This is a genomic window from Xanthomonas hortorum, assembly GCF_011305375.1.
GTDB lineage: Bacteria > Pseudomonadota > Gammaproteobacteria > Xanthomonadales > Xanthomonadaceae > Xanthomonas > Xanthomonas hortorum_E.
This window is the reverse complement of record NZ_VCME01000007.1, coordinates 344,052-401,722: the sequence shown is the minus strand read 5'-3', so window position 1 is coordinate 401,722 and position 57,671 is coordinate 344,052. Positions and strand designations below refer to the sequence as shown.

The following is a 57,671-nucleotide window of genomic DNA, read 5'->3' as shown; positions in this document are numbered from 1 at the left end:
AAGGCGTGCTGGCGTATTCGACCATTTCGCATCTGGGCTTGATCACGATGCTGTTCGGCCTGTCGACACCGATGGCGGTGGTGGCCGGCGTGTTCCATATCCTCAACCATGCGGTGTTCAAGGCCTCGTTGTTCATGGCAGCGGGCATCATCGACCACGAAACCGGCACGCGCGACATGCGCAAGCTGGGCAATCTGCGCCGGCTGATGCCATTCACCAGCGCGCTGGCGATCATCGCCTCGTTGGCGATGGCCGGCATTCCGCTGCTCAACGGCTTCTTGTCGAAGGAAATGTTCTTTGCCGTCGCACTGGAAACCGAAGCGCCGCAGGCGATGCGTGTGTTGGCCAGCATCGCTGCGCTGCTGGCCGGTCTGCTCGGTGTGGCCTACAGCCTGCGCTTCGTGCACGACACCTTTTTCGGCAAGGGCCCACGCGATCTGGACACCACCCCGCACGAGCCGCCGCGCTGGATGAAGATTCCGGTGGAGGTGCTGGTGCTGATCTGCGTGGCAGTGGGCATCGTGCCGGCATGGACCATCGCGCCGGTGCTGCGCGCCGGTGCAAGCGCGATCCTGGGCGACAGGTTGCCCGACTACAGCCTGGCCCTGTGGCATGGCTGGAACTGGCCATTGGCGATGAGCATCGCCGGTATGGTGGGTGGCACGCTGTTGTACATGGCGCTGCGCCGCACGCTGGACCTGTATGCGATCCAGAACCGCTCGCCGGGCAAAGCGCTGTTCAACTGGAATCTGCGCGCACTGTATGCCGCCACCGCGCGCATGACCGATGCGGTCACCAACGGCAATCTGCAACGCATGCTGATGTTGCTGGTGTTGAGTGCGGTGGTGGTGGCGCTGGTCCCGTTCCTGCAAGGCGGCACGCTGCCGGCTTGGCCTGCCCCCACGCCGATGCCGCTGCTGGGCTGGACGGTGTGGCTGCTGATGATCGCCTGCGCGCTGGGTAGCCTGTTCCTGTACAAGCAGCGCCTGCTGGCGGTGCTGGTACTCGGCGGCACCGGCCTGGCGGTCAGCCTGACCTTCGTGTTCCTGTCGGCACCGGATCTTGCGTTGACGCAGTTGCTGGTGGAGATGGTGACACTGGTGCTGATGCTGCTGGCGATGAATTACCTGCCCGAGCGCTCGCTGCCCGAGCCTGCGCGCTTGCGCAAGATCCGCGATGCCGCCATTGCCATCGTCGGTGGCGCCGGCTTGGCCGCCCTGGCCTACACCTTGATGACACAGCCCAGCCACACCGTGGCAGGGGAAATGCTGCATCGTGCGCTGCCGGAAGCGTACGGCCACAACGTGGTCAACGTGATCCTGGTGGATTTCCGCGGCTTCGATACCTTCGGCGAGATCACCGTGTTCGCCATTGCAGGGCTGGTGGTCCACGCACTGCTGCGGCGCTCGCGCATGGCGCCGGAGCGCAGCATGCCGGGGCCGCCGATCAAGTTGCCGGTGCCGGCCGATCTGGCGCAGATCATGTTCCCGCTCACGCTGACGGTGTCGTTGTTCCTGTTCCTGCGCGGCCATAACGCGCCCGGTGGCGGCTTCATCGCCGGCCTGGTGCTGGCGGTGCCGCTGCTGATGCAGTACGTGATTCAGGGCACCGCCTCGGTGGAATCGCGCTTCGGTTTCGATTACATCCGCCTGATCGGCATCGGGCTGTTGTTCGCACTGGTCAGCGGCGCGGGGTCGCTGTTGTTCGGCATGCCATTCTTGAGCAGCGGGCATGTGGAGATTCCGTTGCCGCTGCTGGGCGATCTGGAACTAGCCAGCGCGCTGGGTTTCGATATCGGCGTGTATCTGGTGGTGTTCGGCGCGGCGATGTTGATGCTGTCGATGATGGGCACGATCAAACCTTCGCGCACGCGCAGTTCGCAGCGCGGCGAGATCGACCCCACCCAACGTTCGACACGCACCGCGGAGCAGCATTGATGGAATTGGCACTGGCAAGCGCGATCGGCGTTCTCACCGCATTGGCGATCTATCTGTTGCTGCGCGCGCGCAGCTTCGATGTGATCCTGGGGATGACCTTCCTGTCGTATGCGACCAACCTGCTGATCTTCGCCGGTGGGCGCGTGCGTAGCGGTCAGGCGCCGGTGCTGCGCGACGACGTGCCCGCCGATCTGATGCACTACACCGATCCGTTGCCGCAGGCGCTGGTGTTGACTGCGATCGTGATCGCCTTTGCGATGACTGCAGTGAGCCTGGTGCTGGCGATCCGCAGCCGCAGCGACAACGGCAGCGATCATGTGGATGCGCACGAAGACGCCACCACCGGCGTGGACACGCGCGAGGCGCGGCGATGAATCACCTGCTGATCCTGCCGATCCTGATCCCGATGCTGGGTGCGTCTGCGTCGCTGTTTGTCGAGCATCGTCGCTATGGGCCACGCGTGCAGCGCACGGTGGCGTGGGTGAGCATGGCCTTGCTGGCTGCGGCAGTGATCGCGCTGTTCGCGCGCGCCGCCGAAGGCGAGGTCCTGGTGTATCTGCTGGGCGATTGGCCGGCACGCATCGGCATCGTGTTGATGGGCGACCGCCTGTCGGCGTGGATGTTGTTGACCACTTTAATGTTGGGCTCGGCCTGCCTGCTGCATGCGTGTGCCGGCTGGGACCGCCGCGCGCCGCATTTCCATGCCTTGTTCCAGTTCCAGTTGATGGGCTTGAACGGTGCGTTCCTGACCGGCGACATCTTCAACCTGTTCGTGTTCTTCGAAGTGATGCTGATCGCCTCCTACGGGTTGTTGCTCAGCGGCGGGCGCGGCTTGCAGATGCGTGTTGGCCTGCATTACGTTGTGTTCAACGTCTGCGCGTCGACCTTGTTTTTGGTCGCGCTGGGCCTGTTGTTCGGTGTGTTCGGCACGCTCAACATGGCCGAGCTGTCGCAACGCATCGCCGAGCTGCCGGCGCAGGATGTGCCGCTGGCCAAAGCTGCATTGGGATTGTTGCTGCTGGTGTTCTGCAGCAAGGCCGCCTTGCTGCCGTTGTATCTATGGTTGCCGGAAACCTACTCGCGTGCGCCGGCCGCGGTGGCCGCGTTGTTCGCGATCATGACCAAGGTCGGGCTGTACGCGACATTGCGGGTGTCGTCGCTGTGGTTTGGCGCCGGTGCCGGCGCGTTGCAGGGCTTCGGTCGCCATGCGCTGCTGTGGCTCGGCATCGCCACGCTGGTGATGGCCGCCATCGGGGTGATGGCGGCATCGCGGCTGCGGGTGATGGTGTCGTATCTGGTGGTGTTTTCGGCGGCGACCCTGTTCATCGCCTTCTCGCTGGACGATGCCGGCGCCTTGGGCGCGGGGCTGTATTACCTGCCGCATAGCAGCTTCGTGGCCGCCGCCTTGTTCATGGTGTCGGATCTGATTCGCCGACGTCGCGGCAGTGCCAGCGATCGCAAGGAAGTGGTCGCGCCACTGCCACGGCGCGGGATGCCCGGCACGATGTTCATGATCGCTGCGGTTGCGGTGGCCGGCCTGCCGCCATTGTCCGGCTTCCTGGCCAAGGCGGCGTTGCTGCAGCACGTGCCCGATGGTCTGGTCGCGCCGGTGTGGGCCGCGATCCTCGGCAGCAGCCTGTTGGTGGTGATCGGCCTGACGCGTGCCGGCGTACGCCTGTTCTGGCGCGTCCCCGAAGCCGTGGAAGATGCGCCGGAGCTGCAACCGCAACGGCGTGGCCGCATGCGCCCGGTGGAAACGGCCGCCACCGTGTTGCTGCTCAGTGGCCTGGTGGCGATGACGGTGGGCGCCGGTCCGTTGATGCGTTACACCGATGCGGCCGGCGCGCAGCTGCGCGACCCCGGTGCGTATGTGGAGCAGGTGCGTGCCACCACCCCGCAACGGAGGCAACCATGAGCACACGTGTGCCGCTGCGGCGGCGGATGTTTCCGTCAGCACCGTTGAGCGTGATGGTGTTCGTGTTCTGGTTGCTGCTCAGCGACAGCTTCGGGCCGCAGCAGTGGGTGCTCGGCTTATTGCTGGGCTGGGTGGTGCCGATCTTCGCGGCACGACTGGACCGCGAGTTTGCGCAGATCGGTTCGTTGCGTTCGGTGCCGCGCATGCTGCTGGTGGCCGCAGGCGATATCGTGCGCTCCAACATCAAGGTGGCCGGCCAGGTGCTCGGTCCGGAGTCGCGCATCCATCCCGGTTTCATCTGGGTGCCGCTGGACATCGCCAACATCCATGGCATCGCCGCGCTGACCAGCATGATCACGCTCACCCCCGGCACGGTGTCGGCGGCGCTCTCGGACGACCGCAAATATCTACTGGTGCACGTGCTGCATCTGGACGATCCGGACGCGTTGATCGCCGAGATCAAGACCCGCTACGAGAAGCCCCTGATGGAGATCTTTCCGTGACCGGCCACATGTTCATCGAATCGACCATCGTCATCTGCATGCACGCGGTGGGTCTGGCCATGCTGATGGCGCTGTGGCGATTGCTGCGCGGGCCCTCCGTGCCCGATCGCATTCTGGCGTTGGATACGCTCTCCATCACCGCCATCGCCGAGCTGATGCTGCTGGGCATGTACCTGGATTCGCCGATCTACTTCGAAGCCGCGCTGGTGATTGCAATGCTGGGCTTCGGCAGCACCGTAGTGCTCAGTAAATATGTGTTGCGCCGGGACATCGTCGAATGATCGCCTTGACCGAATACCTGCTTAGCGCGTTGTTGCTGGTCGGCACGTTCTTCATCCTGATCGGCGCGCTCGGGCTGGTGAAGCTGTCGGACTTTTTCAAGCGCCTGCATGCGCCGACCAAGGCCAGCACCCTGGGGGTGGGCTGCGTGCTGCTGGCATCGGTGGGCTATCACCTGTTTTTAGGCGTGGACCCGCAACCGCGCGAGTTGCTGATCACCGTCTTCCTGTTCATCACCGCACCGATCAGCGCGCACATGATGGCCAAGGCGGCGCTGTCGCTGATGATGGAAAACCGCCCGGAAGTGCCGAACAAGAGCGAGATGCGCGAGGAAGGATTACCGCAGGTGCAGGGCGATGTCGGCGAGAACGAAGAAACCGAGAAACAGCATCTGGGGCCAGAGTCGGAGCAGCACTAGGCGTTGAACTGAGGACGCGAAAGGCGGGTGATCGACTGAGCGGCACCAGGCGTTTGAACGCGATCCTGCAAGCGCTTCAGCCACAGCCTTCGACATAATCCACCTGCGGCAGTTGCCCTACCCGCCAGTTGGTCACCCTGCCCTGGGCATCGGTTTCGAACACCAGCGCCGACTGTGACGCCGCATCGGCAAAGCGCAAGCTGAGTGCGCCGGGGATGTATTTGTGCGGCTGCTCGGTCAGGCCATCGGGATACAGCGCGCGCAGCTGCGCCAGCGTCATGCCGACCTTGCCGCCACCGGGTGCGAGTTCCTTGGGCTCGCTGGTCTGATAGCGCACGAAGTGGTCGCCCTCGAACATCAAACCGAAACGGCGCGCATCGTCGGCCCATTGCGGCCGCAACAGATAACAGCCGCCATCGCTTGCCGCTTCGCCGCGCAAGTCGCCGCCCCAGGCAGCACGCGCCTGCGCGGCGTCCATGCCCAGGCGCAGATCGCCGTAGCCATCCAGACGCGCGAGTGCGGCCGGGTCCTGACGCAGTTGCGGCGGAAACGTGCCGGCAGGTGCGGTGGCGGGTGGCACCTCGCCAGGCGGCTGGTCGTTGAGGGCTGCGGGGACAGGCACTTGCTCCGCGTTAGCTGCCTCAACCGTGATTCTGGAGTCGTCGGCGCGGTTGCAGCCGGCCAGTAACAGCAGTGCGCCCATCAAACCAAGCAGTCTGGATGTCATGCGTGCGTTCCTTATGGCTCCGCGACAGCCTACACAGCGCGCAGCGCGGCGATGTGCAGAACGCTGTGACCATTGCCGGCGTGACCATATTGCCGGTGTGACCATTGCGTCTTGCCGATGTCATCGGCGCTTCATTCGCAGCGTTCACGCTGACGGCTTCGCAGGACTGCCGCCATGACCCCACGCAAGACCGAACTCGCTGTCACTGCGCTGCAGTCGCACCGCAGCCCCCTCACGTTGCTGCAGCGGCGCACCCTGATCCTGGCCGATGGGCAGCGCGACCTGGCGACGCTGGCGCAGTTGCTGGGCGGCGATGCCGCCACGATGGTGCAGACCTTGTGTGCGATGGGATATCTGCAGCTGGGTGAAGCGGATGCAGGTGCGGGTGGCGCGCCCGGCACGTCCGCTGCGACAGAGCCGACGTCCGCTGCGCCCGTGCAACTGCCGGATGCGCTGCAGACCGAAGAAGATTTGCAGCGTCAGCGGCGGCGCGCAGCCACCAATGCACGGCTGTATCTGCTCGACATCCTGCAACTGCAACGCAATCCCGCCGCTGCCGCGTTGCACCGTCAGCTGCAGGCCGCACGCGCGGAAGACGCCATCGGTGCTGCCATTGCCGAGGCGCTACGCGAACTGCCGCAGATCACCTCGGCAACCTATGCCGAACGCGTGCGTGCACGCATCGGCGAGTTGCTGCCGGATACGTTGCAGGCGGCGTGATCCAACAACGGTAGGTAGCGCGAGCGGTGCGCCCTGATATCACCCTGGGCTAGCTGTGGGCTTGAAGCGATCGACATCACCACTGCGGCTCACCGCCACGCGGCACGGTCATTGCTCAATGCGGCATCGTCCCTTCCTGCGCAACGTTTTGCCCAGCAAGGCGAGTGATGCCACGCCACTGGCAGTATCGAAATGCGGTCCAGCGCACGCTGCAACGGCGCGACCGGGAGGGCGAGAGTCTCGCGCGCTAACCGCACCCGCCTGCCGAGCGCCCGCGGCGTCTTATCAGCCGCTCTGAGATTGCATCATTCCGAGCTGGGCAGCTGAAATGCCGCACGCAAGCCCGACCAGCACTGCTGATAATCGCCCTGTCGATGCGCCGCCTGCAGCGCTTGCCCGGTAGGACGCAATACCGCACGCGTCTCGAACATAAAAGCCATGGTCTCGGTGATCACATCCGGGCGGGTCAGATCCGCATGCGAGGCCTTGTCGAAGGTTGCCGCGTCCGGGCCGTGCCCGCTCATGCAGTTGTGCAGCGATGCACCGCCCGGCGCGAAGCCGTCGGCCTTGGCATCGTAGACGCCGTGCACCAGGCCCATGAACTCGCTGGCCACGTTGCGATGGAACCACGGTGGGCGAAAGGTATGCTGCGCCACCAGCCAGCGCGGCGGGAAGATCGCAAAATCCATATTCGCGGTGCCATGCGTGTCGCTGGGCGAGGTCAGCACGGTGAAGATGCTGGGGTCCGGATGATCGAAGCTGATCGAGCCGATGGCGTTGAAGCGGCGCAGATCGTGGCGATACGGCGCGTAGTTGCCATGCCAGGCCACCACGTCCAGCGGCGAGTGACCGATGTCGGCACGCCATAGATGGCCTTGGAACTTTGCCACCAGTTCGAAAGCGCCCTCGCGTTGTTCGAAGACCGCATGCGGGGTTTCGAAATCGCGCGCATTGGCCAGCCCGTTCGAGCCGATCGGGCCCAGGTCGGGCAGCCGTAACAATGCGCCGAAATTTTCGCAGATATAGCCGCGTGCACTGCCATCGGGCAGCTCGACACGAAACCGCACACCGCGCGGTATCACCCCGATCTGCTGCGGCTCCAGCTCCAGCACGCCCAGCTCGGTGTGGATACGCAGGCGGCCGAGTTGCGGCACCAGCAGCAATTCGCCATCGGCATCGTAGAAAAAGCGATCGTGCATCGATGCATTGGCCGCATACAGATGCACGGCAACACCGGACATCGCCTCCGGCCCGCCGTTGCCCGCCATCGTGTACAGACCATCGATGAAATCGGTCGGCGTGGACGGCAAGGGCAATGGACTCCAACGCAGCTGGTCCGGTGGCACCGGGCCGCTGCCGAAGTCGTTGTGGAAGGCGGATTGCTCGATCAACGAGAACGCGCCATGCACCGCCGCCGGACGGATGCGATACAGCCAGCTACGCCGGTTTTCGCCACGCGGCGCAGTAAACGCCGTGCCGGACAACTGTTCGGCGTACAACCCGTGCGCCACCCGCTGCGGCGAGTTCTGACCGACCGGCAAGGTGTCGGCTACTGCCTCGCTGGCGAATTCATTGCCGAAGCCGGTCATGTAACGCTGGTCGTTGTGCATGGGTGTGTCCAGACTGGGCCCCCACAGGGGCTGGAATTAAGCCCCTCTCCCACCGGGAGAGGGGTTGGGGTGAGGGTACGGTGTAGCGGCCATCTTGCAGATCGCTTCAACCACCGCATCCAGCGAAAACAACACATCGTTGTTCCAGAAGCGCAGCACTGTCCATCCCTTCGATTGCAGCCACCGCGTCCTTGCCTGATCGCTGGATGCTTGGTGCTGAGATCCATCCAGCTCAACAACCAACGCCGCATCGATACAACAAAAATCTGCGATGTACGGCGGAATCGGATGCTGACGTCTGAACTTGAAACCTTGTAGCTGGTTATCGCGTAAGCAACGCCAGAGTGCACGTTCGGCGTCTGTCATTTCGCTGCGTAATGCACGTGCGTGGATGCGCGTAACAGTGGGTAATGGCGGTTTGATTTTCATCGTTCCACCGTACCCTCACCCCAACCCCTCTCCCGTGGGGAGAGGGGCTTGAGCAACGTGCGTTTTCATCACTCTGTGTTGTCAGACATGCGTTGCTTGGGACGCGCGATTGGCTGCTACATGCGACTTGTCTGTGTAATTCGCCTGATCCATACCAAAGCTCAGCCTGACTTAACAAGCTACGGCGTTAGGCATCACAACGAATGCCACTCCAAACCCGCACCGACGCAGTTAATGGCACCAACCACAAATCCCGAACAGCGAATCACCAATCCCAGCCCTCAAAGCACCCCACGCTTCATCTGATCGCGCTCGATACTCTCGAACAATGCCTGGAAATTACCCTCGCCAAAGCCCTCATTGCCCTTGCGCTGGATGATCTCGAAGAAGATCGGGCCGATGCAATTGGTGGTGAAGATCTGCAGCAACTTGCGCTGCTTGGTGTCCACATCGGCATCGATCAGGATCTTGTTGCGGCGCAGGCGTGCGACGTCTTCGCCGTGCTCGGGGATGCGCAGATCCACCACATCGAAATACGTGTCCGGCGTGTCGAGAAAGCTCACGCCTGCCTCGCGCATCTTTTCCACACTGGCATAGATGTCGTCGGTGAAGCAGGCAATGTGCTGGATGCCTTCGCCCTGGTAGGCGTCCAGGTACTCGTTGATCTGGCTCTTGGGGTCGGAGGACTCGTTGAGCGGGATGCGCACGATGCCGTCCGGCGCGGTCATCGCCTTGGACACCAGGCCGGTCTTGGCGCCCTTGATGTCGAAGTAGCGGATCTCGCGGAAGTTGAACAGGCGCTCGTAATAGTCCGACCAGCGCTGCATGTTGCCGAAGTACAGATTGTGGGTCAGGTGGTCGATGAAGGTCAGACCGAAACCTACCGGGTGCTGGTCGGCGCCCGGAATCGGCTCGTAGTCGGCGTCGTAGATGCTGCCCGCATCGCCATAGCGGTCCACCAGGTACAGCATGCAATCGCCGATGCCCTTGACCACCGGCGCCGGCACTGCGCGCGTGTCGGCCTTGTCCTGCACCGCTTCGCCGCCGTTGCCGAGCACGGTCTGCAGCACGGTCTGCGCCGGGGTGCGGAAGCGGATCGCAAAGCCGCAGGCGCTCGGGCCGTGCGCGGCGGCGAAATCGGCGGCAAACGAATCGGGGTCTTCGTTGAGCAGGAAGTTGACCCCGCCCTGGCGATAGACGGTAATGGCGCGGCTGCGGTGACGCAGCACCGGGCTGAAGCCCATCTTGCGAAAATAGTCGTGCAGCTGCGCCACCTGGCCGGCGGGTGCGGCGAATTCGACGAATTCGAACCCGTCGATCCCCATCGGATTGTCGAAGGTGGTGACCTGCATTCCGGGATCGGGGCGGCTGATGGGGGTGTTGGGTTGTGCATTCATCGTCGTTTCTCCACGCTGGGCCGTCCGCAGGGCTATGCGGGGTGGCAGAAGACCCGCGAGAATGTGCAGGCCACCCACGGTTTGTAGTTGCAAATGAAACCAAAATCAAGACACAGTGCAACATGAGCGATCTCGACGCCCCCATTCCGCCGCACCATCCTGTGCTGCTCAACCTTGAGCAGTTCCTGCCGTATCGCCTCAGCGTGCTGTCCAACCGCATCAGCAGCAACATCGCCAAGGTCTACGGTGATCGTTACGGGATGGCCATTCCCGAGTGGCGGGTGATCACCATCCTGGCGCTGTACCCGGGTTCCTCGGCCAGTGAAGTCTCCGACCGCACGGCGATGGACAAAGTTGCAGTGAGCCGCGCCGTGGCGCGCCTGCTGGAGCGCGGCTTCATCCGCCGCGAAACCCATGGCGACGACCGCCGCCGCTCGATGCTGGCGCTGTCGCCGGCCGGGCGCCAGGTGTACGAGACCGTCGCCCCGCTGGTCAACGAGATGGAGCAGCGGCTGATGTCGGTGTTCAGCGCCGAGGAGCAGCAGATCCTGGAAAAGCTGATCGACCGCCTGGCCAAGGACGGGCTGCCGAAGATGGCCGGTAAGGAGTGAGGCTCTCGCACCGTTGAGAGGCGCTGTGGGTGATCGGCGTTTCGGCGCAGACCACTCACAATCCATGCAGCGCGGTCGTGCGGTTCGGTCAACAAAACGGCGCTTCCCTTCGCGGGGAAGCGCCGTTTTTTATTGCGCTTGCACACTGCGCGGAGTCGCCAAGACTCGATCAGAGGCCTGAGTGAACAGCGCTACCCGCAGCGCGGGGGTTTGCATCACGCTGCAGCGAGCGTCACGCCTGCGGCGGCGCCCACTGCTTGAGGAAGTCGAACAGCTTCTTGCGATCGTAGCCCTCGCCCTTGCGCAGCTCCGGGCCGGACTGCAGGGTCAGCGGCTTGCCGTCGTTATCCAGCACCAGCAGCGACGGGTCGTCGTTGAGTTGAGCGAACTGCGACAGGAACGCGGCGTTCTGGTTGGCCGCATCGCGGTTGACCTTGACCACCACAAAGTGCGCATCGCGGAAGCTGCGCAGCTCGGCATCGCCGCCCATCAGCTCGTCCAGCGCCTTGCACGGCTCGCAGGCCGCATTGCCGACGTTGAGCACGATGCGCTTGCCACCGCGCTTGGCCTCGACCTTGGCGGTCTCCAGATCTGCGGCCGGATCGCGTGAGGGGTCGTATTGCGCGTTGAGCGCGGCGGCAGCGGCGATATCCGCAGCGGTCGGCGTATTGCCCGACGACACCGGCTGGCTGGGATCGGCGCTGGGCGGCTTCTGCATCGAGGTGTCCAGCGGCCGTGGCGCCTCCTGCTGCTCGCTGGGCTGCCCGCAGGCACTCAACAAGCTCGTGAACAGCACGCCCGCCAGCAGCGGGCCACAGACAGTGGATTTCATCGGCATTGCAGTTCTCCTCACTTCACACCATGCATCAGTTTGTTGATCAACGGCGCGATCAGGAACAACACCGCGCCGGCGCCCAGCAGCGCCCAAAACCCGAAGGTATACCCGCTGAGGGCCGAGGACACGCTCATCCCTTCGCTTCCGCTGACATGCCCGGCAAAAATGCCCGACAGGTTGTTGCCGATGCCGGTAGACAAAAACCAGCCACCCATGCCGAAACCGACCAGGCGCACCGGCGCCAGCTTGGTCACCATCGACAGGCCGATCGGCGACAGGCACAACTCGCCCACCGACTGGATCACATACACCATGAACAAGGTCCAGAACGGCACCTTGCCAGCATCGTTGACCAGGCTCGACAGCGCAAACATCAGCAGCAAGAACGCCAGGCCGTTGAACAACAGGCCCAGGCCGAACTTACGCGGAATTGACGGGTTGAAGCGACCGGACTTGACCCAGATCCAGGCAATGATCGGCGCCAGCGTGATGATGGCAATCGAGTTCACCGACTGGAACCAGGCGGTCGGGAAGGTCCAGTCACCAAAGCCGCGGTCGACGATGTTGTCGGCCAGGAAGGTGAACGAGCTACCGGCCTGTTCGAAGAACATCCAGAACAGCACGTTGAAAGCGAAGATGATCAGCATCGCGATCACCTTGTCGCGCTGAACCTTGCCCTCGCGAATGCCTTCCACCAACAGCATCACCGACAGGCCGACGAACAACACGGTCAGCACGATCTGCAACACGTCCGCGCCGACCGCGAGCAGGAAGTACACGACCGGGACTGCTAGCACGCAGCCGACCAACACCATCAACACGCGGCCGATGCCCTGCGCGTTCGGCGCCGGTGCGCCGATGCCCTTGAGCTGTGCGCGGCCGATCCAGAACCACACCAGGCTGATCAGCATGCCCACACCGGAGGCCATGAACACCATCTTGTAGGACGGCATGGCCTGGGTGCCGAACACCTTTTCGGCCAGCAACTGGGTGAGTACCGGCGAGATCATCGCGCCGAGGTTGATGCCCATGTAGAAGATGGTGAAACCGCTGTCGCGGCGCGGGTCGGCCACCGAATACAGCTTGCCGACCATGGTGGAGATGTTCGGTTTGAACAGCCCGTTGCCGACCACCACGGTGGCCAGGCCGATCTCGAACATGGTGTGGTCGGGAATGGCGATCAGGAACAGACCGGTGGCCATCACCGCCGCACCGACCAGGATCGAGCGTTGGTAGCCGAGCACGCGGTCGGCCACGTAGCCACCGAAGATCGCCGCCGCGTACACCAGCGCGAGATAGGCCCCGTAGGTGCGTCCTGCTGGCGCTTGACCGGTGGCATCGCCACCGAAGAACTGCGCCACGATGTACAGCACCAGCGCCCAACGAATCCCGTAGAACGCAAAGCGTTCCCAGAATTCGGTCATGAACAGCATCCACAGCGGCCGGGGGTGGCCGAGCAGTGTCGGGAACTCGGGAGGCGCAGGCGGCTGCGGCGGAGTGGTAGCGGAAGTCGGCGCAGTAGCGTCAACGCTCATGAGGTGTCCCTTGCGTATTCAGTGATGGCTGGGTGCACCAGGGCGAGCCCTGGGCGACGCGCGAGGATCACTTAGACGTCATGTTCACGTCAAATTCGCCGGACTCGGGAGCGCGATGCCAGCGGGTTGGATTGGGGGCTTGGTGGTGGAGATGGCACAGGATGACCCTCGTACGCTCACCCCACCCCTCGCCTTGCGTGAGACCGGACTCTGCTCCAGCGGACCAACGTCCGCTCTGCCAGCTTCCGCTTGTTCTCCTCAACCCTTCGCAGCCTCACCACCACTCGGCGCGCGGTTTTCCACGCCCACCGACGTACGCACGTCGAACAGCTCGGGGAAAAACGTCAGCGCCAGCGCCTGCTGCAGAAACCCCACACCGCTCGACCCACCGGTGCCGCGCTTGAAGCCGATCACCCGCATCACCGTGCGCATATGGCGGAAGCGCCAGAGCTGGAACTGGGTTTCCACATCCACCAGGTCCTCGCACAGGGAATACTCGCGCCAGTAGCGGTCGGTGTTTTCGTAGATGCGCTCAAATACTGGACGCAATGCATCGTCGGCCACATGCGCAGCGGTCCAGTCGCGCGCCTGGTACTGCTGCGGAATCGCATGCCCGAAACGCGCCAGGTAGCGCAGGAATTCCTCATAGAGGCTGGGCGCTTCCAGCACCTCGCGCAGCCGCGCCTGGCCCTGCGGGTCGTACGCGAACACCTGCAGCATCTGCGGGTTCTTGTTGCCGAGCAGGAACTCGATGTAGCGGTACTGCAGCGACTGGAAGCCCGACGAGGGCCCCAGCACATCGCGAAACCCCATGTACTCGCTCGGGGTGAGCGTTTCCAGCACCGACCATTGCTCGGTGAGCTGGCGTAGCACCTGTTTGCTGCGCGCCAGCACCTTGCGGCACTGCCAGACCTGATCGTTTTGCAGATGCACCATCGCCGCGCGCAGTTCATGCGCGAGCAGCTTCAACCACAGCTCGGAGGTCTGGTGCTGAATGATGAAGAGCATCTCGTCGTGGTGCGCCGGCTCGGACAAGGGCTGCTGCGCAGAGAGCAACTGGTCCAGCCGCAGATAACCGCCGTAGGTCAGCCGCCCCTCCAGATCGGTATGGATGCCGGGTTCCAGGTCACGCAGGTTCTTGTCGACGGGCATGGCGTAGCGCTGACGATGGGGTCGGCCAGGGTAGCGCGCTGGCGACGGGTTGGCAGCCGGATCGGGAATCGGGATTGGGGAATCGAGAGTCGGGATTGGATGGGGCCGCCGGCCGCGCAGTCGCAGCCACTGCGCCGGTGTAACCATATGGTCAACCTAAGCCTGCAAATTCATGCAGAATCAAACGGCGCTGCCGGCCAGGGACGTGGCCGGACCAGGGGAGCGTTTCACGTCTCAAGGACCAGGGGACTCTCATCTCATGCATGTGTTGCAGCGTCGTGCAGCCTTACTTTTCTGTGCGCTGGCGGTTGCCGGCCACGCCAATGCCCAGGTTGTCATCAGCCAGGTCTACGGCGGTGGCGGCAACAGCGGTGCCACCTTCCGCAGCGATTTCATCGAGCTGCACAACACCGGCAGCAGCACGGTCAGCCTGGACGGCTGGTCGGTGCAATACGCCTCGGCCGCCGGCAGCAGCTGGCAGGTCACGCCATTGGCGGGCAACGTGCCGGCCGGCGGCTATTACCTGGTCAAGCAGGCCGATGGCAGCGGCGGCAGCGTTGCGCTGCCCACGCCCGATGCCACCGGCACCACCGCCATGAGCGGAACCGCCGGCAAGGTGGCACTGAGCAGCACGGCTGCCGCGTTGAGCGGCGCCTGCCCCACCGGCAATGCCGACCTGGTCGGCTACGGCAGCAATGCCAGCTGCGCCGAAGGCAATGCACCCACGCCGGCCCCCAGCAATACGCTGGCGGTGCTGCGCGCAGGCGAAGGCTGCACCGATACCGACAACAACGCGGCCGATTTCGCCACCGGCGCGCCGGCCCCGCGCAATAGCGCCAGCGGCGCACGCCTGTGCAGCGGCGGCGGCCAGCCGATCGCCACGCTGGCCGATGTCAGCCAGGCCGAGGGCAATAGCGGCAGCCGCAGCGTCGTGTTCACACTGAGCTTGAGCCAGCCAGCCGGTGCGGGCGGTGTGCGCTTCACCGCCGCCACCGCCAATGGCACCGCTGTGGCTGGTAGCGACTACGTAGCCTTGCCTGCAACCAGCGTGCAGATTGCCGCCGGCGACCGCAGCGCCACCATCGCGGTGGACGTGCTGGGCGACACCACGCCCGAGCCCGATGAGACCTTTGCGCTGCAGATCAGCGGCCTCACCGGCGCGCTGCCGGCCACGCTGAGCGCCACCGGCACCATCCTCAACGACGACTTCAGCCTGCTGCCGATCCACGCCATCCAGGGCAAGGGCGCACGCTCGCCGCTTGAAGGCCAGGTGGTCGCCACCTCGGGCATCGTGACTGCTCGCCGCAGCGCCGGCTTCTTCCTGCAGGCAGCGGATGCCGAAACCGATGGCGACCCGACCACGTCCGAAGGCGTCTACGTCTACACCGGCAGCGCCCCGCCGGACACCGCTGCCATCGGCAACCGCGTGCGCGTGCAAGGCACGGTGATTGAATACGTACCCACTGCCGACCCGACCCAGCCGCCGCTGACCGAGATCGGCGGCAGCTTGACCGTGTTGCTGGATTCCATCGGCAACCCATTGCCGATGCCGGTGGCGTTGAGCGCGAACTTCCCCAACCCGAACGGCGCCTACGACCAGCTCGAAGCGCTCGAGGGCATGCGCGTCACCGCCGCCAGCCTCACCGTCAATGCGCCCACCGGCGGCAGCGTCAACGAGACCAACGCCACTGCCACCAGCAACGGCGTGTTCCATGCCGTGGTCACCGGATTGCCGCGCGCCTTCCGCGAGCCGGGCGTGCAGTTGCCCGACCCGCTGCCGGCCGGCTCGCCCGCTGGGGTGCCGCGCTGGAACACCAACCCGGAAGTGATCGCGGTCGGCAGTGCCGGCGTGGGCGCCGAGCGGCTGGATCTGGCGTCCGGTTGCGTCGTGCTGGATGTCACCGGCCCGCTGGATTACAGCTTCCGCCGCTACACGCTGTACCCGGAACGCACCCCGCAAGTGAACTGCAACGGTGCCGACCAACCGCGCCCGGCACCGCTGCCGCAGGCCGACGACGTGGCCGTGGCCACCTACAACATGGAGCGCTTCTTCGACGACCAGAACGACCCGGCGATCGGCGAACCGGTGCTCACCCCGGCCGCGTTCCAGGCCCGCCTCAACAAGGCCTCGCTGGCGATCCGCAACTACCTGCACACGCCCGACATCCTGGGCACGGTGGAAGTGGAAAACATCAGCGTGCTGCAGACGCTGGCTGCACGCATCAACACCGATGCGGTGGCAGCCGGCCAGCCGGATCCGCAATACGTGGCCTATCTGCAGGAAGGCAATGACGTCGGCGGTATCGATGTCGGCTTCCTGGTCAAGACCGGCGCGGTGTCGGCCGGCGTGCCGCGCGTTGAAGTGGTGTCCATCGCCCAGGAAGGCAAGACCACCACCTGGACCGAACCGGCAGGCGGCGTGAGCCTGCTCAACGATCGCCCGCCGCTGGTGCTCACCGCCAAGGTGCATCAGGCCGATGGCCGCGTGCTGCCGCTGACCGCCATTGTGGTACATCAACGCTCGCTCAACGGCGCCGAGACCGACGATGCGGCCGGCACCCGCATCCGCGCCAAGCGCCAGGCCCAGGCCGAGTATCTGGCGCGTCTGCTGCAGACGCGTCAGCAGCTGGACCCGGCCGAACAGGTGCTGGTGATGGGTGACTTCAACGCCTTCGAGTTCAACGACGGCTATGTGGATGCGATGGGCACCGTCACCGGCAGGCCGGCGCCGGATGCGCAGACCGTGGTGAACGGCGATGGCGTGGATCTGGTCAACCCGGACTACACCGACCTGACCTGGTTCAACACGCCCGATCAGAGTTACTCGTACGCCTTCGACGGCAACGTGCAATCGCTGGATCACATCATCGCCAACGAGGCGCTGATGCGTGCACCGAACATCGCCGCGTTGTCGGTGGGCCACGCGCGCATCAATGCCGATTTCCCCGGCACCGCGCGCAACGATGCCAACACGCCTACGCGTCTTTCAGATCACGATCCCACCATCGTGCTGTTGCGCATGACGCCAGCGTTGCGCGCCGACCTGGGCGTGGTGGTGAACGCCGCACGCGCGCAAGTCACCGAAGGCGAGCGTATCGACTTCAGTGTGGATGTGGAGAACCGTGGACCCGACAACGCAGCGTTTGCAGCGGTGGCACTGGCCTTCGATGCCGCGGTGAGCCCACGCGTCACCGCCGCACCGGGCTGGAGCTGCCAACCGCCGGAAACCGGCACCCAGACGGTGGTCACCTGCACCATCGCCTCGCTGGCATCCGGCAATGCACAGCGCTTCGCAGTGGAGGTTGAAGCTGGCGCGGAACTGGCGGGACGCACCCTCACCCTGGCCGCTTCGGTCGCCTCTCAGACGCCCGACCCGCAGCCGGACAACAACACCGACACCGCCGCAGTGGCAGTGCAGCCACGCCTGCGCAGCGATCTGGCAGTCCGTCTGGAAGGCCCCGCCACGCTGCCGACCACCGCCTTCAACGCCACTTACCGGGTGTTGCTGGACAACCGCGGCAACGCGCCGGCCACCGGCGTCAATGTGCGCATCGAGGGCAATACGGTGTCGGCGTTGTCGCTGCTGGTGCCGCCCAGCGGCTGGCGTTGCACCAAGCAACTGCAGTCGTTGCGCAGCGCGATCTTCATGTGCAGCACCGCCGCGGCACTGCAGCCGGGCGCGCAGGCCGCGTTCCAGCTGACCGTGGCGGCCAAGCCGATCCCGGTTGAAGGCGCGGTACGGGTGCAGGCAAGTGCCAGTTCGATCTCGCCCGATGCCAACCCGGCCGACAATGCTGCGCTGATCGTCACTCCGATCGGTGGAGGCGCCGGGCGCCGCTGATCGCAGTGCAACACGTCGCAGTTTGAACTGCGACAAAGGGCGCGGCCTGGTCCGCGCCCTTTTTTTTGTGCAACCCAGCATCATTGTGTGCTGCGGTGCAGGACAGCCTTTTGCTGCGTGGTCCTTAACATCGCAACTCATATCATTTGAAACTTCTTGGTGAAGGTGTCGCCGCAATGAGCGTAGCCGCGCAGTTCGAGATCGAATATCTGCAATACATGGACGCGGACGGCCAATGGGTCCGCGACGACCTGCCGGCCGATGCCGCCAACCCGCAACAGTTGCTCGCCCTGTTCAAGCGCATGCTGTTCGTGCGCACCTTCGACAGCAAATCGGTCGCCTTGCAGCGCACCGGCAAGCTGGGCACCTACGCCGCCTCGCTGGGGCACGAAGCCACGCATGTGGGCATTGGTGCGTCGATGCGCCGCGGCGATGTGTTCGCGCCCAGCTATCGTGAGTACGGCACCATGTTCGAACGCGGCGTACGCCCGCGCGATGTGCTGCTTTACTGGGGCGGCGACGAGCGTGGTAGCGACTATCCGCGCGATGCCGATGCGGCGATCGACTTCCCGATCTGCGTGCCGATTTCCACCCAGTGCCTGCATGCGGCCGGCTCCGCACTGTCGTTCAAGCTGCAGGGCAAGCAACAGGTCGCCGTGGCCTGCTGCGGCGATGGCGGCAGTTCCAAAACCGACTTCTACGCAGCGCTCAATTCGGCCGGCGCTTACAAGCTGCCGCTGATCCTGTGCGTGATCAACAACGGCTGGGCGATCTCGGTACCGCGCTCGGCGCAGACCGGCGCACAGACGCTGGCGCAGAAAGGCCTGGCCGGCGGCCTGTATTGCCTGCAGGTGGATGGCAACGATCTGGTTGCCGTGCTCGAAGCGATGCGCCAGGCACGCGTGCGTGCACTGGCCGGCGACGGCGGCACGGTGATCGAATTCCTGACCTATCGCCTGTCCGACCACACCACCGCCGACGATGCGCGGCGCTACCGCGGCGAAGAAGAGGTCAAGCAGGGCTGGGCGCGCGAACCGCTGCTGCGCCTGCGCCGCTATCTCACCGCGCAAGGCCTGTGGGACGACGCACAGGAAACCGCCTGGAAAACCGAGTGCGGCGCGCGCGTGGACGAAGAGGTCAACGCCTATCTCAACACCCCGGTGCAGCCGGTCGAAGCAATGTTCGATTATCTCTACGGCGACCCGCCGGCCGAGTTGCTCGCCCAGCGCGCCGAAGTGATGGCGCTGGAGGCCCGTCATGGATGAGCACACCCACTCGCACATCGCCGCCACCCAGCAGGCCAGTGCGCCTTACAACGCCGCAGCCACGCGCGGAGAGACTGCCATGAGTTCGCCCATCACCCTGATCGAAGCCATCACCCAGGCGCTGGCCTGGGAGCTGGAACACGACCCTGCGGTGCTGGTACTGGGCGAGGATGTGGGCGTCAACGGCGGCGTATTCCGCGCCACCGCCGGCCTGCAGCAACGCTTCGGCAGTGCGCGCGTGCTGGACACGCCATTGGACGAAACCACCATCGCCGGGCTGAGCGTTGGCCTGGCCGCGCAAGGCATGAAGCCGGTGGCCGAAGCGCAGTTCGATGGCTTCGTGTATCCCATGGTCGATCACCTGATCTGCCACGCCGCACGCCTGCGCAACCGCACCCGTGGCCGCCTGCATTGCCCGATGGTGTTGCGCGTGCCATGGGGCGGCGGCATCCGCGCGCCGGAACACCACAGCGAAGCCAACGAAGCCATCTTTACCAACGTGCCCGGTTTGCGCGTGGTGTTGCCGTCTTCGCCGCAGCGCGCCTACGGCCTGTTGCTGGCTGCGATCCGCGACCCGGATCCGGTGATCTACATGGAGCCCAAGCGCATCTATCGCCAGTACAAGGAAGTGGTTGCCAACGATGGCGAAGCGCTGCCGCTGGATGTGTGCTTCGTGCTGCGCGACGGTACCGACGTCACCCTGGTCACTTGGGGGGCGCAGGTGAAAGAAGCCCTGGAAGCGGCCGACAAACTCGCCGGCGAAGGCATCAGTGCCGAAGTGATCGACGTGGCCACGTTGCGCCCGCTGGACTTCGACACCATTGCCGAATCGGTCGCAAAAACCGGCCGCTGCGTGATCGTGCAGGAAGCCCCGCGCACTGCCGGCTTCGGTGCGGAGATCGCTGCGCAGCTGGCCGAAAAATCGATGTACGACCTGCTCGCGCCAGTCGAACGCGTTACCGGTTACGACACGCATATCCCGCTGTTCCGGCTGGAGATGAAGTACCTGCCGAGCGTGGAGCGCATCGTCACCGCCGCCCGCCGCGCGGTGGCCGCCGGCTGACATGCGCGCCCGCCTGCTCTGCGACCACCACGCCAGAGTCGCCAACCCGATTCGCTTCCACGCCGGCCAGCAAGTGGCGATCGGCGTACGCGATGAAGAATGGCCGGCCTTTGCCTGGGTCAACACCGGGCAAGGTCATGCCGGCTGGGCGCCGGTGGCGTGGCTGCGCCCCTTGGGCGACGGCCTGGCCGAAGCCCTGCGCGATTACGACGCACGCGAACTCGTTGCCATGCAGGGCGAGGACGTGTTGCTGCATCACGAACATGGCGGTTGGTGGTGGTCCGAGCGTGCCGATGGCACGCAGGGCTGGCTGCCGGCCGCCGACCTCGAACTCCTCGACGACACCACGCCGCCGCTGCCTGCGGCGCAAGAGAATCTGCCATGAGCCAAGCCAAGAATTTCCACCTGCCCGATCTGGGCGAAGGCCTGCCCGACGCCACCATCGTGGAATGGTTCGTCAAGGAAGGCGACAGCATGCGCCTGGACGACCCGCTGGTCTCGATGGAAACTGCCAAGGCGGTGGTCGAAGTGCCCTCGCCGTTCTCCGGCACCGTGACCAAGCTCGCCGGTGCCGCCGGCGATATCATCGTCACCGGCGCGGTGCTGGCGCAGTTTGCGCTGGACGCTTCGCAGCCGCAGCGCGCCGATGGTCAGGACACCGGTCACTCACACGGCCCTGCGCCAACGCACACGCCCAGCACCGGCGACAGCGCCGCCGGGAACACGGCGCGCATGGTCGCTTCCGATAACGGCGGCGAGATCGCCGATGCCGACTCCACCAGCAACGGCGAGAGCGACCGCGATGACGCCGGCACCGTGGTCGGCGCGATGCAGAGCTCCAATGCCGTGCAGAGCGAGCAGGCCATTGCAGTCGGCGGCGTGCGTGCCATGCCGGCCGTGCGTGCACTCGCCCGCAAGCTGCGCGTGGATCTGGCGCAGGTACGCACCACCGGCCCGGATGGCACCGTGACCATGGCCGATGTGAAGCAGGCCGCCGCTGCCGGCAGTGCGCCGGTGTCTACGACGCGTGCGAGTGCGTCGGTGACATCGATCAACAGCAACACCGCGAATGCAGCCTCGCACCATGCCGCCGCAAACACGCAGACCGCAAACACTGCAGCAAGCGATACGCAACAACGTTCAGCGCTGTCTGCCAGCGGCAAACCCATGCGCACGCAATCACCCAGCGTGGTCGCCAAAGGCCAGCCGGAGCAGCTCAAGGGCGTGCGCCGCAACATGGCGCGCGTGATGGCCGATGCGCACAGCAAGGTGGTGCCGACCACGCTCAACGACGATGCCGACATCCACGCCTGGCACCCGGGTAACGACGTCACCGTGCGGCTGGTGCGCGGCATCGTGCGCGCCTGCCAGGCGGTACCCGCGCTCAACGCCTGGTTCGACGGCGAGGCGCTCAGCCGCACCCTGCACACGCAGGTGGATATCGGCATTGCTGTGGATACCGAAGAAGGCCTGTTCGTGCCGGCGCTGCGCAATGCCGACATGCTGGACGCGCACGGCATCCGCGAGAGCGTCAACCGGCTGCGCCAGCAGGTGGAAAATCGCAGCATCGCTGCCTCCGAGCTCAGTGGCTACACCATCTCGCTATCCAACTTCGGCATGTTCGCCGGCCGCTACGCCACCCCGGTGGTGGTGCCGCCGTGTGTGGCCATCGTCGCCGCCGGCCGCGCGCGCTACCAGCTCACGCCGGTGATGGGCGGTGTGGAAACCCACAAGGTGATGCCGCTGTCGCTGACCTTCGACCACCGCGCCGCCACTGGCGGCGAAGCCGCACGTTTCCTGCGTGCACTGCTGGACGATCTGGCGTTGGCCAACTGAGCACTGCGCGGCGGGCTTGCCAGCTCGCCGCGCAGGCTGGAAGACGCTCCGTCAGCAACCAAGCCTTCCTTTGCGCTTTCCATCAGGGTCGCCGTATCGCATGCCGAAAAAAGCCCGCTGGAAGGCAGGCCTCCAAAGGTCAAGGAAAATAAATAATATTTAGTAATTGTCTCAGGATTCTAAGGCGTGGCGGATCTTCCGGGCTCTGGATGCTTCGATTGACATGCTGTAGGTTCTATCGCGCTGGACCTGGAACTCCTCCAGTCTACGACTCAGCGACTCCTTGTAGACAGCGGCTCTGCCGGACCTCACATCAGTGCCTGATGCGCCAGGCTGATCCGCCTCGAGCTCGTCGATGGTGCGCCTTGAATGCGCATGCTTGTAGAAATTTGCCGGCAGCAAATTGGTTCCTTCAAGTAAATAGACGCCAAGCTCGTTAAGGTCCTGACTTTTGGGAGTCATCCCCTTGATATTTCCTTTCTTTCGAAGATCTTTATGCCATTGGTCAAAAGTGCTTCTTTCTTGGTATGCCGCCAGGGCATAATCAAGAGAAAATATGACGCATCCACCTAGTGACTTAAGTGCTTCCGCTTCAATCACCGCAAACGAAATTTTCCTGCCGAACTGAGACGTGAGATTTTCTCTCATTTTCACGAAACCAGGCATATGGGTCGGGTTGTGAGCAGACGCAGGTTCCAGCGCGATAATCGTCGTGTGACCACTCTCGTGATTGCGCACGTCGAACGCGACGCGATGCCATCTCCTCGGGTCTTCATCCAGTCGCACTACCGCTCTTAATGGCAATCCTGTTTTATGCCAGCGACTCAGGTCATATAAGAACTGCCCCGGTGTGTCGAAGCTGCGCAGGTTTAGATTATTCAATCTATTTTCGTATGAGCGGACTAGATGGGGGAGATTCTCAATGTCCATCAGCCGAAGCGACTCGCTGATGGGTTCATTTCGCTTCAGCTGATCGAGGGTTGCGTTGGCATAGGAGACCAGGCTTGGCGGCGCTAAATGTCCGCGCGACTCCACCGCGTCCGAAAGGGCCTCAGCCTTTTTGCGAGGCCTGGTCGGGAGAGCGGAAAAAGCAGAGTTACTGGGCGGGGAATCCGGGGGCGGAGAGGCCGGTGGCGTAGACGCCTTACGACTTGTAGCTGAGTCAGCCTCCGGAATATGATGTTGAAAACGACTGCTGCTTGAGCCGCCCACTCCGAATGATCTGAGAAATTTTTTCATTTTCTACCACCATCGTTTGTATGGATCTGAATTGCACTCTTATGGATGCGCACGCATATTAGATCGCGTTAATCATAAAAATCGATTTCGTTGCGCGAAGATCTAGGCAATAATGCGAACACCTGAAAAAACCTGAACCAAGCACTGCAGATAAGCGACACTATTCCACTCTGATGAGTGATCTGCGCAACCGATGTTCGGTGACTAACCAACCCAAAAAAACCGGGCCACGGCCGTGGGTTAGTCGCATTGGACGCAGCAGACCTCGGGTCGACACACCGGTTGTTGCCACTGCCGCTTGGCGGCGCCATGGAGCGCTATGCGCTGCAAGCGCACCTGCATTTCGTTTCGGCATGCACGCCGTCGACAATGCGCGGATAATCGCGCGATGTCACTAAAAGCAGATTTGCTGTCGCTACAGCTACAGCCCTTGTTCGAGTCCGCGCTCGCCAGGGCCGGTGTGCGTACGCTCACGCCGATCCAGGTCGCGATGATTCCGCCGATGCTGGCCGGACGCGACCTGATCGCCACCGCGCAGACCGGCTCGGGCAAGACCCTGGCGTATGCCTTGCCGCTGCTGCAGCAGCGCCTGCAGGCGCCGGAACAGGCGCCGCGCGTGCTGGGCGGGCTGATCCTGGTACCGACACGTGAGCTGGTCGCGCAAGTCGCGCAGACCCTGCTGTCGCTGGCCGCCGCCTTGCCGCGACGACTGAAGATCGTCGCCGCCACCGGCGGTGAGGCCATCAACCCGCAACTGATGGCGCTGCGCGGTGGCGCGGACATCGTCATCGCCCCCCCGGGGCGGCTGCTGGACCTGGTGGCGCACAATGCACTGCGCTTGTCGCAGGTAAGGACGCTGGTGCTGGACGAGGCCGATCGCCTGCTGGACCTGGGCTTTGGCGCCGAGCTCGATCGCATCCTGGCCTTGCTGCCGGCGCAGCGGCAAAGCGTGCTGGTCTCGGCCACGTTTCCTCCAGCCATCGCATCACTGGCCAAGCGGCGTCTGCGCGACCCGCTGCGCATCACTATCGAAGCCACGCCCGAACAGGCGCCAGCCATTACGCAACGCGCCATCGCGGTAGATGCCGGCCAGCGCACACAGCTGCTGCGTCAGCTGCTGCAGGAACACGCGTGGCCGCAGCTACTGGTGTTCGTCGCCAGCCGCCACACTGCAGACAAGGTCGCCGAAAAATTGAGCAAGACCGGTATCGCCGCATTGCCGCTGCACGGCGAATTGAGTCAGGGCCGCCGCGAACGCGCGCTGCGCGCCTTCAAACAGGCGGACGTGCAGGTGCTGGTGGCCACCGATCTGGCTGGGCGCGGCATCGACATCGAGGCACTGCCGGCGGTGCTCAATTACGACCTGCCCCGCTCCACCGTCGACTACACCCACCGCATCGGCCGCACCGCACGGGCCGGCGCCAGCGGCGTGGCGATCAGCTTCGTCACTGCCGACAGTGCGCAGCAGTGGCGGCTGATCGAAAAACGCCAGGGCCTGCGCGTGCCGACCAGCGTGATCGAAGGCTTCGCGCCAACCCCGGCCGAGGCGCCCACCGGCGATGCACCCGACGCAGCGGTGCGGGCAGCGGATGACAACGGCGGCATCAAGGGCAAGCGGCCAAGCAAGAAGGACAAATTGCGTGCGGCGGCGCAGGCGCAGACCGGCAAGCCGGACCAAGCGCGGCCAACGCACCGTAGGGAGTAGTCGTCAGGCAGATGCCTAGCCCGCTCGTACCGCAGCGTTCGAGCGGCAGATGCCGCCATCCAGCCCAGCGGGCTGGCGGGTGGCTGCGCAACGTCCGTTCGTGGCCTGCAAGCACCTGCGCACGATGGGGCACTGCAAACTTCATGCGGTCCGTGCACGTTGGCAACCGGAAGCCAATGTGCGCGATTCTTCCGCAGCGACGCAGGTAATAGCGCCCTGAAGGTCTGCCACCTCGCAGCGGTCCGCCGCAGGCAGGGAGCAGCGAACTCAGTCCTGCTCGAAATCCAGCTCGCCGCCCATGCCGCTATCGCCATCCACGCGCGGGATGCGCTTGCCGGGCTTGCGCAGGATTTCCACGAAGAACTGCTCGCCACCTTCGCTGGTGAGCGCATTGATCGAGCGGATCAACTCGGCCGGCGGCAGTGGCGCGGCGCTGGCCTCGTCCACCCCGAAGCGCATGTCGAAGTCCCAATAATCCGCACCTTCCGGCAAGTCCTTGCGGCGCTCGCGGCGGATGTACTTGCGGATATCGTTCTTGCTGGACTCCAGCAGACGATCGCGGTTCTTGCCTTCGAGGTTGAGCTGGTAGGTCTTGCGCATGGCGACATCGGTTGGGAACTGGCCGCCTATTGTGAGGCCACACGGCCGTTCTGGGTGAATCGGCGGCTGTCCGGGCGGGATTCGGGCCTGCACTGCGACCGAAGCCGGGAGCCTCCCGCGACGCGTGCCGGTCCTGGCCTTCGGGCGGAAGCTCGGTCCATCCGCTGAGACACCGCGCCGCTGCAACGCTGCAATGGCAGTGGAGTGGGAATCGCGCGAGCGACACTGCCACGCGATCTCTGCGACGGGGCTCTCGCCACCGTCGCAGACCCAACTCATGCGTGCTTGGCAGGCGTCGGTGCGCCGCTGTTCTCCGGCCGGATCTTGAACCAGATCGAATACATCGCCGGCAGAAACACCAGGGTCAAAATCGTGCCGGCCAGCGTGCCGCCGATCAGCGTGTAGGCCAGCGTGCCCCAGAACACCGAGTGCGTGAGCGGGATGAACGCCAGGATCGCGGCCAGCGCGGTCAGGATCACCGGCCTGGCACGCTGCACGGTGGCTTCCACCAAGGCGTGGAACGGGTCCAGTCCTTCGGCCTCGTTGTGATGGATCTGCCCGATCAGGATCAGCGTGTTGCGCATCAAGATGCCCGAGAGCGCAATCAAGCCCACCAGCGCATTGATGCCGAACGGCTGCTGGAATAGGATCAAGGTCGGCACCACGCCGATCAGGCCCAGCGGGCTGGTCAGGAACACCATCACCATCGCCGACATCGAGCGCACCTGCAGGATGATGATGATCAAGGTGACCGCCAGCATGATAGGGAACAACGGCAGCATCGCGGCAGTCGCCTTGCCGGATTCCTCGATGGAACCGGCCTCCTTGATCTGATATCCGCTGGGCAGTTTGTCGATGATCGGCTGCAACTGCTTGGTGATCGCGGCCGAGACATCCGGCGGCTGCAGTTGGTCGTCGACATCGCCGCCCACCGTGATCGTCGGCACACGATCGCGGCGCCGCAGGATCGGCTCTTCCATCCGCACATCCACGCTGCCCACCTGCGACAGCGGCACGCGTTGGCCATTGGCACCGGCCAGGGTGAAATCGGCGATGCGTGCCGGATCAAAACGCGTCTCGCCGGCCGAACGCGCCACCACTTGCACGCTGCGAATATCTTCGCGCACCAGCGTGATCGGCACACCACTGAGCAGGAACTGCAACTGCTGAGCGACTGCGGTCGAGGTCAGCCCCACTGCCTGCAGACGATCCTGCTCCAGGGTGAAATGCAGCGTTGGTGTGCGGGTGCCCCAGTCGGTGTTGACGGTGCGCAGCATCGGGCTGTCCTGCAGGACCTGCTTGACCTGCGCGGCGATACCGCGCAACACCTGCGGGTCGGCACCACTGACACGGTACGCCACCGGAAATTGCGAGTACGGGCCGAAGGTCAGTTGCGTCACACGCACGCGCGCCTCCGGTGCCAGGCCTTCGGAGACGGCCTTGCGCATGCGCAGCTTCAATGCATCGCGTTCGTGCGGGTTGTCGGTGCGCACCACGATTTTGGCAAATGACGGATCCGGCAACTCCGGGCCCATTGCCAGGAAGAAGCGCGGCGCGCCCTGCCCGATATACGCGGTGACAATCTTCGCTTCGTCCTGCTTGGCAAGCCAGGCTTCCAGCTTGGCGGTGGCGGCACTGGTCTGTGTGATCGAGGTGCCGTACGGCAGTTGCACTTCGACCAGCACTTCGGGGCGATCGGAGATCGGGAAGAACTGCTTCTTGACGATGCCCATGCCAAGAATCGCAAGCACGAACAACCCGATCACCGAACCGGCCACCAGCCATTTGCGTGCGATGACACGCTCCAGCGCAGTGCGGAAGCGGTTGTAGCGCGGCGTGTCGTACATCGCGGCGTGGCCGCCTTCGATCTTCTTCAGGTCGGGCAGCAGTTTGACGCCCAGATAGGGAGTGAACACCACGGCCACCACCCACGAGACGATCAACGCGATCCCCACGATCCAGAACATGTTGCTGGTGTATTCGCCAGCGGTGGAAGCGGCAAACCCGTTCGGCATGAAGCCGACCGCCGTCACCAACGTACCGGACAACATCGGCGCGGCGGTGTGGCTCCACGCATACGCCGATGCGGCGACGCGGCTGTAGCCTTCCTCCATTTTCACCACCATCATCTCGATGGCGATGATGGCGTCGTCCACCAACAGCCCCAGCGCCAGGATCAACGAGCCCAGCGTGATGCGGTCAAAATTCTTGCCGGTGGCCAGCATCACCACGAACACAGCCGCCAGCGTCAGCGGCACCGCGGCCGCCACCACGATACCCACGCGCCAGCCCATGCTGACGAAGCACACCAGCATCACCACCAGCAGCGCGACGAAGAACTTGGTCATGAACTCGCCCACCGACGCGTCGATGTTGACCGCCTGGTCGGTGACCTTGCTCAGGCGCATGCCCAGCGGCAGCTCGGTATTGATCGCGCCCACTTCGCTATCCAGCGATTTGCCCAACTCCAGGCCGTTCCAGCCGTCGCGCATGATGATGCCCAGCAGCAATGCCGGCTCGCCGCCACTGCGGATCATGAAGGTGGAGGGATCCTCATAACCGCGTTTGACGCTGGCGATATCCGACAGCTTCAAGGTGCGGCCCTGCACCACCAGCGGGGTATCGCGAATCTTCTGCAAACTGTCTAGCGCACCGTCCAGGCGAATGAACACCTGCGGTCCACGCGTTTCCACCGACCCTGCCGCATTCAAGGCGTTTTGCGCATTGAGCGCGGCAAACACCTCCTGCGGACTGACCCCCAGCGTGGCCAGACGTTCGTGCGAGAACTCGACAAAGATGCGCTCTGGCTGCTCGCCGATGATGTTGACCTTCTTGACGCCCGGCACGTGCAACATGTGCTGGCGCAGGCTTTCCGCATCGCGCGCGAGCAAGCGTTGCGGCTCGCCCTTGGCCTTCAGCGCGAACAACGCAAAGGTGACGTCGGCATATTCGTCATTGACCATCGGCCCGATCACGCCGGCCGGCAGGTTGCCGACTTCATCGCCCACCTTCTTGCGCGCCTGATAGAACTGCTCCTGCACCTGGCTAGGCGGTGTGCTGTCCAGCAACGTCAACGTCGTAAACGCAAGGCCGGGGCGCGTATAGGTTTCGCTGCGGTCGTACCAGCGCAGTTCCTGCAGACGCTTTTCGAGTTTTTCGGCGACCTGGTCCTGCATTTCCTGCGGCGTTGCGCCCGGCCAGGCAGTGATGATGGTCATCACCTTGACAGTGAATGCCGGATCCTCCGCGCGGCCAAGCTTGAGGAACGCGACCAGGCCGGCCAACGAAATCAGGAAGATCAGAAACAGCGTGATGGAGCGCTCGCGCACCGCGAGCGCGGAGAGATTGAAGCGGCCCTCGCTCACGGCTGCGCTCCTGCTGCGCTCGCGGTCTTGGTAGCACTGGTCGCGCCACTGGCAGGCGCAATCGTGTTGGCGATCCGCACCTGCTCACCTTCGCGCAACAGGTGCGCACCCAGCGCCACGATGCGCTCGCCACGCGCCAGTTTGCCGGCAACGTTGGCATGGTCGTCGTCCAGGCCCAGCACCGTCACCGGCCGCCAGCTCACCTTGGCCGGATTGCCGGCAATCACCCACACACCCGTCCCCTTGCCCGCATCGAACAGCGCGGCCAGCGGCACCTGCAGGCCGGTCTGCGTGCTGGCGGCCGTGCCGTCGGCAATGCGGATGCTGACGGTAGTGCCCAGCGGCGCATCAGCCAATGCGCCGTCGAGCACGTAACGTGCCTCGAAGGTGCGGGTCAGCCGGTCTGCGCTGTCGGACAGCTGACGCAGCGTGGCCGGCACCGTGACGCCTGCATTGCCGAACAGCGTGGCCTGCGCGACCGAGCCAACCGGCGGGCGCAATGTTTCCGGCAGCTGCACGATCGCCTCACGGCGCCCGGCATGCGCCAGCCGCACCACCGGCTGGCCGGCTGCCACGACCTGCCCTGGTTCGACCAGTGTTTCCATCACCACGCCATCGGCGTCGGCCAACAGATCGCTGTAGCGGTTGGAATTGCGGGCCACCTCGGCCTGCGCCTGAGCCGCACTCAACTGCGCCTTGGCGGCATCGGCGGCGGCCTTGATCTGGTCGTAGGCGGAGGCGGAGATGGCGCCGGTGCCACGCAGATCGCGGTAGCGCGCCTCATCGTCGGCAGTCTGCTGCGCGCGTGCCTGCGCGGCTGCCACCGCGTCCTGCTGCGCGCGTGCGGCGAGCTGGAGATCGACCGGGTCGATCCGCAGCAACGGCTGCCCGCGCGTGACCCGCTGGCCGGTATCGACCAGCCGCTCCAGCACCTTGCCGGAGACCCGAAAGCCCAGATCGCTCTGCACCCGCGCGGCGACCGTGCCGGAGAAGCTGCGCGCTGCCGTACCGGCCTCTTCGACGGTGACCACGCGCACCAGCGGTGTCGCAGTGCGGGGGTCGGGCGGCGGCGCCTCGCCGCAGGCGATCAATGCCAACGGCAGCGCACACAGGAAAGTGGAGGTAACGAGGCGGCGGCGAAGCATGGAAATCCCAGTGCGTGCTGTTGAAGGCTCGCATCTTGAGACTTGTGACCATATCAGTCAATAGTCACTATCAGCTTTCAGGGCGAAAGGCTCCGCAACACCAGACCCGACAGCAGCAATGGCACCTCGTCAGCATGCTCCAGACTGTGCTGCAGCAACAGCGGATTCATGTACGGGCGCATCACCACATAGATCGCCTGGGTGGCCTCGTCCAGTGGCGTCTTGCGCTCGAAATCGCCACTTTGCCGGCCTTGCTGCAGCACGTCCTGCAGCACTTTCTGGATGCGCACCTCGTAAGCGATCACCGACTGCCAGCGCTCGGTCGCCGCCGAGGTCGCAATCTCATACAGCTTGCGATCCTGGAAAAACAAGCGAAGGCTGGCCTCGATAATCACCTTGAACAGCCGCCGCAGCTTCTCGGGCGGCTGCTCGGCCTCGTCCACCGCCGCGCGCACCTCTGTCTCGATCTCGCGCAGACAGTTGGTGCAGATCATCTCGCCGATGGCCTGCTTGGATTCAAAGAACTTGTAGATGTAGGCCTTGGAGAACCCGATCGCCTTGGCCAGATCGGACACGGCCGTCTTTTCGTAGCCGTAGCGGCTGAAGTGCTCGGTTGCCGCTGCCACGATCTGGTCGCGCACATCGTGATCGGCCGGACCACGGCCTGAAACGGGATAGCTGGATGCTTTGCTCATGCGAACAGCTTAGCGCTCAAACACAATCCGCACAAAAGTGACCATTTCGTATTATAGTCACAGCCCACCATTGCCTTCGCCGGTACCGTCATGTCGTCACTTCGTCCCCTTGCCGCGCTCATCGCCGCCAGCCTTGCCGCAGGCTGCGCCGTTGGCCCCGAGTACACCCGCCCCTCGGCGCCCCTGCCGGATCGCTATCTCGGCCAGGCAGCGGCCGAGCAGCGCCAGACCGCCACACAGGCCGATCTATCGACCTGGTGGACCGATTTCGACGACCCGGACCTGAGCCGCTACGTCACCCAGGCGCTGGCGCAGAACCTGGACCTGGCCCAGGCCAGCGCACGTGTCACCCAGGCCCGCGCCGGGCTGACCGCCGCCACGGCCGCACTGCTGCCTTCGGGCAACATCAGCGGCAACGCGACCCGCGCCTATCAGTCGCTGGAGACTCCGCTCGGCCAGGTGCTCAACAGCACGCCCAACTTCGACCGCTATGCCAGCACCTACGAAGCCAACCTGGGCGCGAGCTGGGAGCTGGATCTGTTCGGCGGCCTGCGTCGCGGGCGCCAGGCCGCACTCGCCGACTACCAGGCCAGCGAAGCCGGTGCAGCCGCTACCCGTCTGGCAGTGGCCGCGCAGACCGCCGACATCTACATCAGCATCCGCGGCCTGCAGGCACGGCTGGAGGTGGTGCAGCGCCAGGTCGCCACCCAGCAAGGCCTGCTGTCCATGGTGACGCTGCTGCATGGCAAAGGACTCGCACCCGAGCTGCAGCTGCACCAGGCACAAGGCGCGCTTGCACAGGCGCAGGCATCGGTGCCCGGTATCGAAAGCGGCCTGGTCGCGGCGATGAATGCACTGGACGTGATGTTGGGTGTTGCGCCAGGGACGCATCGCGCAGAGCTGGCCACCAGCAAACCCATTCCGCTTGCGCCGCGTATTGCCGACACGGGCACGCCCGGCGACCTGCTGCGGCGCCGCCCGGACCTGATCGTTGCCGAGCGCCGGCTGGCAGCCTCGAACGCGCGCATCGGCGTGGCGATGGCCGAGTACTACCCGAAATTTTCGCTCAGCGGATTACTCGGCAGCGCCACCGCCATCTCCGGCGCCAACCTGTTCACCAGCGATGCCAGCCAATCTGCCGGCGTGCTAGGTTTGCGCTGGCGGCTGTTCGATTTCGGCCGCATCAACGCGCAGATCGCACAGGCCAAGGGACAGGAAGCCGAGCAGCTGGCCGCGTATCGCCTGGCCGTGTTGCGCGCCACGGAAGACGTGGAGAATGCGTTGACCGCACTGGTCAAACGCGAGCAGCAGGCAGCGGTGCTATCGCAAGGTGTGGATGCACTGGGCAAAGCGCGTGGCGCATCGGCGCTGGCCTATGAGAAAGGCGTGGTCAGCCTGATCGAAGTCTTGAATGCCGACGACAGCTTGCTGCGTGCCTCCGATGCCCAGGTGCAGGCACGCACCGATGCGGCACGCAGTGCAGTGGCCACCTTCAAGGCGTTGGGCGGCGGTTGGCAATCCGGCGCCAACGATGCGGTTGCGGTGCAGTAGTCGTCACCAGGTTGTATGTTGATGCTGTAGCGTCATCGACGCGATGCCACTCGCTCAAGTGGCATCGCGCAACGCATCGGCGCGTTCAGTGCGCGTGGAAGCGAATGCCCTGATTGATCGTGCATTGATACGCCAGCAGTGCCCCGCGTTGCTGCAGACTCGGCAGGTCGTACATGTAGGTGGTCAGCCGCACACTGTTGTCGGCAAGTACCTGGTAGCGCTGGAACTGCTGGAACGGCCTGCCATCGCTGCTGGCAGCGATGAACTGGGTGTCGGAAAACGCCAAGGTGCCGTCGGCGGTAAGACGGTAGGCGCCGATGCGCACACCACCGCGGTTCTGGCTGGACGCGGTGCCCGCTTCGGCCGTGCAGCGCGACAGATCGACCGACACCGCCACATTGCGGCCGGCCTCCAACGCATCGATCAGGCTCGCTTGCGTGTTCAAGGATTGCGTGGCGAATGCGGGAACCGCACTGGCTGACAGCACTGCGATAGCAAGTGAAAAGTACAGACGTGAGGACATGTGCTTTCTCGGTAATGAGGGGGCAAACGCACTCAATCGGCGTGGAAGCGGATGCCCTGGTTGATCGTGCATTGATAGGCCAGCACCGGGCCACGTTGTTGCAGACCCGGCAGGTCGTACATGTAAGTGGTGAAACGCACGCTGCCATCCGGACGCAGCTGATAACGCATGAACTGCTGGATCGGCTTGCCGTCGTTGGCCACGGTGAAATGCGAGCCGGAGAATGCGGCGGTGCCGTCCTCGGTGATGCGATAGGCATCGATATGGCGGCCGCCACGGGTCTGAGTCACCGGGGTGCCTTCTTCGGGTGTGCAGCGAGCGAGGTCGGTGGTCAGGCTGACGTCATAGCCGGCCTCCAGGGCCGCGAGCACTTCAGCGCGGGTGTTGAGCGATTCGCTGGCCCAGGCGGGTAGCGCGCAAGCGCACAGCGTGGCGAGCAAGGCAGTGGCAGCAAGACGGGGCATGGCGGACTCCAGGCGGACGAGGGGATGAAGCGACCTGGACTGTAATCAGCCCAGGCCGATCAACATGACCTAATCCTGTACGCACCGGTGCAGTGCGCTACGCATCACGCTGCATGATTGCGCTGTTTGGCGAAGTCCGCGCGATATTGCGAGATGAGGGCTATACCTGCGCGCGCAGATCAAGATCCCGTTGGAAGGAGCGATAAGCCCCTCTCCCATCGGGAGAGGGGTTGGGGTGAGGGTACGGAGCGAAGCTACTCGCATAGTCCAACCGCACGAGGCTGCGCTCGTACCCTCATCCGCCCCTGCGGGGCACCTTCTCCCGAGGGGAGAAAGGTTAAAGCCCCTCTCCTGCGGGAGAGGGGTTGGGGTGAGGGTACGGAGCGAAGCTGCTCGCATCGTCCAACTACACGAGATTGCGCTCGTACCCTCATCCGCCCCTGCGGGGCACCTTCTCCCGACGGGAGAAGGATTAAAGCCCCTCTCCCGTCGGGAGAGGGGTTGGGGTGAGGGTACGGCCACCTACAACCGCGCATTGACCTCGCGCGGCATATGTTCCGGCTCCGGCTGTAACGCCGGCATCGCGCCCAACAACAGACGCTCGGCCAATGCGCGTGTAGCAACGCGCAACTCCGGCACGGCGGTGATTTCCCAATAGCGCCCACGCAACAGCGGACCAACGCAATACAGCCCCGGCACGATTTGCCCGGCGCCATCGCGCACCCGCAATTGCGCGTCGGTGTCCACACCCAACCCAAGCGGATCGGCACGTAACAGGCCGGCTTCGCGCATGCCGGCGATCAGCGGATCGCTGGTGCGGTCGATGTCGGTATCCAAGCCGGTGGCGCGGATCACCGCGTCGTAGTGACCGGTCTGCGCGTCGGCAGCACCACGCGGGCGGATCACCGCCTCCACGCCATCGGGCACCCAACGCGCACGCAGCAGGCGTGCTGCGGTCACCTGCAATTGGCCCGAGGCCTGCAGCTGCGCCAATTGCTCCGCCGCGCCCGGCGCAACCCGATGCCGCGCCACTTCCCAATACGGCCGCAAGTGGCGCAGAAAGCGCGCACGCTCAGGTAACTCAAGACGCTGCCACAACGGCTGCAGATGCGGGCGCAGAGCATCCACCACGCGCCGCCAATCGTCGACCACTGCGCTCAGCTGACGCACGCCGCGTAGCAGGCCACGCAGGTCGGCGTCCTTGAGCGCGCGCTGCAGATGCGGCGGCAATTCCAGCACCGCGCCTGGCTGACGCAGATGCGCCTGTGGTGCCAGCCCCCGCCGCGAGATCGCCACCAGCCGTCCACGATGCCCGCGCGCATGCAGGGTCAAGGCCACATCCACCATGGTCAGCCCGGTGCCGACGATCAGCACGTCATCGTCGGGCGACAACTGCGCCAAGGCATCGCCTTGCCACGGCCAACCGATGTAGCGCGGATGCACGCTCAAGCGCGGGCCGATGCCGGCAAGCGCCTGCGGTTGCAGTGCACCGACCGCCAACACCACCCGGTCGCTATGGAAGGCATCGCCATTGGCCAGAAACACGCGAAACCCCTTGCGCACGCGCTCCACTGCCACGGCTTCCTGCGATAGCCGCATGATCGAGGCCTGCGCGCCGCTGACCGCGGTATCCAGCTCGCTGCGCAGATAATCGCCATAGGCCAGGCGCGGCAGGAATTCCAATCGCCCGCTATCGCCAAGATGCAGGGTATCTGCGAATGCACCGGGCGCTTGTGCATCGATCCCCAGGTCTTTGGCACGCACGTTGAGCAAATGTTCCGGCCGTGCCGCACCATAGGCAATGCCGCTGCCGAAGGTCTCGGCCACGCCGACCAAAGTGATGCGGACCTGCGCGTCGGCCGTCTGCGCCAGCGCACGAACCAGCGCGGTACCGCAAAAGCCGGCACCGATGACGGTGATATGGGTTTCCATGTGCAACTCCCACTGAATGACCCGCACGTTGTGCCCGCAGCGCGGCGCGAACGTGTAAACAAATGGTTAGCGGCGAGCAAGCGAAAACGCATGAGCTGATCATGGTTGGTGATGAGGCTTGTGTCGCAGGCCGCGCGCGCGCCGCATTGCATCTAGATGACAGCGCACGCGACCGCAGACAGGTGCCGGCGCATGGCTCCCCACGTGTCTCGCAGCGCTGCGCTGCGCACCGCAATTGAGAGTGGCTAGCAAAATGTAGCGAGCAGTTGCCGGGGGCATGCGGACAGCGCGCTCAGAACCGGAGTGTACGAGTGGCACATGCCGATTCCGAGCACCGGCCGCGCGCGTCTGGCGGTGAACGCAGTAATTTTGTTAGCCGCTTTTGGACTTTGGGTGCAGCTGCGATGGTACGTCCAACACCGCAATGGCGCCGAACACTGCGTCATGACCAAGCTGCTCGATAATGCCGGTTTCCGATCGAGTGCCCGCAATGCCCATTCCTGAAGCACGCCAGCAACTCGCGCCGCGCGACCAACGTGTCCTGATCACCGGCGGTAGCCGTGGCATCGGCCTGGCCATTGCCGACGCGTTCGTGCTCAACGGCGCGCACGTCTCGCTGTGCGCACGCAATGCCGACGGCCTCGCACACGCCGCATACGTGTTGGCGCCACATGGCGCGCCGGTGCATACCTTCGCCTGCAACCTGTCGGATGCTGCGCAAATCGAGGCCTATGTGGACGCTGCAGCGCAGGCATTGAATGGCCTGGACGTGGTGATCAACAACGCCTCCGGCTATGGACACGGCAATGACGATGCAAGCTGGCAGGCCGGTCTGGACGTGGATCTGATGGCCGCGGTGCGTTGCAATCGCGCCGCGCTGCCACACTTACGCAACAGCGCTGCGGCGGTGATCCTCAACATCAGCTCGATCAACGCGCAGCGCCCCACGCCGCGTGCGATCGCCTACTCCACCGCCAAGGCTGCGCTCAATTACTACACCACCACGCTGGCCGCCGAACTGGCGCGCGAGCGCATCCGCGTCAACGCGATTGCGCCAGGCTCGATCGAATTTCCGGACGGACTATGGGCGCGGCGTCGCGATGAAGAACCGGAACTGTATGCACGCATCCGCGACAGCATTCCATTCGGCGGGTTCGGGCAGGTGCAACACATTGCCGATGCGGCGTTGTTTCTCGCCTCTCCGCAAGCACGCTGGATCACCGGGCAAGTGCTTGCGGTGGATGGTGGGCAGTCGTTGGGGGTTTGAGCGCATTGCATGCGCTGGCGGAGCATGTCTCTCAGCCGCACGTACATCCGTAGGAGCGCGCTTGCGCGCGATGAGGCGTTATCGATAACGCTTCATCGCGCGCAAGCGCGCTCCTACGAGGAAACGGACAACCATCGGCTATCGCGTGACGAGGCGGCGACACCTCGTCAGCCCACCAACTCCGCAGCCTCGACGCTGTGCTCCCCACGCGCAGGCGCCAGCGCTGCACACACCATTGCCGCAGCGATCCGTTCGGCCGGGTTAATGCGATAGCGGCGTGGCAGCAGCGGGCCGAGCGCGCCCAGCACGAGACTGCCGATATGTTCGCCGGTACGCCGCTCTTCGCGCTCGCCGCCGATCAGCCCCGGGCGTACGAAGGTCAGCGAGGGGAAGCCGACTGCGCGCAGATCGCGTTCCAGTTCGCCCTTGACGCGGTTGTAGAAAATCCGCGAGTGCGCATTGGCACCGGCGGCCGAATTCAGTACGAACACCGAGGTGCCCTGCGCGCAAGCCGCGCGTGCCAGTGCCATCGGGTAGCCATGATCGATGCGATAGAACGCTTCGCGCGAGCCGGCCTGTTTCATGGTGCTGCCCAAGGCGCAGATGGCCGCTTCCATGCGCGGGGCGGTCCAGCTGTCCAGGCGATCGAAGTCGATCACCTGGTTGCGCAGTTTGGGATGGATCTGCGTCAACGGCCGGCGCGTGATCGCAACCACGCCCGTGCAGCGCGTGTCAGTGAGTAACTGCTGCAAGACGTGTTTGCCGACCAGACCGGTCGCCCCTGCCAACAACACGTCCATCAGTGCGCTCCTGCCATCAGCGTGCGCCCTCGGAGACGATGCGCGCACTGCTGGCGATGCGATCGCGCTCCACCGCCAGCAAGGTCAACGAGTGCGCTGGCGCCTTCCATTCGCTGCCACCGGCCACCACGCGGCCGCCGTGGCGTGCGGTGTCGACCAGCACGCGCCAATGTTCGTCGTGCATCGCAGGCAGCGTGAACGTCACGCTGGTGGAAGCGGCATTGATCAACATCAGCAAGCTCACGTTGGCGGCGATCTCGCGCAGCCCGGTGGTCGGCGAGCGGCCATCCAGGCGCAGCATCAGCGCGCGGGCTTCCGGGTCGTGCCAACCGGCTTCGTCCATCTCGTTGCCGTTGGGCGCCAGCCAGGTGAGATCGCGCAGGCCCAGCGCTTCATCGAACTTGCCATCGAAGAAACGTGCGCGATGCAGCAGCGGATAACGCTGGCGGATGCGGATCAGCCTGCGCACGAACGCGGCCTGATCGGCGGCGGCGGCCTTGCTGGCGGCAGTCCAGTCGATCCAGGTCAGTTCGTTGTCCTGGCAATACGCGTTGTTGTTGCCGTTCTGGCTGTGGCCGAATTCATCGCCGGCCAGCAGCATGGGCGTGCCTTGCGAGAGCAACAAGGTGGCGAGCAGATTGCGCATCTGCTGCCGGCGCAGCTGCTTGATCGCCGGGTCGTTGGTGTCGCCTTCGACGCCGTAATTGGCCGAGATATTGTGGTCGCTCCCGTCCCTGCCCTCTTCGCCGTTGGCAAAGTTGTGCTTGCCCTCGTAGCTGACCAGATCGCGCAGGGTAAAGCCGTCGTGCGCGGTGACGAAATTGACCGATGCGGTGGGGCGGCGACCGCTGTGGTTGAACAGATCGGCAGAGCCGGTGAGGCGTGTAGCCAACTCGGCCAGTTGCCCACCGTCGCCGCGCCAGAACGCGCGCACGTTGTCGCGGAACTTGTCGTTCCATTCCACCCAGCCCGGCGGGAAATTGCCGACCTGATAACCACCCGGGCCGATATCCCACGGCTCGGCGATCAACTTGGTCTGGCTGAGCACCGGATCCTGGCGTACCGCATCGAGAAAGCTGCCCGAGGGGTCGAAGCCATAACGCTCACGGCCGAGGATGCTGGCCAGATCGAAACGGAATCCATCGACATGCATTTCCTGCACCCAGTACCGCAGCGAATCCATCACCATGCGCAATGCGCCGACGTTGGTCAGATCGAAGGTGTTGCCGGTACCGGTGTCGTTGATGTAGAAGCGGCGATCGTCGGCCAGGCGGTAGTAGCTGGCGTTGTCGATGCCTTTGAACGAGAGCGTTGGCCCAAGTTCGTTGCCTTCGGCGGTGTGGTTGTAGACCACGTCCAGCAGCACTTCCAGCCCGGCGTGATGCAGGCGCGCCACCATCTGCTTGAACTCGGCCACGGTCCGCGTGGACATGTAACGCGCCTGCGGTGCAAAGAAGCCCAGCGTGTTGTAGCCCCAGTAATTGCGCAGGCCTTTTTCCAGCAGGTACTGATCGTCGACGAAGGCGTGCACGGGGAGCAGTTCCACCGCGGTGACGCCGAGCGAGCTGATATGGTCGATCAACTCGTCGGTCTTCAGGGCCGAGAACGTGCCGCGATCTTCCGGCGGCACTGCCGGGTGCAGCATGCTCAGCCCGCGCACATGCGCTTCGTAGATCACCGTGCGATTCCACGGCGTCTGCGGCGGGCGATCCTGGCCCCAGGTGAACGCCGGGTCGATCACGGCGGATTTGGGCATGAACGCGGCGCTGTCGCGACGATCGAAACTCAAATCCTTGTCGCGATGGCCGATGGTGTAGCCGAACAGATGCGGCGCCCATTTGAGCTCGCCGACGATCTGCTTGGCATACGGGTCCAGCAGCAATTTGTTGTGGTTGAAGCGGTGACCGGCATCGGGCGCGTAAGGCCCGTGCACACGGTAGCCGTACAACTGGCCGGGGCGTGCGTCGGGCAGATAGCCGTGCCAGACCTCATCGGTGTATTCGGGCAGCGCCAGGCGCTCCTGCTCGCGGCCACGCTCGTCGAACAGACACAGTTCCACGCGGGTGGCGTTGCGCGAGTACAACGCGAAGTTGACGCCCAACCCGTCCCAGGTGGCGCCGAGCGGATTGGGACGGCCTTCGCGGATGCGCGAGCGTTGCGTGAACTTGCGAGTGGCCATCGGTAACTCCTGAAAACGGTGAACTCAAAACCAGTGAGCGAATACGAATGCGTGCGGGTGCACGTTCAACCCTGCATGGCGCGGCCAGCAGGGTGCACCATGCAAGATGACAGAGGCACCGTTACTGACGTGCAGTGACGTGCGGGTTGGCCTGTTCGGCGGCGCGTTCTTCGGCGTCCACCAGGCGCTCGGCCATGGCCCAATGACGGGCCGCATGCCCGTCCGGGCGGCCTTCGGCCTCCCAGATCTCCTGTGCCAACTGGCGAAGTCGTGCCTGCCGTTCCGTGTCGTTCATTGCGTACGTTCTCTTAGGGGGTCGTTAACACTGCCACCGGCGCGCGTGCAAACAGCGTGGATAGCGCCAGGCGTCCTTGCTGCGGCTGCAACGTGCTGCCATCGAGCACATTACGGTATGTGCCTTGCGGCAATGCCAACGCCGCCTGACCCCAACGTGCCGGCGGCACCAGCAACGGCAGATCGCCCTCGGCCTGGTCACCGGCACCCAGTCGCGTGACCGCCACCACCAGCGACTGGCCACGGTACTGACGACGGAACGCCAGCACCTGCGCATCGCCACTGACCGCCACGTTGAGCGGCTGATAGTCGCCCTGCGCGAACAACGCCGGATGTTCGGCACGCAGCTGCAACAGCAGCGCAGTGAGACGCGCCTTGACCGCGCCATCGCGCCAGCTGCGCAGCAGCGTGTTCCAGTCGCGCGCCTGCGCCAACCATTGCTGGCGCTGCGCGTAATCGACCGGGCGGCGGTTGTCCGGATCCACCAGCGACAGATCCCAGCCTTCGGTGCCCTGATACAGATCGGGCACGCCCGGCACGGTCAGGCGCAACGTGGTTTGCACCAGCGCATTGCGCGCGCCGGCGGCGGCGATATGGTTGCTGGCGCGCAGCAGCGCACGCCGCAGCGGCAGCCCGGCGCGGCTGCACAACACCTGCTCCACGGTGGCTTGCACGGCCTGTTCGTAGGCTGGCGAGCCATCGGTCCAACTGGTGTGCAACTTGGCCTCGCGCACTGCCTTGAGCAGCCATTGCGCGATGCGCTCGGCGTAGGCGGCCAGCGGTTCGGTCTGATCGGCGCCCAGGCCGATCGGCCAGGCGGCCACCAGGGTCTGCCACAGCATCTGCTGGTCGCCACCGGCCAATGCCGGCGATTCCAGTGTCTCGGTCAAGGCATCGAACTGGGTGCTCTGTTCGATCCACCAGCGCGGTTGCTCGGACAGCACTGCTAGCCGCATGCGCAGGTCTTCGCCGCGCTTGTGGTCGTGCGTGGCGGTGGCCAGCAACGCGCGTGGGAAATGTTTGGCGCGCTCTTGATTCTGCGCATGGAACTCGGCCGCTTCGTTGGCGAAGTGGGTCGGATGGCTGCCGACCTCGTTGCGCGACAGCAGCACGCCGTGCCGATAGAACGCGGTGTCTTCCACCGACTTGGCATTGAGCGGTGCGGACAACTGCTCCACGCGACGACGCAGGATGCGCCGCAAGGCGATCTGCGCGCGATCGGCGCCGGCATCGTCGAGCAACCAGCGCTCGATCGCATCGACGGCCGCAACGATCGATTCCGGCATGCCCTCGCGGGCACGCGCGGCGGTGGCGCGTAAGCGCTCGGCTTCGCTGCCGGTTACGCCCTTGGCACCGGCGTAGGTGCGGTACACCGGGAACCAGCGCAGCAACACGCACAGGCCGCGCGCCAGCATCTGCGGGCTGAACTCGCGCGTGGGCGGGTCCAGTCGCGCCAATGCCGACAGTGCACCCACGGCGCGATTGAATTCGGTCTGCAGCGGGCCACGCAGGATCTCGTCGCGTGCGGCGCGTTCTTCCTGGGCGAAATCGCCACTACGTCCGCTCACCTTTTGCCAGGCACGCGCCAGCGGCTTGAAGCCGGACGCGTCATGCAGCACGCCGCCCACCTGGTCCATGAAGTCGTAACCGGTGGTGCCATCGCAGGGCCAGTCGGCCGGCAAGGCTTCGCCGGGTGCCAGAATCTTTTCCAGATACAAGGCCAGCGTGCCGGGCTTGAGTCCGCGCTGACGACCGGCCGCATCCAGCCGGCTACGCAGCTTGCGCACATAACCGGTGGGGTCGGTGAGGCCGTCCACGTGATCGATACGCAAGCCATCCAGATGGCCCTCGGCCACCAGCCGCAGCGGCAAGGCATGCACCGCGTCGAACACCGCCGGCAGTTCCACCCGCAACGCCACCAGCGAGGTGATATCGAAGAAGCGGCGGTAATTGAGCATGTCGTTGCCCACGCGCCACCAGTTCAAGCGATATGGCTGGCGTTCGATCAGCTTGTGCAGGCGGCCATCGCCGCGTTTGGCGCCGTCGTTGTAGTCGCGCAGCCATTGGGCACGTGCGGCCTTTTCCGGCACCTCCAGCGTCTGCGGACGGATCGGGTAACGCTGGTCGTAATGCGCCAACGCCGCACTGCCGTCGTCCTCGACCACCAGCGTGATCAGGCCTTCGGCCAGTGCGGTGGCATACGGACGGTCCAGCACCGCCAGCCACAATTTTCCATCGCGGCCCGGTGCGCGCCAGTCGATGTCGAACCAGTCGGCATGTTTGGCGCTGCGGCCGTTACGCAAGACATCCCACCACCACGCATTGTCCGCGTGCGTGGCCATGTGGTTGGGCACGATATCGGCAATCAAGCCCATGCCGTGTTCGCGCGCGGCCTGCGACAAGGCGATCAACGCGGCTTCGCCGCCGAGTTCGGGATTGACCACGGTCGGGTCGATATTGTCGTAACCGTGCGTGGAGCCGGGTACCGCAGTGCCGATCGGTGACAGGTACAGATGGCTGATGCCGAGCCCGGCGTAGTACGGCACCTGCGCAAGTGCATCGTGCAGGGTGAAGCCGGCATGCAGCTGCAGGCGGGCGGTGGCGCGAAGGTCGATCATGGATGCGGTTCCGAAACGGCCGCGACGCGACGCGCCTCGGCAAAGCCCTGCAGCGCCGTACTCAGGCGCGCATGCGGCAAGGGATCGGGCAGGCGTCGGCGCCAGTTGGGATGGACTTCGACAGTGCCCGGCAGATTGGGTTGTTCTTCCAGCGCCAGCGCGTCTTCCACCGGCAACAGGGCCAGTGGCGAGACGCTGGTGGCGGTGAAGCGCAGCGCGCCCAGCAGCGGGTCGTTCGCAGCGCTCAGGCCGGCGTGTTCGACCGCCGCATCCAGACGTGCAAGATCCTTGCTCCGCGCGGTGGCATCGTCGCTCGCCTGCGCGGGCTTGATCAGTTCCAGCTTGCGTCGCCAATCGATATCGCGGCCTTCGCGCCAGCCGGTCAAGGTGGGCAGATCGTGCGTGGTGGTGGTAGCCACCGCATCCGGCCGCCACAACGCCGGCGACACAAAGGCGCCGTTGTCGTCGCGGGTGAACATCAACACATCGATGCCCATCACGCCACGCCGCGACAGTTCTTCGCGGATGCCGGGCGGCACCACACCCAGGTCTTCGCCGATCACGATGGCGCGATGCCGCCACGATTCCAGCGCGAGCAGATTGAGCAGATCGTGCAGCGGATAGGCCAGATACGCGCCCTCATTGGAGCTGGCGCCTTCGGGCACCACCCACAGCCGCAACAGCCCCAGGATATGGTCGATACGGATGCCGCCACGGTCGCGCAATACCGCGCGCAGCAGCGCGATATACGGCGCGTAGCCGCTGCGTCGCAATGCAGTGGGCGAATACGCGCCGATGCCCCAATGCTGGCCATCGGCATTGAAGGCATCCGGCGGTGCACCCAACACCAGGCCACGCAACACGGTGTCTGCGGCGGCCGCAGCTTCGGCGCCATTCGGGTCGAAGCCCACGGCCAGATCGGCGATCAGACCGATCTTCATGCCGCGCTCGTGCGCCTCGCGCTGTGCATCCGACCAACTGCGCGCCGCCAGCCATTGCGTAAAAACATGCAGCTGCGGATCGTTGCCGCCGAAATCCTGCGCAGCGAAGCGTGCAAAACCCTCCAGCGCATCGCCCCCTTCGTTGCGGAAGGCGACCAGATCGGGATGATCGGCTGCGACGCGTGTGTAGAGATGACGCAGCAATTGCCACTTTGCCTGCGCGGACGCCGGCCAGTCGATCAATGCCGTGTTATGCAGCGTATCGAAACGCTCGCGCAGCCCAGGCACCTCGTTGATCGCATCCAGTGCGAGCTCGCCGAGCACACGCACAGGTGCCGCATGCAACGGATCCAGAAAACGCCGGTCGCTGGGCGAATAAGGGCTGTAACCGCTGGTGACCGGGCGCGAGGCATGTACCGGACTCAGGGCCAACGCATCGGCACCAGCCAGCGCGGCATGCCGCACCCACTCCACCGTGCCGGACGCGTCACCAATACCACCGTCGTCGATGCTGCGCGCCGAATACACCTGCAGCGCCATGCCCCAGGCACGCGGAGCCGGCAATCCGCACGCATCGGCCACGCTGAAGCAGCGTTGCGGTGCCACTGCGACCTGCTGAGTCAGCCCGCCGATCTGCAGCGTCCAGTAACCGAACCGTTGCGGTGCACGCACCTGTCCTTGCGCATCCGCACGCGCTTGCTCGCTGGCACCGCTGTCATCCACCCAACGGCCGCTGGCATCAGGGGCAACCGACACGGGCAATAGCGCGGCCACCTGTACGGTCAACAGCGGTGCCGGTTCGATTGCCTGCGCCTTGCAGCGACGCAGGCTGTCTTCGCGTTGCGTGGCGGTGGCGGCAGGCAGTTCCAGCGCAGTGAGCACCGCATGCAGCGACTGTTCGGACACCTGCCGCGGCTGGTCGCTGGCATCCACCCAATCCACCATCACCCCGGCCGCTGCGGCCAGCGTGTGCAGATCCGCCCTGCTCAGATCGCGCGTACTCATGCGCGCTCCTCATGCCAGGCGATGAAGCCATCGACCGGCAACTGCTGCGCATCGGCAGCGACGTTTTCGGCATGCGCCACACGTCCGCGCAGTGGCGGCATCGGCACTGCAGAGGTGCCGACGTTGAAGGCGATATGCCACACCCCACCCGGCAATTCCCAGCTGGCAGTCACCGCGCCTTCGGCCAGCACCCTGGCGCCCACGGCGCGCGCTTGCGCAAGACCTGGCACCAACCACTGGCGGCGCACGCCCAGCAAGGCGCTGAACCATGCTGTCCACTGCGCGCCCTCGCCTTGCGCAGCGTCTTCGATCGGCGACCGCGAAGCGGCGAAGGTGGCGTGGCTGTTCGGGTCGGGAATGGTGGCGCGCTGCGCTTCGTCGGCGAACGCGGCGAAGTGGGCAAACTCGCGGCGACGGCCTTCGCGCACCGCATCGTCCAGCGGCGGGCCGAAATCGGTGAAGAACAGGAACGGCTGCGTGGCGCCCCACGGTTCGCCCATGAAAAACAGCGGAATCATCGGCGTCAGCGCAGTCAACGCCAGTGCGGCGCGCAGGCGTTGTTGCAACACCAGCACGCTCAAACGCTCGCCCCGCGCACGGTTACCGATCTGGTCGTGGTTCTGCGCAAAGATCACAAACTTGTGTGGCGGCAGGCCACCGCTGGGCTCGCCGCGCACATGCCCACGCGGATCCGGCTGGCCCTGATAGGCGAAGCCTTCGCCCAGCACGCGCGCCAGATGCTGGGTCGGTTGATCGGCGAACGCGGCGTAATAGCCTTCCTCCTCACCGGTCAGCAACACATGCAAGGCGTTGTGGAAGTCGTCGTCCCACTGCGCGGTGTAGCCGCGTTGCAGCTGCGAGGCCTGGTTGAATTCGTTCTCCAGCACCAGATGCACGTGGCGACCGGCCGGCAGACTGGTCTGCACGGTCTGCCGCAAGGTATCCAGGAAGGCGTTCGGGGTGATCGCGTGCACCGCATCCAGACGCAGGCCGTCGAAGCCGTATTCGTGCAACCACATCAGCGCGTTGTCGAGAAAGTAACGCTGCACCTGCGGCTTGCGGAAATCGATCGCCGCGCCCCACGGGGTGGGCTTGTCTTCGTTGAAGAACGGGGCAGCATAGCTGTGCAGATAATTGCCGTCCGGGCCGAAGTGGTTGTAGACCACATCCAGCAACACCATCAGGCCATGCCCGTGCGCGGCGTCGATCAATGCCTTCAATTCGTCCGGCGTGCCATAGGCTTCCACCGGTGCATACGGCAGCACCCCGTCGTAGCCCCAGTTATGCGCACCCGGAAACGCGCTCAACGGCATCAGCTCGATCGCGGTGATGCCCATTGCCGCCAGCTGCGGCAATTGCGCCTGCACACCGGCATAGCCGCCGCAGGTGCCGACGTGCAGTTCGTAGATCACCGCCTCGTCCCACGGCCGTCCCTGCCATTGGGTGTTGTGCCAGGCGTAGCCATCGCTGCGCTGCACGGCGCTGGGACCGTGTACACCCTCGGGCTGCCAGCGCGAGGCCGGATCCGGTACCGGCTCGCCGCCATCGACGCTGTAGCGATACCGCGCATCGGCGGCGCAGTCGATCAGCGCAGTGAAAAACCCATCCTGCCCGGCGTGCAGCGCGCGACGCACGCCGTCGTCGAAGACCACATCCACGCCCTTGGCATCGGGTGCCCAGAGCGCAAAGCGCACCTGTCCCTCACCCGCTGGCCATGCGCCCCATGCCGGCAGGGTGTCGTTGCGCTCGTTCATTGTTATTTCTCCGCTTGCAGATAGATCGTGGCCAGCGGCGGTAAGGTCAGGCGCAGGCGTTGTGCGTGCCCGTGCATGCCCATCGGCTCGGTCGCAAGGCGACCGCTGTTGCCGAGATTGCTGCCGCCGTAATTGGCACTGTCGGTGTTGAGGATTTCGCGCCAGCTGCCGGCACGCGGCACACCGACGCGATAGTCGTGAAGCGGTTGCGGGGTGAGGTTGCTCACCGCCAGCAGCGGTGGGCCGCCATCGGGATCGTGGCGGATGAAGGCCAGCACGCTGTTGCGCGCATCGTCGGCCACGCTCCAGTCGAAGCCGTCGGCGCGATGCGTGCCGCGATACAACGCCGGCACGCGACGCAAGGCCGCGTTGAGATCGCCCACCAGTTGCTGCACGCCGCGATGCGGCGCGCCATCGAGCAGATGCCAGTCCAGCGATTGGTCGTGATTCCAGTCGCGCCACTGGCCGAATTCGGCGCCCATGAACAGCAGTTTGTCGCCCGGATGCGCCCACATCAGCGCCAGATAGGCGCGCAGATTGGCAAAGCGCCGCCAGTCGTCACCCGGCATCTGACCGAGCAGACCACCGGTGCCATGCACCACTTCGTCATGCGAGAGCGGCAGCACGAAGCGTTCGGAGAACGCGTAGACCAGGCCGAAGGTCAGCTGGCTGTGGTGCTGCGCGCGCTCGGCTGGATCGCGCTGCATATAGCTCAGCGTGTCGTGCATCCAGCCCATGTTCCATTTGTGCGTAAAGCCCAGGCCGCCCTCACTGATCGGCGCGGTCACACCCGGCCAGGCGGTGGATTCTTCGGCGATGGTCAGTACCCCGGGAAAGCGCGTGGCGATCTCGCTGTTGAGCTGGCGCAGGAAAGCGACGGCTTCCAGATTCTCGCGGCCCCCATGCGCGTTGGGCACCCATTCGCCTTCGGCGCGGCCGTAGTCTCGGTACAGCATCGAGGCCACTGCATCCACGCGCAGACCGTCGAGGTGGTAGTGGTCGATCCACTCCAGCGCGCTGCCCAGCAGGTAGGCGGTCACTTCTGGCCGGCCATAGTTGTAGATCAGCGTATTCCAGTCGCGATGCATGCCTTCGCGCGGGTCGGCATGTTCGTACAGGGCGGCGCCATCGAACTGCGCCAGGCCGTGCGCATCATCGGGGAAGTGCGCGCTGACCCAATCCAGGATCACGCCGATGCCGGCGCGATGGCAGGCGTCGACAAATTGGGCAAACCCATCCGGGCTGCCATGCCGCGCGGTCGGCGCGTACAGGCCCAGCGGTTGATAGCCCCACGAGCCACCGAACGGATGCTCAGTGATCGGCAGCAGCTCGATATGGGTGAAGCCGAGCTGCTGCACATACGGAATCAGTTGTGCGGCAAGTGCCGGCCAATCCAGCGGTTGGTCATGCCCATCGCGGCGCCAGGAGGCGGCGTGCACTTCGTAGATCGACAGTGGCGCCGGCGCCGCACTCGCATCGCGCGAAGCGATCCAGGCAGCATCGGTCCACGCGGACGCCACTGCGCCCGGTACCACTGACGCGGTGGCAGGCGGCAATTCGCTTTGACGCGCCACCGGGTCGGCCTTGAGCAGCACGCGGCCGTCGCCGGCAGTGATGGCGTACTTGTAGCGGGTACCGGCTTCCACGCGCGGCAGGAACAGCTCCCAGAAGCCGCCGATCCGCTGGCGCATCGGATGCCGCCGCAGGTCCCAGCCGTTGAAGTCGCCGACCACCGCCACGCGTTGCGCGTGCGGCGCCCACACGGCGAAGCGCACGCCCGGCACGTCGTTGCAGTGCAGATGCTGCGCGCCCAGGGCGCTGCGTAGCGCCTGGCCATCGCCTGCGGCAATCTGCAGCAGCACGGACTCATCCAGCGTGGCGGCGAACGCGTAGGGATCTTCGATCTCCTGCACCACATCCGGCCAGACGATGCGCAGCCGGTAAGGGCCCTCTACCGCCAACATGCCTTCGAATACACCCTCGATCGCGCCGGGCTGCATGCGTGCCAACAACTTGCCGCGCGGATCGATCAACCCCATCGCCTCGGCCCCGGGTGCCAGCACGCGAACCAGGCGGCGGCCATCGGCCTGCGTGTGCGGGCCCAGCACCGCGAAGGCATCGGCGGGCAATCCATCGGCCAGCGCCTGCAGGCTCCGCATGACTTCGGACGCCTCTTCCATGCTCACCGCCGCTGCTTCCGTCTCCTGCCCCTGCACGCCCAGCCGTTCGCTCATGACACCGTCGCAAGCGCGGGCGCAGTTGCGGCGGTGCGTTCGTAGAGGGAGAGGTACTTCTTGCCCGCCACATCCCAACCGCTGGGGCGCAGCATCGCCGCACGGCGCATCGCCGACAGCAGGCTGGGCAGGCGGAAGGTACGGAAGGCGCGCTCCAGGCAGCGGCGCAAGGCCTCCACGCTGGCTTGCTGGAACAGGAAGCCGGTGACGCCGTCATCCACCGTGTCGATCAGGCCGCCGGTGGCGTGCGCGATCGGCAGGCAGCCAAAGCGCTGCGCGTACATCTGGCTCAACCCGCAGGGCTCGAAGCGCGAGGGCATCAGCAGGAAATCGGCACCGGCGAACATGCGCCGCGCCAGGCCTTCTTCGAAACCGATGAAGGCACCGACCTGGCCGGGATAACGCCGGGTCAGCTCGGCCACCTGCTGCTCGATCTCCGGCTCGCCGCCGCCGATCACCGCGATCTGGCCGCCGGCCGCCACGATCTGCGGGGCGACCTCGCAGATCAGGTCCAGGCCTTTCTGATGCACCAGGCGCGAGACCACTGCAAACAAGGGGCCGGTGCTTTCGCGCAGCCCGAACGCCTTGCGCACCTGCGCGGCGTTGGCCTGACGGCCCTGCCAATGATTCACGCTGAAATGCGCGTCCAGATGTGCGTCGGTGCGCGGATCCCAGCTGGCGTCGATGCCGTTGACGATACCGGTGAGCGCGCCCTTGGCCGCGCGGCCGGCCAGCAGGCGGTCCAGCCCGCAGCCCTGGGCCGGGCCGGTGATCTGCTGGGCGTAGCTGACGCTGACGGTGTTGACGTGGTCGGCATGCACGATGCCGCCACGCAGGAACGACATCTGCCCGTAAAACTCCAGCTCGGCCACCCGCTCGGCAGGGATGCCCAGCGCGGCCGCCATCGAATACGGCACCAGGCCCTGATAGGCCAGGTTATGGATGGTCAGCAGGCACGGCGTGGTACCGCCGGACCAACGCACATAGGCCGCCGCCAACGCGCACGGCCAGTCGTTCAAGTGCAGCAGGCGCGGCTTCCAGCCCAATCCCGCATGGCCGGCGGCAATCTGCGCGGCGGCATGCGACAAGGTAGCGAAGCGGATCGCGTTGTCTTCGAACTCCGAACCACTGGTGCTCACATACGGTGAGCCGTCGCGTTCGAACAGTTCCTTGGACAACAGGATGTAGATCGGCAGGCCATCGGACTGCACGATGCGGCCGATGTCGCAGGCCGGCAGCGCAGCATGCGCCAACACCCGGCCGACGATCTCCACCTTGCCGGCGCGTGCCAGCACCGCGCGGTAGCCGGGGATCAACACCCGCACGTCGTAACGGTGGCGCAGCGCGCGTGGCAGCGCCGCGGCCACATCGCCCAGACCGCCGGCCTTGATGAAGTCCGCCATCTCCGACACCACGAACAGCGCACCACGCGTGTCGGCCAACGAGACCGGCAGGCGCTCGTGGTGCCGGATGAAACGCCCGCGTGCATCGCGCGGTCGCCCGCTCTTCTTCAGAGTAGGGATCATCGTGCTTCGCTCTAAGCGTGCGGTAGTAGCGTGCAGCGGCATCATGGCAACCATCTAAACGTCCGTCGTAAAGTGGGTGGAGACGGAAAAACAGCGAAGCGGAAACCATCGTCTGCCACTACGGCCAGGCGACCTGCTGCGAATGAGGAGCGGGGATGACGCGCGTACTCCACGTTGTCCTTGGAGATGAATCTACACCCCGACCAAATAAAAAATGCGTGAATACGTGCTGACTTTTCTGCGACAACCGACATTCCGTTGCGCATGGTTGCGCATGCACGCAGGCATAAGCCGCACATTGCAGGGCAATGACGTGCGTCTATCGGTGCACCAGCACTGCAATGCACCGCAGGCGGGATCTTTCGGCGGCGCCCGCCGTCACTTGTATGACTTGTTCATGCGCACGCGCGCAGCACGGGTCGCGCCCCTGCCTGGCCGATGCGCGCATGCTGGTCATACGGACTCTTGTCTGGCCCGCTTAAGCCACCCGCCTGCGCGCCGATAACGAGCGATAGCACTACGACTTTGAGACCCTGGCGCATGGCAGACCAGCCTGAACTCCCAAGCCGCCCGCGTGGCGGGCTGCGCCGCCTGTTGCCATGGGGCGGGGCGGATAGCGCGCGCCCGGCTGCGGCCTTGCCGGCAGTGCTGAGCGGCGAGCGCGGCGGGCAAGGTCTGGCGGCGCATCAATTGGTGCCGGCCAAGACCAAATCCGGCGCGCACGATCCTGCCGCCGCCACTGCCTTGCTGATACGCCTGTTCTCGCATGCGTCACATCCGGAAGCCTTGTTGCTGTCGTTTGCCGAAGGCATCGCCAGCCTGCACGGCGAACTCGGCGACATGGGTGTGCGCCTGAGCGCGGCCTACGCGGCCGGCGACTGGCCTGGCTACGGCCGCGGCCTGCGCCAGTTGATCGACAAGTACATCCGCACCGTCGACACCGGCGATTCGCTGGCCGAAGGCCGCACGGAGGCCGAGCAGCTGCGCGATCTGCTGCGGCATGCTTTGGGCAACGCGCTGGCCACGCTGCTGCAACGCAGCCCGGAGCTGGCCGAAGAAGCCCAGACGCTGGCCTCGGCGCTACGCCACTGGCGCCCGGGGCATGAGCTGATCACGCTGGAACAGCGGCTGCGCGAGCTGAGCCACCAGATCGGCCTGCGCGCCGAAGATGCCAGCGAGCAACAGAACCTGTTGCTCGGCCTGTTCGACCTGTTGCTGGAGAACGTGGGCGAACTGCTCGACGACCGCAGCTGGCTGCAAGGCCAGATCTCGGTGGTGCGGCAACTCATTTCCGGCCCGCTGGACGTCGGCTCGATCGAACAGGCGCGCGGCACCCTGCGCGAGGTCATCTACAAGCAAGGCCTGCTCAAGCAAGGCATCGCCGACTCCAAGACCGCCATGCGCGAGATGATGGTGTCCTTCGTCGACCGGCTGGACGGCATGGCCACCAGCACCGGCGAATACCATGATCGGGTTGCCGGTTATTCGCAGGCGATCGGCGACGCACGCGGCATTCCCGACCTCAATCGCCTGTTGCAGGACCTGCTGCAGGACACCGCCGGGGTGCAGGCGCAGGCACTCGCCGCACGCGACGAACTGCTCTCGGCCCGCCGCCAGGTGGAAGATTCCGAGCAGCGCATCGCCTCGCTCGAACAGGAACTCAAGGACGTGGCCGGTTTGGTGCGCGAAGACCAGCTCACCGGCGCGCTCAACCGGCGCGGTTTCGAGGAGCTGTTCCAGCGCGAAGCCGCACGCACCCAGCGCAGCGGGCAGCCGCTATGCGTGGCGATGCTGGACCTGGACGACTTCCGCCGCCTCAACGAGACCCACGGCCATGCCGGCGGCGACGCCGCGCTGCGCCATACCGTGGACGTGGCCAAGGCCGTGCTGCGCACCACCGATGCCATCGCCCGCTTCGGCGGCGAAGAATTCGTGCTGCTGTTGCCGGACTCCACCATCTTCGAAGCCAGCGCAGCGGTGATCCGCCTGCAGCGCGCGCTGGCACAACGCTCGTTGCTGCACGACGACGTGCGCGTGTTCATCAGCTTCAGCGGCGGCGTGGCACTGCGCCATCTCGACGAATCCCAGGACGATGTGATCCGCCGCGCCGACCGCGCCATGTACGACGCCAAGTCGGCCGGCAAGAACCGGGTGATCAGCGCGGATTAGCGGTACGTGCCGACAGGTGCGTCCCCGCACCGGACCCGACGCCTGCGTGGGACAGGCAGAGTCAGCGCCCTCCGTCGCCTCATTGGCTGGGCAGGCGTCTTGCCAATCGCTTCAAGGGCTCTGCCAACGCAGCCTGAGATAGTCCACCACCTGCTGCGTCTGGGCCGCAGCGAGAAATCCGTGGCGAAACAGCATGCAGCCGCCAACCTCAGGCAGCGATGCATTCACGTCCAGCTGGCGGGCGATCTCGGGCACACCGCCGTCCACTGTCCAATCCGGCTCCAGTGCGTTGGCAGTGCCGACCTTGTACAACGCCATGCCGATATAGAGTTGCACGCGCCGACCGCGCACGGTGTCCGCCCACCAGCGTGCGATGGTGTCGTAGCGCACTGCCTGGCGTGCCAGCGGCCAGTAAATCTGCGGCACAATGTAGTCCACGAGTTCTTCGCGAACCCAACGGCGGGTATCGGCATAAGCGGTATCGAATGTGGGCGCACCGGCCTGTGTGTCCGAGCCCAGCGGATCATCCTGGCGATTGCGCCACACCCCGGCCGGGCTGACCCCAAATGCCACCCCTGGCCTGATCGCCCGAATGGTCCTGGCCACCTCTCGCATCAATCGATAGGTGTTGTCGCGGCGCCAATCCCCTTTGTCGGCAAATCCGGCCCCGTGGGCGGCATAGGTCTGTGCATCGTCGAGGGGAGACTGCGCCGATTCGCTGTAGAAGTAGTCATCAAATTGCACCCCATCCACGTGGTAGCAGGCCACCAGCTCGGCGACCACGCCACAGATCCAGCGACGCACGGCCGGAATGCCGGGATCGAGCATCAGCCGATTGGCCGCCACACCCACCCAGTCGGGGTGGCGCAGATACACGCTCTGCGGCGAATCGGTCGAGGCAGTGGCAAACGCATCGAGCGTGGCCTGGTCCAGGCCGGTCGAAACACGATAGGGATTGAGCCAGGCATGCACCTGGATGCCCCGCGCATGCGCATGCCGCAGCAAGAATGCCAGCGGGTCGAAACCCGGGTCCTTGCCTAGAACGCCGGTCATGACCGGCGACCATGGCAGGATGCGCGAGCGGTACAGCGCATCGGCACAGGGCTTGACCTGAAAGACCAGGGTATTCAGATGCAGCGCCTGGGCCTGATCGACGATTGCCAGCAATTCCCGCTGCTGCACCGCGATGCGTTCGGCAGGGTCGACGATCAGTGCGGACGCAGCACTTGGCCAGTCGAGATTGAACACGCTGGTGATCCAGGTCGCGCGCATCTGAGCGCTCGCGGGCGTGGCTGCGCCGGCTGGAACCCCCACGATGGCCGCGGCCATTGCTGCCGAGCCCAAACCGAGAAAGCGCCGCCGACCAATGCCGGGGGAGCCGCCGACCGGTACCGCATCCCGATCCGCTGCAGGCATTCCCTGGGGCGCTTGATCCGTCCGCTGCACGGCAAGCCGCGCCGCATGCGTGTTGTCTTGTTCCTCAGCCGTTTTATTCACGCATCCCTCCTGCATCGCGCTGCTGCAGTCGTGGCCCGGTCTCTACGCCAGGCTGCCGTCATGCAGCACATTCCGATACCACCCACGAAGCACACCCTAGCAACGGCGACCGCCGGAAGACGCGCGCAACATCGGAATCACGAACCTCGCTTCGTCGGGTACGCAGCCGCCGTGACGCAATGCCCGAAACGGCGGCGCCATCGTGCAGATGGGCACTCGCAAACGGCCGACAGTCACTGGCGGATCGTTGGCAGCCACCGTCATTGCCATTGCGCTCGACCGACGCCAGCCAACGACGCCACACCGGCGACGAGTTGCCTCCCAACCAGGCGGCCGTGACGCGGCGTCAATGCGCCGGTTTTTTCCCGCGCAGCTTCTGGAACAGCATTACCGCGCCCAGCACGATCGCGCCAGCGACCACGCCAACCAGCATGTTGCCCAGTGCATCGACCAACCAACCCATGCCGCCAGCCGACTTGGTCAGATCCTGCACGACGTGGTGCAGCGCCGGGATGTTGTGCACCAGGATGCCGCCGCCGACCAGGAACATCGCCAGCGTGCCGGCCACCGACAGGAACTTCATCAGCCACGGTGCGGCCACCAGAATGCCGCGACCCAACGCCGCCAACGCCGCGCCCTTGTTGGTCAGGTACAACCCCAGGTCGTCCAGCTTGACGATCGCTGCGACCAGGCCGTACACACCGATCGTCATCGCCAGCGCGATCGCCACCAGCACCGCGACCTGCTGGCCGAACGACACCCCGGCCACCACGCCCAGCGACAGCACGATGATCTCCGCCGAGAGGATGAAGTCGGTGCGGATCGCGCCCTTGACCTTGTCCTTCTCCAGCGCCACCACGTCCACGCTCTGGTCGGCCAGCGCGCGGGTGCGTTCGGCATGCCGCTGCGCTTCTTCTTCCTCGTTATGCAGGAACTTGTGCGCCAGCTTCTCCACGCCCTCGAAGCACAGGTAGGCGCCGCCGATCATCATCAGCGGCATCACCAGCGGCACGTTGTAGCCGCGCCCGCGCAGCCAGGCTTCCAGCGCGCTGATCGCCAGCGCCGCCGGCACCAGGATCACCTTGTTGACCAGCGAGCCCTTGGCCACCGCCCATACCACCGGCAATTCGCGGTCGGCGGTCACGCCGGTCACCTGCTGCGCGTTGAGCGCCAGATCGTCGCCGAGCACGCCGGCGGTCTTCTTGGCCGCGACCTTGGTCAGGATGGAAACGTCGTCCAGCAGGGTGGCGATGTCGTCGAGCAGGGTGAACAGGCTGGCACCGGCCATGCGGGGGTCCTTCGTGGGTGGCGCTGGATTCTCGCCGATCCAGCGCCCGCATGGGGTGATGGCTTGCGTCGGATTCACCACGTCACCACCCAGCGCTGGCCACACTCAGCGATTGCACGAGTGCCGGAGATGGCCTTGAGTCCGAACGATCCTTCCCGCACGCCGGCCCAGGCCGCGATCCCGGCCGATAACGCCGTGGTGGGCGGCATGAGCCGGCGTACCCAGATCCTGCGCCTGTTGCTGCGCTATCGCGGCTCGGGCGTGTTTGCCGGCATGAACCTGGACCCGGCGGCGATCAACGAGTACGAAGTGCCTGCCGAAGGCACCCCGGACCAATTCGTCTCCGATCTGGAGGCACTCGGCCCCACCTTCGTCAAACTGGGCCAGATGCTGTCCACGCGCCCGGACATCGTGCCGCCGGAATTTGCCACCGCGCTGGAGCGCATGCAGGAAAACACCAATTCGGTGCCGGTGGAGCGCATCCGCCAGATCATCGAAGAGGAACTCGGCGTCTCGGTCAACAAGGCTTTCTCGTTTTTCGATCCTGTGCCGCTGGGCTGCGCCTCGCTGGCGCAGGTGCACCGCGCCGCCTTGCGCGACGGCACACCGGTGGCGATCAAGGTGCAAAAGCCCGAAGTGGCCGCGCAGGTGCGCTCTGACCTGGATGTGCTCAAGAGCTTTGCCACCGCTGCAGACCGGCTGACCGGCATCGGCCGCCGCGTGCGCTTTGCCGACTGGCTGGGCGAATTCGGCAAGACCCTGCGCGCCGAACTCAATTACGAGGACGAAGCCGAAACGCTGGTGCGCTTCGGCAAGCACCTCAAGCCGTTTCCGATGCTGTGGATCCCGCAGCCGATCTGGGACCTGAGCAGCCGCAAGGTGCTCACCATGCAGCTGGCCGAAGGCGTGCGCGTGGACAAGATCTCCGGCCTGCGTCGCACCGAACAGCCGATGGACACCCTGGCCGCGGAGCTGGTCAAGGGCTATCTGGACCAGATGTTCGTGCATGGCGAAATCCATGCCGACCCGCATCCGGGCAACCTGCGCGTGCTGCAGGACGGGCGCCTGGCGATCTTCGACCTGGGCATGGTCGCGCATGTGCCGCCTCGCCTGCGCGAGCGCTTGCTCAAGCTGCTGTTCGCCGCCGTCGATGGACGTGGCGAAGAGGTCGCCGAAGAGACCATCGCGCTCAGCACGCGGCTGGAGGATTACGACGAAGACCGCTACCAGCGCGAGACCGGGCAGATGATCGCCCGCTACGCCGCCCACGACACCACCTCCGAAGGCCGCGTGGTGCTGGATCTGGTGCGCATCGCCACCGCCAACGGCCTGCGCACGCCGCCGGAGCTGAGCCTGCTCGGCAAGACGCTATTGAATCTGGAAGGCGTGTGCCGCGCGTTGTCGCCCACCCTGGATACGCGCCGCATCGTCGAGCGCCATCTGCAGCACGTGATGCGTGCGCGGCTGAAAAAATCCCTGTCCGCCGCCAACCTGGCCAGCGAGGCAATGGAACTGCAGCATCTGGTGCGCGAAGGGCCGCGGCGCATGTCCGAGATTCTCTCGTTGGCTGCGGAAAACCGCCTGCAGATGCGCGTCACCGGGCTGGAAGAATCGCATCTGATGGAAAGCCTGCAGAAGATCGCCAACCGGGTGGCGGCCGGCATCGTGACGGCGGCGCTGATCATGGCCTCGGCACAGATGATGCGCATCGAAACCGGGCTGAAACTGTGGGGATATCCGGCGATTGCGATGGTGCTGTTTCTGCTCGGGGTCTTCCTGGGTCTGGGTATCGTGCTCAGTGCATTGTTCTTCGACCGCCGCGTGCGTGCACGCGAGGAACGCGGGCACCGATAGCGCCACACACAACCCCCCCGCGTAGGAGCGCACCCGGGCGCGACATGGCTCCACCCGGCGTCGCTTGCCAAGATCGCCGCGTCCAGCGGTCGGGCGATGTGGCGCTATCGAGACGTCGCCCATGTGCGAGAAGCACGCCAGGTGCGGAATGCAGAGACCGCGAATCTCCAGCGAGCGCCACCGCGACCAGGTGATCGTCAGCGCGCGCGCTGCGCCGCGTTGCGGCAGGCGCTCGACTCCAGCAAACATTTCAGTCAGCTTCAGCGCGGCATAGTCCGTCATCCGGGTGTCACATTGCAGGTGGCGCACAGGACAGGCGAGCAAGGCGTCCGGTACGCGCTCGCATCATTCCCCCACGGACGCTGCCGCATGCATTGGATGTTGTTGTTCTCGTTGTTGCTGTTGCTTTGGTTGTTGGTCGCCTCCCCGCGTCTGGCGTGGTTGAAGGCTGTCCTGCTGTCGTTGCTGTTGCTGCTGCTTAGCGCCTGGGGTCTGGTCGACCGGCTCAGTGGCGATGGCATCAACGCCGCAACGCTGTACCACTTGCGCGCCGACATGGACGGCGCCGGGGTCAGCGATTTTTCGGGCTACATCGCCGTGTTCATCGGCATGGTGCTGCTGTCGCTCAGCCCGCTGGTGCTGCTCAAGGTGCGGCGTTTCCGTCGCCCGCGCGGTGGTGGTGCGGTGTTCGCTGCGTTCGTGACGATGTTGCTGGTCAGCATCGCGGTCAGCCCGCTGTATCGCGATGGCAAGCGCCTGTACTACCAGTTGCGCCCGGTGGATTACGCCACCGTGGTGCCGGAATATCTGGTACCGCAGCAGCCGTTGCAGAAGCGCAAGAACATCGTGTGGATCTACGGCGAAAGTCTGGAACGCACCTACTTCGACGAAGACGTGTTTCCTGGCCTGATGCCGAACCTGCGCGCGCTGGCGACCGAAGCAGTGGACGTACG

The 57,671-nt window shown here is 65.1% G+C and carries 43 protein-coding genes, 1 other RNA gene and 1 pseudogene (2 of these 45 cut by a window edge); 19 read left to right on the top strand and 26 right to left on the bottom strand.

The window, feature by feature from the left end; translation table 11 throughout:
• The 6 genes in view from FFY45_RS09460 to FFY45_RS09435 are tightly spaced (each overlapping or abutting the next) and all read left to right on the top strand, a layout consistent with a single transcriptional unit that may run on beyond the window.
• Window positions 1–1,937 carry the 3' portion of a monovalent cation/H+ antiporter subunit A gene (locus tag FFY45_RS09460; RefSeq protein WP_176340228.1) on the top strand. Its footprint begins 892 nt before the window's first position, so 1,937 of the gene's 2,829 nt are visible here — the last part of the coding sequence; its start codon lies beyond the left edge, outside the window; the stop codon is at window positions 1,935–1,937.
• A complete protein-coding gene (locus tag FFY45_RS09455) occupies window positions 1,937–2,311 on the top strand; it encodes a Na+/H+ antiporter subunit C (RefSeq protein WP_006451720.1) in 375 nt (124 codons plus the stop codon). Before FFY45_RS09460 ends, FFY45_RS09455 begins: the two co-directional genes overlap by 1 nt.
• Entirely contained in the window at window positions 2,308–3,852 is a 1,545-nt protein-coding gene (locus FFY45_RS09450; protein WP_104551385.1) for a monovalent cation/H+ antiporter subunit D, read from the top strand. Before FFY45_RS09455 ends, FFY45_RS09450 begins: the two co-directional genes overlap by 4 nt.
• Window positions 3,849–4,355, top strand: a complete 507-nt coding sequence (locus FFY45_RS09445) for a Na+/H+ antiporter subunit E (protein WP_176340227.1) — start codon at window positions 3,849–3,851, stop codon at window positions 4,353–4,355. Before FFY45_RS09450 ends, FFY45_RS09445 begins: the two co-directional genes overlap by 4 nt.
• Complete coding sequence (locus FFY45_RS09440) at window positions 4,352–4,636, top strand: K+/H+ antiporter subunit F (protein ID WP_023902357.1); 285 nt, start codon at window positions 4,352–4,354, stop codon at window positions 4,634–4,636. Before FFY45_RS09445 ends, FFY45_RS09440 begins: the two co-directional genes overlap by 4 nt.
• On the top strand, window positions 4,633–5,052 hold the full coding sequence (locus FFY45_RS09435) for a Na+/H+ antiporter subunit G (protein ID WP_023902356.1): 420 nt from the start codon (window positions 4,633–4,635) through the stop codon (window positions 5,050–5,052). The genes FFY45_RS09440 and FFY45_RS09435 overlap by 4 nt, the downstream gene beginning before the upstream one ends.
• A 76-nt stretch (window positions 5,053–5,128) precedes the next feature.
• On the opposite strand, the gene FFY45_RS09430 is transcribed toward FFY45_RS09435, so the two are convergent.
• On the bottom strand, window positions 5,129–5,755 hold the full coding sequence (locus FFY45_RS09430; RefSeq protein ID WP_176340256.1) for a lectin: 627 nt from the start codon (window positions 5,753–5,755) through the stop codon (window positions 5,129–5,131).
• Window positions 5,756–5,953: 198 nt separating this feature from the next.
• On the opposite strand from FFY45_RS09430, the gene FFY45_RS09425 reads away from it, so the two are divergent.
• A complete protein-coding gene (locus FFY45_RS09425; RefSeq protein ID WP_176340226.1) occupies window positions 5,954–6,499 on the top strand; it encodes a hypothetical protein in 546 nt (181 codons plus the stop codon).
• Between the two features lie 305 nt (window positions 6,500–6,804).
• Here the strand turns inward: FFY45_RS09425 and hmgA are convergent, their stop codons facing one another.
• The 3 genes from hmgA to hppD all read right to left on the bottom strand — a co-directional run bounded on the left by hmgA (window position 6,805) and on the right by hppD (window position 9,935).
• Complete coding sequence (hmgA, locus tag FFY45_RS09420) at window positions 6,805–8,109, bottom strand: homogentisate 1,2-dioxygenase (protein WP_176340225.1); 1,305 nt, start codon at window positions 8,107–8,109, stop codon at window positions 6,805–6,807.
• Between the two features lie 36 nt (window positions 8,110–8,145).
• Window positions 8,146–8,538: an endonuclease domain-containing protein gene (locus FFY45_RS09415; RefSeq protein ID WP_176340224.1), complete on the bottom strand. Its 393-nt coding sequence runs from the start codon at window positions 8,536–8,538 to the stop codon at window positions 8,146–8,148.
• 281 nt (window positions 8,539–8,819) lie between these two features.
• Window positions 8,820–9,935, bottom strand: coding sequence for a 4-hydroxyphenylpyruvate dioxygenase (gene hppD, locus FFY45_RS09410; RefSeq protein WP_176340223.1), 1,116 nt, complete (start codon window positions 9,933–9,935; stop codon window positions 8,820–8,822).
• A gap of 122 nt (window positions 9,936–10,057) precedes the next feature.
• Between hppD and FFY45_RS09405 the strand changes: the two genes are divergently transcribed.
• A complete protein-coding gene (locus FFY45_RS09405) occupies window positions 10,058–10,546 on the top strand; it encodes a MarR family winged helix-turn-helix transcriptional regulator (protein WP_176340222.1) in 489 nt (162 codons plus the stop codon).
• A gap of 232 nt (window positions 10,547–10,778) precedes the next feature.
• Here the strand turns inward: FFY45_RS09405 and FFY45_RS09400 are convergent, their stop codons facing one another.
• The 3 genes from FFY45_RS09400 to FFY45_RS09390 form a co-directional block, all read right to left on the bottom strand.
• Window positions 10,779–11,384, bottom strand: coding sequence for a thioredoxin family protein (locus FFY45_RS09400; RefSeq protein ID WP_168959081.1), 606 nt, complete (start codon window positions 11,382–11,384; stop codon window positions 10,779–10,781).
• 11 nt (window positions 11,385–11,395) lie between these two features.
• On the bottom strand, window positions 11,396–12,916 hold the full coding sequence (locus FFY45_RS09395) for a peptide MFS transporter (protein ID WP_046932012.1): 1,521 nt from the start codon (window positions 12,914–12,916) through the stop codon (window positions 11,396–11,398).
• Between the two features lie 258 nt (window positions 12,917–13,174).
• Window positions 13,175–14,068 carry a tryptophan 2,3-dioxygenase gene (locus FFY45_RS09390; protein WP_104592210.1) on the bottom strand — a complete coding sequence of 298 codons (894 nt, stop codon included), beginning with the start codon at window positions 14,066–14,068 and terminating at the stop codon, window positions 13,175–13,177.
• Between the two features lie 259 nt (window positions 14,069–14,327).
• Here FFY45_RS09390 and FFY45_RS09385 point away from each other — a divergent pair, with 259 nt between their 5' ends.
• The 5 genes from FFY45_RS09385 to FFY45_RS09365 all read left to right on the top strand — a co-directional run bounded on the left by FFY45_RS09385 (window position 14,328) and on the right by FFY45_RS09365 (window position 22,073).
• Entirely contained in the window at window positions 14,328–17,909 is a 3,582-nt protein-coding gene (locus FFY45_RS09385) for a lamin tail domain-containing protein (protein ID WP_176340221.1), read from the top strand.
• Window positions 17,910–18,085: 176 nt separating this feature from the next.
• Complete coding sequence (gene pdhA, locus FFY45_RS09380) at window positions 18,086–19,174, top strand: pyruvate dehydrogenase (acetyl-transferring) E1 component subunit alpha (RefSeq protein ID WP_176340220.1); 1,089 nt, start codon at window positions 18,086–18,088, stop codon at window positions 19,172–19,174.
• Window positions 19,167–20,237: an alpha-ketoacid dehydrogenase subunit beta gene (locus tag FFY45_RS09375; RefSeq protein ID WP_055828255.1), complete on the top strand. Its 1,071-nt coding sequence runs from the start codon at window positions 19,167–19,169 to the stop codon at window positions 20,235–20,237. The genes pdhA and FFY45_RS09375 overlap by 8 nt, the downstream gene beginning before the upstream one ends.
• Before the next feature lies 1 nt (window position 20,238).
• A complete protein-coding gene (locus tag FFY45_RS09370; RefSeq protein WP_006448748.1) occupies window positions 20,239–20,622 on the top strand; it encodes an SH3 domain-containing protein in 384 nt (127 codons plus the stop codon).
• Window positions 20,619–22,073 (top strand): dihydrolipoamide acetyltransferase family protein, encoded by a 1,455-nt coding sequence (locus FFY45_RS09365; RefSeq protein WP_176340219.1) that lies wholly within the window; start codon window positions 20,619–20,621, stop codon window positions 22,071–22,073. Before FFY45_RS09370 ends, FFY45_RS09365 begins: the two co-directional genes overlap by 4 nt.
• A 171-nt stretch (window positions 22,074–22,244) precedes the next feature.
• Here the strand turns inward: FFY45_RS09365 and avrRxv are convergent.
• Window positions 22,245–23,325 (bottom strand): annotated as a pseudogene (avrRxv, locus tag FFY45_RS09360) (type III secretion system YopJ family effector AvrRxv).
• Window positions 23,326–23,700: 375 nt separating this feature from the next.
• On the opposite strand from avrRxv, the gene FFY45_RS09355 reads away from it, so the two are divergent.
• Window positions 23,701–25,017, top strand: a complete 1,317-nt coding sequence (locus FFY45_RS09355; protein ID WP_176340218.1) for a DEAD/DEAH box helicase — start codon at window positions 23,701–23,703, stop codon at window positions 25,015–25,017.
• A gap of 267 nt (window positions 25,018–25,284) precedes the next feature.
• Here FFY45_RS09355 and FFY45_RS09350 read toward each other — a convergent pair whose 3' ends face one another.
• The 4 genes from FFY45_RS09350 to FFY45_RS09335 form a co-directional block, all read right to left on the bottom strand.
• Complete coding sequence (locus FFY45_RS09350) at window positions 25,285–25,617, bottom strand: DUF6172 family protein (RefSeq protein WP_006448752.1); 333 nt, start codon at window positions 25,615–25,617, stop codon at window positions 25,285–25,287.
• Window positions 25,618–25,892: 275 nt separating this feature from the next.
• Complete coding sequence (locus tag FFY45_RS09345; protein WP_176340217.1) at window positions 25,893–28,982, bottom strand: efflux RND transporter permease subunit; 3,090 nt, start codon at window positions 28,980–28,982, stop codon at window positions 25,893–25,895.
• On the bottom strand, window positions 28,979–30,127 hold the full coding sequence (locus tag FFY45_RS09340; protein WP_176340216.1) for an efflux RND transporter periplasmic adaptor subunit: 1,149 nt from the start codon (window positions 30,125–30,127) through the stop codon (window positions 28,979–28,981). Before FFY45_RS09340 ends, FFY45_RS09345 begins: the two co-directional genes overlap by 4 nt.
• Window positions 30,128–30,204: 77 nt before the next feature.
• A complete protein-coding gene (locus FFY45_RS09335) occupies window positions 30,205–30,822 on the bottom strand; it encodes a TetR/AcrR family transcriptional regulator (protein ID WP_023902336.1) in 618 nt (205 codons plus the stop codon).
• Between the two features lie 90 nt (window positions 30,823–30,912).
• On the opposite strand from FFY45_RS09335, the gene FFY45_RS09330 reads away from it, so the two are divergent.
• Window positions 30,913–32,373, top strand: a complete 1,461-nt coding sequence (locus FFY45_RS09330) for an efflux transporter outer membrane subunit (RefSeq protein ID WP_176340215.1) — start codon at window positions 30,913–30,915, stop codon at window positions 32,371–32,373.
• Window positions 32,374–32,458: 85 nt separating this feature from the next.
• On the opposite strand, the gene FFY45_RS09325 is transcribed toward FFY45_RS09330, so the two are convergent.
• From FFY45_RS09325 to FFY45_RS09310, 4 genes are all read right to left on the bottom strand, one after another.
• Window positions 32,459–32,896 (bottom strand): VirK family protein, encoded by a 438-nt coding sequence (locus tag FFY45_RS09325; protein WP_176340214.1) that lies wholly within the window; start codon window positions 32,894–32,896, stop codon window positions 32,459–32,461.
• A gap of 32 nt (window positions 32,897–32,928) precedes the next feature.
• Complete coding sequence (locus tag FFY45_RS09320; protein WP_006448758.1) at window positions 32,929–33,360, bottom strand: VirK family protein; 432 nt, start codon at window positions 33,358–33,360, stop codon at window positions 32,929–32,931.
• Window positions 33,361–33,882: 522 nt separating this feature from the next.
• On the bottom strand, window positions 33,883–35,292 hold the full coding sequence (locus FFY45_RS09315; RefSeq protein ID WP_176340213.1) for an FAD/NAD(P)-binding protein: 1,410 nt from the start codon (window positions 35,290–35,292) through the stop codon (window positions 33,883–33,885).
• 243 nt (window positions 35,293–35,535) lie between these two features.
• A non-coding RNA gene (locus FFY45_RS09310) (sX9 sRNA) lies at window positions 35,536–35,612 on the bottom strand.
• Between the two features lie 170 nt (window positions 35,613–35,782).
• Here FFY45_RS09310 and FFY45_RS09305 point away from each other — a divergent pair.
• The gene (locus FFY45_RS09305; protein ID WP_176340212.1) at window positions 35,783–36,559 is read left to right on the top strand and encodes an SDR family NAD(P)-dependent oxidoreductase; all 777 of its coding nucleotides are present in this window, start codon (window positions 35,783–35,785) and stop codon (window positions 36,557–36,559) included.
• A gap of 167 nt (window positions 36,560–36,726) precedes the next feature.
• Here FFY45_RS09305 and FFY45_RS09300 read toward each other — a convergent pair whose 3' ends face one another.
• From FFY45_RS09300 to glgA, 8 genes are all read right to left on the bottom strand, one after another.
• Window positions 36,727–37,359: an NAD(P)H-binding protein gene (locus tag FFY45_RS09300; RefSeq protein ID WP_176340211.1), complete on the bottom strand. Its 633-nt coding sequence runs from the start codon at window positions 37,357–37,359 to the stop codon at window positions 36,727–36,729.
• 16 nt (window positions 37,360–37,375) lie between these two features.
• Window positions 37,376–39,538, bottom strand: a complete 2,163-nt coding sequence (gene glgX, locus FFY45_RS09295; protein WP_023902330.1) for a glycogen debranching protein GlgX — start codon at window positions 39,536–39,538, stop codon at window positions 37,376–37,378.
• A gap of 121 nt (window positions 39,539–39,659) precedes the next feature.
• Entirely contained in the window at window positions 39,660–39,833 is a 174-nt protein-coding gene (locus tag FFY45_RS09290; RefSeq protein WP_104550934.1) for a DUF2934 domain-containing protein, read from the bottom strand.
• 13 nt (window positions 39,834–39,846) lie between these two features.
• On the bottom strand, window positions 39,847–42,450 hold the full coding sequence (gene treY / locus FFY45_RS09285; RefSeq protein WP_176340210.1) for a malto-oligosyltrehalose synthase: 2,604 nt from the start codon (window positions 42,448–42,450) through the stop codon (window positions 39,847–39,849).
• Window positions 42,447–44,396: a 4-alpha-glucanotransferase gene (gene malQ / locus FFY45_RS09280; RefSeq protein ID WP_176340209.1), complete on the bottom strand. Its 1,950-nt coding sequence runs from the start codon at window positions 44,394–44,396 to the stop codon at window positions 42,447–42,449. Before malQ ends, treY begins: the two co-directional genes overlap by 4 nt.
• A complete protein-coding gene (treZ, locus tag FFY45_RS09275) occupies window positions 44,393–46,150 on the bottom strand; it encodes a malto-oligosyltrehalose trehalohydrolase (protein ID WP_176340208.1) in 1,758 nt (585 codons plus the stop codon). The genes malQ and treZ overlap by 4 nt, the downstream gene beginning before the upstream one ends.
• 2 nt (window positions 46,151–46,152) lie before the next feature.
• On the bottom strand, window positions 46,153–48,384 hold the full coding sequence (locus FFY45_RS09270) for a 1,4-alpha-glucan branching enzyme (RefSeq protein ID WP_176340207.1): 2,232 nt from the start codon (window positions 48,382–48,384) through the stop codon (window positions 46,153–46,155).
• On the bottom strand, window positions 48,381–49,964 hold the full coding sequence (gene glgA, locus FFY45_RS09265) for a glycogen synthase GlgA (protein ID WP_006449759.1): 1,584 nt from the start codon (window positions 49,962–49,964) through the stop codon (window positions 48,381–48,383). Before glgA ends, FFY45_RS09270 begins: the two co-directional genes overlap by 4 nt.
• A gap of 486 nt (window positions 49,965–50,450) precedes the next feature.
• Here glgA and FFY45_RS09260 point away from each other — a divergent pair, with 486 nt between their 5' ends.
• Complete coding sequence (locus tag FFY45_RS09260) at window positions 50,451–52,079, top strand: GGDEF domain-containing protein (RefSeq protein WP_115037356.1); 1,629 nt, start codon at window positions 50,451–50,453, stop codon at window positions 52,077–52,079.
• Window positions 52,080–52,190: 111 nt separating this feature from the next.
• Here FFY45_RS09260 and FFY45_RS09255 read toward each other — a convergent pair whose 3' ends face one another.
• Window positions 52,191–53,495, bottom strand: coding sequence for a glycoside hydrolase family 10-like protein (locus FFY45_RS09255; RefSeq protein WP_217902516.1), 1,305 nt, complete (start codon window positions 53,493–53,495; stop codon window positions 52,191–52,193).
• A 427-nt stretch (window positions 53,496–53,922) separates the two neighbouring features.
• Window positions 53,923–54,864: a DUF808 domain-containing protein gene (locus tag FFY45_RS09250; protein WP_176340205.1), complete on the bottom strand. Its 942-nt coding sequence runs from the start codon at window positions 54,862–54,864 to the stop codon at window positions 53,923–53,925.
• 129 nt (window positions 54,865–54,993) lie between these two features.
• Between FFY45_RS09250 and FFY45_RS09245 the strand changes: the two genes are divergently transcribed.
• Both FFY45_RS09245 and FFY45_RS09240 read left to right on the top strand, forming a co-directional pair.
• The gene (locus FFY45_RS09245) at window positions 54,994–56,718 is read left to right on the top strand and encodes an ABC1 kinase family protein (protein WP_023902319.1); all 1,725 of its coding nucleotides are present in this window, start codon (window positions 54,994–54,996) and stop codon (window positions 56,716–56,718) included.
• Between the two features lie 369 nt (window positions 56,719–57,087).
• Window positions 57,088–57,671, top strand: partial view of a phosphoglycerol transferase I gene (locus FFY45_RS09240; RefSeq protein ID WP_176340204.1) — the 5' end (the start) only. 1,525 nt of this gene lie beyond the right edge of the window; the window shows 584 of its 2,109 coding nt (coding positions 1–584); it begins with the start codon at window positions 57,088–57,090; its stop codon lies beyond the right edge, outside the window.

Coding starts and splice junctions, on each gene's coding strand:
- glgA (WP_006449759.1), bottom strand. CDS start 49,964: ATGGTTGCCATGATGCCGCTGCACGCTACTACCGCACGCTTAGAGCGA.
- FFY45_RS09250 (WP_176340205.1), bottom strand. CDS start 54,864: ATGGCCGGTGCCAGCCTGTTCACCCTGCTCGACGACATCGCCACCCTG.
- treZ (WP_176340208.1), bottom strand. CDS start 46,150: ATGAACGAGCGCAACGACACCCTGCCGGCATGGGGCGCATGGCCAGCG.
- FFY45_RS09305 (WP_176340212.1), top strand. CDS start 35,783: ATGCCCATTCCTGAAGCACGCCAGCAACTCGCGCCGCGCGACCAACGT.
- FFY45_RS09365 (WP_176340219.1), top strand. CDS start 20,619: ATGAGCCAAGCCAAGAATTTCCACCTGCCCGATCTGGGCGAAGGCCTG.
- pdhA (WP_176340220.1), top strand. CDS start 18,086: ATGAGCGTAGCCGCGCAGTTCGAGATCGAATATCTGCAATACATGGAC.
- FFY45_RS09350 (WP_006448752.1), bottom strand. CDS start 25,617: ATGCGCAAGACCTACCAGCTCAACCTCGAAGGCAAGAACCGCGATCGT.
- hmgA (WP_176340225.1), bottom strand. CDS start 8,109: ATGCACAACGACCAGCGTTACATGACCGGCTTCGGCAATGAATTCGCC.
- FFY45_RS09455 (WP_006451720.1), top strand. CDS start 1,937: ATGGAATTGGCACTGGCAAGCGCGATCGGCGTTCTCACCGCATTGGCG.
- treY (WP_176340210.1), bottom strand. CDS start 42,450: ATGATCGACCTTCGCGCCACCGCCCGCCTGCAGCTGCATGCCGGCTTC.
- FFY45_RS09300 (WP_176340211.1), bottom strand. CDS start 37,359: ATGGACGTGTTGTTGGCAGGGGCGACCGGTCTGGTCGGCAAACACGTC.
- FFY45_RS09415 (WP_176340224.1), bottom strand. CDS start 8,538: ATGAAAATCAAACCGCCATTACCCACTGTTACGCGCATCCACGCACGT.
- FFY45_RS09270 (WP_176340207.1), bottom strand. CDS start 48,384: ATGAGCGAACGGCTGGGCGTGCAGGGGCAGGAGACGGAAGCAGCGGCG.
- FFY45_RS09290 (WP_104550934.1), bottom strand. CDS start 39,833: ATGAACGACACGGAACGGCAGGCACGACTTCGCCAGTTGGCACAGGAG.
- FFY45_RS09315 (WP_176340213.1), bottom strand. CDS start 35,292: ATGGAAACCCATATCACCGTCATCGGTGCCGGCTTTTGCGGTACCGCG.
- hppD (WP_176340223.1), bottom strand. CDS start 9,935: ATGAATGCACAACCCAACACCCCCATCAGCCGCCCCGATCCCGGAATG.
- FFY45_RS09400 (WP_168959081.1), bottom strand. CDS start 11,384: ATGCCGATGAAATCCACTGTCTGTGGCCCGCTGCTGGCGGGCGTGCTG.
- malQ (WP_176340209.1), bottom strand. CDS start 44,396: ATGAGTACGCGCGATCTGAGCAGGGCGGATCTGCACACGCTGGCCGCA.
- FFY45_RS09375 (WP_055828255.1), top strand. CDS start 19,167: ATGGATGAGCACACCCACTCGCACATCGCCGCCACCCAGCAGGCCAGT.
- FFY45_RS09450 (WP_104551385.1), top strand. CDS start 2,308: ATGAATCACCTGCTGATCCTGCCGATCCTGATCCCGATGCTGGGTGCG.
- FFY45_RS09245 (WP_023902319.1), top strand. CDS start 54,994: ATGGCCTTGAGTCCGAACGATCCTTCCCGCACGCCGGCCCAGGCCGCG.
- FFY45_RS09370 (WP_006448748.1), top strand. CDS start 20,239: ATGCGCGCCCGCCTGCTCTGCGACCACCACGCCAGAGTCGCCAACCCG.
- FFY45_RS09325 (WP_176340214.1), bottom strand. CDS start 32,896: ATGTCCTCACGTCTGTACTTTTCACTTGCTATCGCAGTGCTGTCAGCC.
- FFY45_RS09355 (WP_176340218.1), top strand. CDS start 23,701: ATGTCACTAAAAGCAGATTTGCTGTCGCTACAGCTACAGCCCTTGTTC.
- FFY45_RS09260 (WP_115037356.1), top strand. CDS start 50,451: ATGGCAGACCAGCCTGAACTCCCAAGCCGCCCGCGTGGCGGGCTGCGC.
- FFY45_RS09335 (WP_023902336.1), bottom strand. CDS start 30,822: ATGAGCAAAGCATCCAGCTATCCCGTTTCAGGCCGTGGTCCGGCCGAT.
- FFY45_RS09425 (WP_176340226.1), top strand. CDS start 5,954: ATGACCCCACGCAAGACCGAACTCGCTGTCACTGCGCTGCAGTCGCAC.
- FFY45_RS09395 (WP_046932012.1), bottom strand. CDS start 12,916: ATGAGCGTTGACGCTACTGCGCCGACTTCCGCTACCACTCCGCCGCAG.
- FFY45_RS09430 (WP_176340256.1), bottom strand. CDS start 5,755: ATGGGCGCACTGCTGTTACTGGCCGGCTGCAACCGCGCCGACGACTCC.
- FFY45_RS09405 (WP_176340222.1), top strand. CDS start 10,058: ATGAGCGATCTCGACGCCCCCATTCCGCCGCACCATCCTGTGCTGCTC.
- FFY45_RS09435 (WP_023902356.1), top strand. CDS start 4,633: ATGATCGCCTTGACCGAATACCTGCTTAGCGCGTTGTTGCTGGTCGGC.
- FFY45_RS09390 (WP_104592210.1), bottom strand. CDS start 14,068: ATGCCCGTCGACAAGAACCTGCGTGACCTGGAACCCGGCATCCATACC.
- glgX (WP_023902330.1), bottom strand. CDS start 39,538: ATGGCCACTCGCAAGTTCACGCAACGCTCGCGCATCCGCGAAGGCCGT.
- FFY45_RS09385 (WP_176340221.1), top strand. CDS start 14,328: ATGCATGTGTTGCAGCGTCGTGCAGCCTTACTTTTCTGTGCGCTGGCG.
- FFY45_RS09320 (WP_006448758.1), bottom strand. CDS start 33,360: ATGCCCCGTCTTGCTGCCACTGCCTTGCTCGCCACGCTGTGCGCTTGC.
- FFY45_RS09255 (WP_217902516.1), bottom strand. CDS start 53,495: ATGCCTGCAGCGGATCGGGATGCGGTACCGGTCGGCGGCTCCCCCGGC.
- FFY45_RS09340 (WP_176340216.1), bottom strand. CDS start 30,127: ATGCTTCGCCGCCGCCTCGTTACCTCCACTTTCCTGTGTGCGCTGCCG.
- FFY45_RS09445 (WP_176340227.1), top strand. CDS start 3,849: ATGAGCACACGTGTGCCGCTGCGGCGGCGGATGTTTCCGTCAGCACCG.
- FFY45_RS09330 (WP_176340215.1), top strand. CDS start 30,913: ATGTCGTCACTTCGTCCCCTTGCCGCGCTCATCGCCGCCAGCCTTGCC.